The organism is Peribacillus simplex (genome assembly GCF_001542915.1).
Lineage (GTDB): Bacteria > Bacillota > Bacilli > Bacillales > DSM-1321 > Peribacillus > Peribacillus simplex_B.
This window is the reverse complement of record NZ_LNNH01000016.1, coordinates 1-57,671: the sequence shown is the minus strand read 5'-3', so window position 1 is coordinate 57,671 and position 57,671 is coordinate 1. Positions and strand designations below refer to the sequence as shown.

The 57,671-nt window shown below is 40.2% G+C and carries 50 protein-coding genes, 1 other RNA gene and 1 pseudogene; 34 read left to right on the top strand and 18 right to left on the bottom strand.

What is annotated here, in order from left to right; genetic code table 11:
• Window positions 1-214: 214 nt before the first annotated feature.
• Window positions 215-1,615: a glycoside-pentoside-hexuronide (GPH):cation symporter gene (locus AS888_RS09575; RefSeq protein WP_061141955.1), complete on the bottom strand. Its 1,401-nt coding sequence runs from the start codon at window positions 1,613-1,615 to the stop codon at window positions 215-217.
• A gap of 313 nt (window positions 1,616-1,928) precedes the next feature.
• Here AS888_RS09575 and ssuD point away from each other — a divergent pair, with 313 nt between their 5' ends.
• From ssuD to AS888_RS09555, 4 genes are all read left to right on the top strand, one after another.
• Window positions 1,929-3,062: an FMNH2-dependent alkanesulfonate monooxygenase gene (gene ssuD, locus AS888_RS09570; RefSeq protein ID WP_061141954.1), complete on the top strand. Its 1,134-nt coding sequence runs from the start codon at window positions 1,929-1,931 to the stop codon at window positions 3,060-3,062.
• Between the two features lie 238 nt (window positions 3,063-3,300).
• On the top strand, window positions 3,301-3,756 hold the full coding sequence (locus AS888_RS09565; protein ID WP_061141953.1) for a GNAT family N-acetyltransferase: 456 nt from the start codon (window positions 3,301-3,303) through the stop codon (window positions 3,754-3,756).
• A 212-nt stretch (window positions 3,757-3,968) separates the two neighbouring features.
• Window positions 3,969-5,108 carry an Ig-like domain-containing protein gene (locus tag AS888_RS09560; protein ID WP_061141952.1) on the top strand — a complete coding sequence of 380 codons (1,140 nt, stop codon included), beginning with the start codon at window positions 3,969-3,971 and terminating at the stop codon, window positions 5,106-5,108.
• 511 nt (window positions 5,109-5,619) lie between these two features.
• Entirely contained in the window at window positions 5,620-8,247 is a 2,628-nt protein-coding gene (locus AS888_RS09555) for an Ig-like domain-containing protein (RefSeq protein ID WP_061141951.1), read from the top strand.
• 552 nt (window positions 8,248-8,799) lie between these two features.
• Here the strand turns inward: AS888_RS09555 and AS888_RS09545 are convergent.
• The 3 genes from AS888_RS09545 to AS888_RS09535 form a co-directional block, all read right to left on the bottom strand.
• Window positions 8,800-9,558, bottom strand: coding sequence for a hypothetical protein (locus AS888_RS09545; RefSeq protein WP_061141949.1), 759 nt, complete (start codon window positions 9,556-9,558; stop codon window positions 8,800-8,802).
• Window positions 9,559-11,011: 1,453 nt separating this feature from the next.
• The gene (locus AS888_RS09540; RefSeq protein ID WP_061141948.1) at window positions 11,012-11,677 is read right to left on the bottom strand and encodes a restriction endonuclease; all 666 of its coding nucleotides are present in this window, start codon (window positions 11,675-11,677) and stop codon (window positions 11,012-11,014) included.
• 389 nt (window positions 11,678-12,066) lie between these two features.
• Window positions 12,067-13,128, bottom strand: a complete 1,062-nt coding sequence (locus AS888_RS09535) for a DUF3900 domain-containing protein (protein WP_061141947.1) — start codon at window positions 13,126-13,128, stop codon at window positions 12,067-12,069.
• Window positions 13,129-13,393: 265 nt separating this feature from the next.
• Between AS888_RS09535 and AS888_RS26395 the strand changes: the two genes are divergently transcribed.
• Window positions 13,394-14,692, top strand: coding sequence for a globin-coupled sensor protein (locus tag AS888_RS26395; RefSeq protein ID WP_061141946.1), 1,299 nt, complete (start codon window positions 13,394-13,396; stop codon window positions 14,690-14,692).
• Window positions 14,693-14,925: 233 nt separating this feature from the next.
• Here AS888_RS26395 and tatA read toward each other — a convergent pair whose 3' ends face one another.
• On the bottom strand, window positions 14,926-15,132 hold the full coding sequence (gene tatA / locus AS888_RS09525; RefSeq protein WP_061141945.1) for a twin-arginine translocase TatA/TatE family subunit: 207 nt from the start codon (window positions 15,130-15,132) through the stop codon (window positions 14,926-14,928).
• A 210-nt stretch (window positions 15,133-15,342) separates the two neighbouring features.
• Between tatA and ssrS the strand changes: the two genes are divergently transcribed.
• From ssrS to AS888_RS09510, 3 genes are all read left to right on the top strand, one after another.
• Window positions 15,343-15,530: non-coding RNA, 6S RNA (gene ssrS, locus AS888_RS09520), on the top strand.
• Window positions 15,531-15,777: 247 nt separating this feature from the next.
• Window positions 15,778-17,133, top strand: a complete 1,356-nt coding sequence (locus AS888_RS09515; RefSeq protein ID WP_061141944.1) for an MFS transporter — start codon at window positions 15,778-15,780, stop codon at window positions 17,131-17,133.
• A 299-nt stretch (window positions 17,134-17,432) separates the two neighbouring features.
• Entirely contained in the window at window positions 17,433-17,621 is a 189-nt protein-coding gene (locus tag AS888_RS09510) for a hypothetical protein (RefSeq protein ID WP_061141943.1), read from the top strand.
• A 91-nt stretch (window positions 17,622-17,712) separates the two neighbouring features.
• Here the strand turns inward: AS888_RS09510 and AS888_RS09505 are convergent, their stop codons facing one another.
• Window positions 17,713-18,039, bottom strand: coding sequence for a YnfA family protein (locus AS888_RS09505; protein ID WP_061141942.1), 327 nt, complete (start codon window positions 18,037-18,039; stop codon window positions 17,713-17,715).
• Window positions 18,040-18,132: 93 nt separating this feature from the next.
• Here AS888_RS09505 and AS888_RS25655 point away from each other — a divergent pair, with 93 nt between their 5' ends.
• A complete protein-coding gene (locus AS888_RS25655; protein ID WP_155645444.1) occupies window positions 18,133-18,279 on the top strand; it encodes a hypothetical protein in 147 nt (48 codons plus the stop codon).
• Between the two features lie 103 nt (window positions 18,280-18,382).
• Entirely contained in the window at window positions 18,383-19,336 is a 954-nt protein-coding gene (locus tag AS888_RS09500) for a DMT family transporter (RefSeq protein ID WP_061141941.1), read from the top strand.
• Window positions 19,337-19,371: 35 nt separating this feature from the next.
• Here AS888_RS09500 and AS888_RS09495 read toward each other — a convergent pair whose 3' ends face one another.
• The gene (locus AS888_RS09495) at window positions 19,372-20,457 is read right to left on the bottom strand and encodes an MBL fold metallo-hydrolase (RefSeq protein WP_061141940.1); all 1,086 of its coding nucleotides are present in this window, start codon (window positions 20,455-20,457) and stop codon (window positions 19,372-19,374) included.
• A 238-nt stretch (window positions 20,458-20,695) separates the two neighbouring features.
• On the opposite strand from AS888_RS09495, the gene AS888_RS09490 reads away from it, so the two are divergent.
• The 3 genes from AS888_RS09490 (at window position 20,696) to AS888_RS26390 (ending at window position 21,860) form a co-directional block, all read left to right on the top strand.
• Window positions 20,696-21,445, top strand: a complete 750-nt coding sequence (locus AS888_RS09490; RefSeq protein WP_061141939.1) for a type II toxin-antitoxin system SpoIISA family toxin — start codon at window positions 20,696-20,698, stop codon at window positions 21,443-21,445.
• Entirely contained in the window at window positions 21,446-21,625 is a 180-nt protein-coding gene (locus tag AS888_RS09485) for a hypothetical protein (RefSeq protein ID WP_061141938.1), read from the top strand.
• A gap of 97 nt (window positions 21,626-21,722) precedes the next feature.
• Entirely contained in the window at window positions 21,723-21,860 is a 138-nt protein-coding gene (locus AS888_RS26390) for a hypothetical protein (RefSeq protein WP_221408585.1), read from the top strand.
• A gap of 32 nt (window positions 21,861-21,892) precedes the next feature.
• Here the strand turns inward: AS888_RS26390 and AS888_RS09480 are convergent, their stop codons facing one another.
• Window positions 21,893-22,855, bottom strand: a complete 963-nt coding sequence (locus tag AS888_RS09480) for a sensor domain-containing diguanylate cyclase (protein WP_061141937.1) — start codon at window positions 22,853-22,855, stop codon at window positions 21,893-21,895.
• Window positions 22,856-23,299: 444 nt separating this feature from the next.
• Between AS888_RS09480 and AS888_RS09475 the strand changes: the two genes are divergently transcribed.
• Window positions 23,300-25,870: a DEAD/DEAH box helicase gene (locus AS888_RS09475; protein ID WP_061141936.1), complete on the top strand. Its 2,571-nt coding sequence runs from the start codon at window positions 23,300-23,302 to the stop codon at window positions 25,868-25,870.
• An 89-nt stretch (window positions 25,871-25,959) separates the two neighbouring features.
• Here AS888_RS09475 and AS888_RS09470 read toward each other — a convergent pair whose 3' ends face one another.
• Entirely contained in the window at window positions 25,960-26,166 is a 207-nt protein-coding gene (locus AS888_RS09470) for a YqaE/Pmp3 family membrane protein (protein ID WP_061141970.1), read from the bottom strand.
• A 198-nt stretch (window positions 26,167-26,364) separates the two neighbouring features.
• On the opposite strand from AS888_RS09470, the gene AS888_RS09465 reads away from it, so the two are divergent.
• Entirely contained in the window at window positions 26,365-27,051 is a 687-nt protein-coding gene (locus tag AS888_RS09465) for a hypothetical protein (RefSeq protein WP_061141935.1), read from the top strand.
• Window positions 27,052-27,114: 63 nt separating this feature from the next.
• On the opposite strand, the gene AS888_RS09460 is transcribed toward AS888_RS09465, so the two are convergent.
• Window positions 27,115-27,426 carry a hypothetical protein gene (locus AS888_RS09460; protein ID WP_061141934.1) on the bottom strand — a complete coding sequence of 104 codons (312 nt, stop codon included), beginning with the start codon at window positions 27,424-27,426 and terminating at the stop codon, window positions 27,115-27,117.
• Window positions 27,427-27,788: 362 nt separating this feature from the next.
• On the opposite strand from AS888_RS09460, the gene AS888_RS09455 reads away from it, so the two are divergent.
• Together AS888_RS09455 and AS888_RS09450 are read left to right on the top strand one after the other, a co-directional pair.
• Entirely contained in the window at window positions 27,789-28,169 is a 381-nt protein-coding gene (locus tag AS888_RS09455; protein ID WP_221408584.1) for a DUF948 domain-containing protein, read from the top strand.
• Window positions 28,170-28,263: 94 nt separating this feature from the next.
• A complete protein-coding gene (locus AS888_RS09450; protein ID WP_061141932.1) occupies window positions 28,264-28,629 on the top strand; it encodes a DUF948 domain-containing protein in 366 nt (121 codons plus the stop codon).
• 179 nt (window positions 28,630-28,808) lie between these two features.
• Here the strand turns inward: AS888_RS09450 and AS888_RS09445 are convergent, their stop codons facing one another.
• The gene (locus tag AS888_RS09445) at window positions 28,809-29,000 is read right to left on the bottom strand and encodes a DUF3934 family protein (RefSeq protein WP_061141931.1); all 192 of its coding nucleotides are present in this window, start codon (window positions 28,998-29,000) and stop codon (window positions 28,809-28,811) included.
• A 179-nt stretch (window positions 29,001-29,179) separates the two neighbouring features.
• Window positions 29,180-30,511, bottom strand: coding sequence for an oligosaccharide flippase family protein (locus AS888_RS09440; RefSeq protein WP_061141930.1), 1,332 nt, complete (start codon window positions 30,509-30,511; stop codon window positions 29,180-29,182).
• A 335-nt stretch (window positions 30,512-30,846) separates the two neighbouring features.
• Between AS888_RS09440 and AS888_RS09435 the strand changes: the two genes are divergently transcribed.
• Together AS888_RS09435 and AS888_RS26385 are read left to right on the top strand one after the other, a co-directional pair.
• On the top strand, window positions 30,847-31,131 hold the full coding sequence (locus AS888_RS09435; protein ID WP_155645443.1) for a hypothetical protein: 285 nt from the start codon (window positions 30,847-30,849) through the stop codon (window positions 31,129-31,131).
• Complete coding sequence (locus AS888_RS26385; RefSeq protein ID WP_155645442.1) at window positions 31,128-31,328, top strand: hypothetical protein; 201 nt, start codon at window positions 31,128-31,130, stop codon at window positions 31,326-31,328. The genes AS888_RS09435 and AS888_RS26385 overlap by 4 nt, the downstream gene beginning before the upstream one ends.
• Window positions 31,329-31,333: 5 nt before the next feature.
• Here AS888_RS26385 and AS888_RS09430 read toward each other — a convergent pair whose 3' ends face one another.
• Complete coding sequence (locus AS888_RS09430; RefSeq protein ID WP_061141928.1) at window positions 31,334-32,770, bottom strand: amino acid permease; 1,437 nt, start codon at window positions 32,768-32,770, stop codon at window positions 31,334-31,336.
• Window positions 32,771-32,931: 161 nt separating this feature from the next.
• On the opposite strand from AS888_RS09430, the gene AS888_RS09425 reads away from it, so the two are divergent.
• Window positions 32,932-33,111, top strand: coding sequence for a hypothetical protein (locus AS888_RS09425; protein ID WP_221408583.1), 180 nt, complete (start codon window positions 32,932-32,934; stop codon window positions 33,109-33,111).
• A gap of 21 nt (window positions 33,112-33,132) precedes the next feature.
• Here AS888_RS09425 and rocF read toward each other — a convergent pair whose 3' ends face one another.
• Window positions 33,133-34,086 carry an arginase gene (gene rocF / locus AS888_RS09420; protein ID WP_061141926.1) on the bottom strand — a complete coding sequence of 318 codons (954 nt, stop codon included), beginning with the start codon at window positions 34,084-34,086 and terminating at the stop codon, window positions 33,133-33,135.
• A 927-nt stretch (window positions 34,087-35,013) separates the two neighbouring features.
• Here rocF and AS888_RS09415 point away from each other — a divergent pair.
• From AS888_RS09415 to AS888_RS09385, 7 genes are all read left to right on the top strand, one after another.
• On the top strand, window positions 35,014-35,907 hold the full coding sequence (locus tag AS888_RS09415; protein ID WP_061141925.1) for a hypothetical protein: 894 nt from the start codon (window positions 35,014-35,016) through the stop codon (window positions 35,905-35,907).
• Between the two features lie 278 nt (window positions 35,908-36,185).
• On the top strand, window positions 36,186-37,805 hold the full coding sequence (locus AS888_RS09410) for an amidohydrolase (RefSeq protein WP_061141969.1): 1,620 nt from the start codon (window positions 36,186-36,188) through the stop codon (window positions 37,803-37,805).
• Window positions 37,806-37,907: 102 nt separating this feature from the next.
• Window positions 37,908-39,140 carry a Zn-dependent hydrolase gene (locus tag AS888_RS09405; RefSeq protein WP_061141924.1) on the top strand — a complete coding sequence of 411 codons (1,233 nt, stop codon included), beginning with the start codon at window positions 37,908-37,910 and terminating at the stop codon, window positions 39,138-39,140.
• Window positions 39,141-39,265: 125 nt separating this feature from the next.
• Window positions 39,266-39,466 carry a DUF3311 domain-containing protein gene (locus tag AS888_RS09400; RefSeq protein WP_061141968.1) on the top strand — a complete coding sequence of 67 codons (201 nt, stop codon included), beginning with the start codon at window positions 39,266-39,268 and terminating at the stop codon, window positions 39,464-39,466.
• Window positions 39,463-40,947, top strand: a complete 1,485-nt coding sequence (locus AS888_RS09395; RefSeq protein WP_061141923.1) for a sodium:solute symporter family protein — start codon at window positions 39,463-39,465, stop codon at window positions 40,945-40,947. The genes AS888_RS09400 and AS888_RS09395 overlap by 4 nt, the downstream gene beginning before the upstream one ends.
• Window positions 40,948-41,009: 62 nt before the next feature.
• Window positions 41,010-41,870, top strand: coding sequence for a nitrilase-related carbon-nitrogen hydrolase (locus AS888_RS09390; RefSeq protein ID WP_260320176.1), 861 nt, complete (start codon window positions 41,010-41,012; stop codon window positions 41,868-41,870).
• Window positions 41,871-42,328: 458 nt separating this feature from the next.
• A complete protein-coding gene (locus AS888_RS09385) occupies window positions 42,329-44,128 on the top strand; it encodes a S9 family peptidase (RefSeq protein WP_061141921.1) in 1,800 nt (599 codons plus the stop codon).
• A gap of 93 nt (window positions 44,129-44,221) precedes the next feature.
• Here AS888_RS09385 and AS888_RS09380 read toward each other — a convergent pair whose 3' ends face one another.
• A complete protein-coding gene (locus AS888_RS09380) occupies window positions 44,222-46,288 on the bottom strand; it encodes a Na+/H+ antiporter (protein ID WP_061141920.1) in 2,067 nt (688 codons plus the stop codon).
• Between the two features lie 993 nt (window positions 46,289-47,281).
• On the opposite strand from AS888_RS09380, the gene AS888_RS09375 reads away from it, so the two are divergent.
• The gene (locus AS888_RS09375) at window positions 47,282-48,220 is read left to right on the top strand and encodes an MBL fold metallo-hydrolase (RefSeq protein WP_061141919.1); all 939 of its coding nucleotides are present in this window, start codon (window positions 47,282-47,284) and stop codon (window positions 48,218-48,220) included.
• Between the two features lie 91 nt (window positions 48,221-48,311).
• Here the strand turns inward: AS888_RS09375 and AS888_RS09370 are convergent, their stop codons facing one another.
• Complete coding sequence (locus AS888_RS09370) at window positions 48,312-49,919, bottom strand: FMN-binding glutamate synthase family protein (RefSeq protein ID WP_185113066.1); 1,608 nt, start codon at window positions 49,917-49,919, stop codon at window positions 48,312-48,314.
• Window positions 49,920-50,599: 680 nt separating this feature from the next.
• Here AS888_RS09370 and AS888_RS09365 point away from each other — a divergent pair.
• The 3 genes from AS888_RS09365 to AS888_RS09355 all read left to right on the top strand — a co-directional run bounded on the left by AS888_RS09365 (window position 50,600) and on the right by AS888_RS09355 (window position 52,969).
• A complete protein-coding gene (locus AS888_RS09365) occupies window positions 50,600-50,947 on the top strand; it encodes a PadR family transcriptional regulator (protein ID WP_061141918.1) in 348 nt (115 codons plus the stop codon).
• On the top strand, window positions 50,934-51,926 hold the full coding sequence (locus AS888_RS09360; protein ID WP_061141917.1) for an HAAS signaling domain-containing protein: 993 nt from the start codon (window positions 50,934-50,936) through the stop codon (window positions 51,924-51,926). The genes AS888_RS09365 and AS888_RS09360 overlap by 14 nt, the downstream gene beginning before the upstream one ends.
• Window positions 51,927-52,174: 248 nt before the next feature.
• A complete protein-coding gene (locus AS888_RS09355) occupies window positions 52,175-52,969 on the top strand; it encodes a class I SAM-dependent methyltransferase (protein ID WP_061141916.1) in 795 nt (264 codons plus the stop codon).
• 341 nt (window positions 52,970-53,310) lie between these two features.
• On the opposite strand, the gene AS888_RS09350 is transcribed toward AS888_RS09355, so the two are convergent.
• Window positions 53,311-53,841, bottom strand: coding sequence for an IseA DL-endopeptidase inhibitor family protein (locus tag AS888_RS09350; RefSeq protein ID WP_061141915.1), 531 nt, complete (start codon window positions 53,839-53,841; stop codon window positions 53,311-53,313).
• Window positions 53,842-54,492: 651 nt separating this feature from the next.
• Here AS888_RS09350 and AS888_RS09345 point away from each other — a divergent pair.
• The 3 genes and pseudogenes from AS888_RS09345 (at window position 54,493) to AS888_RS09335 (ending at window position 57,408) form a co-directional block, all read left to right on the top strand.
• Complete coding sequence (locus AS888_RS09345) at window positions 54,493-54,894, top strand: sporulation protein (protein WP_260320175.1); 402 nt, start codon at window positions 54,493-54,495, stop codon at window positions 54,892-54,894.
• Between the two features lie 22 nt (window positions 54,895-54,916).
• A pseudogene (locus AS888_RS09340) lies at window positions 54,917-55,797 on the top strand (mechanosensitive ion channel family protein).
• 402 nt (window positions 55,798-56,199) lie between these two features.
• Complete coding sequence (locus tag AS888_RS09335; RefSeq protein WP_061141965.1) at window positions 56,200-57,408, top strand: MFS transporter; 1,209 nt, start codon at window positions 56,200-56,202, stop codon at window positions 57,406-57,408.
• Between the two features lie 142 nt (window positions 57,409-57,550).
• On the opposite strand, the gene AS888_RS25010 is transcribed toward AS888_RS09335, so the two are convergent.
• Window positions 57,551-57,671, bottom strand: a 121-nt coding sequence (locus tag AS888_RS25010) for a transposase (protein ID WP_155645441.1), incomplete at its 5' end; no start/stop codon positions are given.

Genomic DNA, 57,671 nt, shown 5'->3' with positions numbered 1-57,671 from the left:
AAAGGTTAGATAGAATGAATAATGTAAGTATGCCCCATCCAAGGTTCAAGATGATTCATAAGTGAATGGTTTTTTGCACCGAACGATTTGGGGGAAAGGTGAGGAAAAGGTGCGTCCACAAATTTTCCTCGCCTCTTTTATACGTGCAGTGCATCTATTGGTTATTCGAACTTTATGGAAACTAAGACAAATGGAATTAAGTTTAAAAGAATAACTACATGGAAACATTATCTTTACGTTCACTAAGATCTTTAATGATACGATTGTATTTTTCGTCCGATAGTTTATAGAATATTGCGACAACTACAATGGTAGCCATGGCCAGAGTGCTTGGATAGATAAACATTAACCCTCTAATACTTTGCTGTACATCTGCAGATTGAACCGCATTTGGCACATAACCGACTAAACCTAATACAAGCCCGGGAACGAAACCTGCAATTGCTTGAGAAAGCTTACGACAGAAGGTGAAGAACGAATAAACAACGCCCTCGGATCTGTTACCGGTTTTCCATTCTCCATATTCGACAGCATCAGAAACTAAAGCCCAGTTTAAACTGTTTACAAATGAACTTCCAAAAAAAGCAAAGCAGGCTAGGATAATGAAAATCACGGCGTTATCTGCAAAAATATAAGCTGAAATGTCTCCTACAGCCCATATGGCGCAACCTATTATATATGTAAACTTCTTACCAACTTTTTTGACCATGAAAGGGACGAGTGCAACGCCAATGAACACGCATCCAATACTAAAAAAGCCCATATAAGGTACAATCGAAACGTTCTTCAATACATACTGACAAAAATAGACCTGAACAGCAAGTTTGACGTTAAAAGCTGAAAAGGTAAATAAATTTACTAAGCACAGAACAAGTAAAGGCGTATTTTTTAATAAGCCTTTATAACTGTCCATCAACTTGACCTTTGTTTCCTTTGGTTTTTCGTGCACATATCTTTCTTTTACATTGGCATAACCGTAAATTTGCAATAAGACACCCAAGAAGGCAAAAACGGATACAGCCACGACATAACCAGTAGATTCACTATTGAACATGAATACAATAGGCATAAATCCTACAGTCGTAATTAGAAGTCCTAAATTTGAGCCCGCTTGCCTAAATGATGCCAATTCCGCCCTTTCCACGGGATCTTTCGTCATAGCAGGCACCATTGATCCATAAGGAATATTTGAGATGCTGTAAATGGTTCCGAACGCCATGTAGGTTACAAATGCCCAGACAGTTTTTCCTGTCAGCGAGAAATCCGGATTCGTAAAACTGACAATCGTTATTAAAGCAAGTGGAATCGCAGCATACAAGATGAATGGCCGAAATTTACCCTTAGGCCCAATATTCTTTCTGTTATCAATCCAAGTGCCGACTGTGATATCCGCGAATGCATCCCAAATTTTCGTTATTAAAAAGACTAATCCAGCTGTTGCGGAAGACAAACCCAGTGAGTCCGTATAAAACTTGAGCAAGTAAATTTGACCAAGATCAAACAAGAAATTATTACCTACATCTCCTAAACCGTAAGCGATTTTCTCCTTAAGTTTAAGCTGTTTAGATGTATTGACCGATTGTATCCCCGTATCATTAACTACTGGTTGTGCCATAACTTCTCTCCTTAGACTGTTTGGATTTTCTTTTTTCTTCCTTCTCTTTTTGCAACAGAATAAAGAACCCTTTGGTTGTCCAATCGGAAGTTCATTTTATAATAATTGCATTATTCCGATTGAAATGCAAGGATTTATTAAATTGTTCATTCTAAAAAGATTGATAATTTACTATATTCTCATTATTTATTCCTTGAATGGCTATCAGATTAGTGTATAATGTGATTGGATTATACAATTGCTATGCTAATGTTTCCAAAGGAATGCAAGAGGAAACAACCGGTGGATTATTTCAGTACAGGAGGAAGATAAAATGAATGTGTTTTGGTTTATTCCAACAGGCGGGGACAGCCGCTATTTAGGGACATCAAAAGGCGGCCGTGATGTGGATTTCGATTATATGAAACAGCTTGCGCAAGCCATTGACTCGTTAGGATATCAGGGAGCTTTACTACCAACTGGACGATCTTGTGAAGATGCATGGGTAACGGCATCTTCGTTATTATCCGTCACTTCACGCATGAAATTTCTCGTAGCTCTTCGTCCAGGACTAATGCTGCCGTCCGTCGCGGCCCGTATGACGTCAACATTCGATAGACTATCAGGTGGACGTCTCTTGATCAATGTCGTTTCAGGAAGTAATCCCGCCGAGCAAGTTGGCGATGGTATTACGGTTGACCATGATGAAAGGTATGAACTGACAAATGAATTTTTAGACGTATGGCGCTCCCTATTGGCAGAGGAAGAAGTGGAATATGAAGGAAAACACTTACATATTGACGGCGGCCGTCTTATTTTTCCACCGGTTCAAACACCTCACCCTCCTATTTATTTTGGCGGATCCTCAGAGAAAGCTCTTTCTGTAGCCGCTAAACACTGTGATGTGTATTTAACATGGGGGGAACCCGTTGATGCAGTAAAAGAAAAAATCAATAGAGTAAAAGCACTGGCTGAAAAAGAAGGACGTACCCTAACATTCGGCATTCGTTTACATGTCATTGTTCGTGAAACGGAAGAAGAAGCTTGGCAAGCAGCCAATGAATTAATTAAATATGTGGATGACGAGACAATTGAATCCGCACAAAAGGAATTGAGTAAACATGTTTCAGAGGGGCAACGTCGTATGCTAGCACTTTCTAGTGGAAGTAAAGACAATCTGGAAATCAGCCCTAACTTATGGGCAGGTGTCGGTCTAGTACGTGCTGGTGCTGGGACGGCATTAGTCGGTGACCCGATAACGGTGGCCGAACGCCTGAAAGAATACCAAGCCGTTGGCATCGACACCTTCATTTTATCTGGGTATCCACATCTGGAAGAAGCCTATCGTGTAGCCGAATTATTATTCCCTCATTTACCATTGAACTCGATTCAGGAGAGGGAGCAAAAGCAAGCTGCTAAATTTAATCACGGAGTGGTCATTGCAGATAGCATACATCCAACTAAATAGCCTATCAAAAACGCTCATAGAATCAGGGTCTCGACTTTTACGTTGAGGTCTTTTTCTAATAGGTCCAAATTACATATCGGTTTGTCCACTCCATTCAAGTACCCTTTCTTATCCCCAATAATTACGCGGATAAGAAAGGGTAAGGTTCACGTGCTTCTCATCAATAAGCAACCGAATAATACGTTAAAGTAATGAGGCAGAGCTCATTTTCATCGTAAAGAATAAGGAGGCGATTTTTATGGAAATTAAAATAGATGATTTGAATGGATCTGAAGTGATTGCACTGGTGAGCGAGCACCTCCATGGTATGACCCTGCATTCCCCTTCAGAAAGTATACATGCCCTAAATCTTGAGGCATTGAGAAAACCAGAAATTACATTCTGGAGTGTATGGGAAGGAGATCAATTAGTTGGATGCGGGGCACTTAAAGAAATTGATGATCAACATGGTGAGATAAAATCAATGCGAACATCTTCATCACATCTAAGAAAGGGTGTGGCAAAACAGCTGCTTGAATACATAATGGAAGTAGCCAAGCAACGTGGCTATCGGCGCTTAAGTTTGGAAACGGGATCGATGGATGCTTTCGAACCAGCAAGAAGACTTTACGCAAGTATCGGATTCCAATATTGTAAGCCGTTTTCCGATTACATCGAGGACCCAAATAGCGTATTTATGAAAAAGGAACTGTAAGTTTTCTTCTAACTAAAGAGTGCTTTTTTACTAACCGGATCTCAATAGACCTAATAGGAAACCCAGCTGCCTGTGAAGGTAGCTGGGTTTTAAGTCGGGGTGTGAAATGGCACGTAACAATATCCATATAGAAACTTATGGTAATTAAGGTGCTTTTGTATTAGTATAAGTGAAGTGAGTGGTTCTTTATAACGAATGTAGGAGGAGTGATTGTGCGCAATAAAGGTATTTTGTCGTTGGTTGCGGTAGGTCTATTTGCTTCGTCATTGTCTGTAGATGTTGTTAAGGCAGAAGGAAACGAGAACGAATTGGTAAGAAAAGCTCTAGAAAGTCAAATGGAAAAACCACTTGAAAAAAGATTCATTGAATCTAGGACGTTTAATCAACTGGAAAGAGAAGTTAAAGGTTCACAAGCGAAATCCGTTGAAGGGTTTAGGAAAATGAGCAGATCTTCCAGTGATGAAGACTATATTTATGAAACCGAGTACAATGATGACTTTGGCTCAGCAGATAATTCGTCATTTGAAAAAACAACAATCGGTCAATTGCTTCCTCTATATGATGTAGACTTTTCCAAAGTGGCCGTTCCTAGTGATGGAGTTTTGTTAGTAGCAGGATCAGCATCCTCATATGCCATTGACCTAGGGTTTGCAGCGGTACAAAAAGATTATGTTGATAATAGCAACTTGGAATACTTAGGAAACAAATACGAAGAAGACGTTGAATTAAGAGCGTATGACGTCAAAAAAGGCACATACTACATAGGCGTTTACGACCAGGATAATAATTACAATCTTGACGATAATACAGAAGATGACATATATGCTATTGCAACAGGATTTGTAGACGATGTTAAACCAAATAAGCCAACTGTAAATAAAGTTGACAACAATGACAAAGTGGTGACCGGAAAAGCAGAGTCCAGTACTACTGTTACTGTTAAAAATGGAAGCAAGGTGTTAGGTTCTGTAAAAGCAACATCCAAAGGGACATACTCTATAAAGATCGCCGTTCAAAAAGCAGGCACGAAGTTGTCCATTTCAGCTAAAGATAGCGCAGGGAATGTAAGTTCAAGTGCATCGGTAACTGTTGCTGATGTGGTCGCACCTAGCAAGCCAACAATAAAGAAAGTAGATGACAATGATAAGGTGGTTACCGGGAAAGCGGAAGCAAGTTCAACTGTAACTGTGAAGGCAGGAAGCAAAACCCTTGGTTCAGCAAAAGCAAACTCTAAAGGTACCTACTCAGTCAAGATCAAAGCACAGAAAAAAGGAACCACGCTTACTGTAACTGCAAAAGATAAGGCCGGGAATACCAGTTCCAAGGCCACGACAAAAGTTGTAAAACACTAAGTTCCATAAAAAAGGCGAGGATAAATTCCTCGGCTTTTTGTTTTTCTGTTTAGATCGTTTATATGAAAATGTAACAAAAAAAGAGAAAAAATATGAATATTACATAGTAAACCTTATTAAAATATATACTAATTACCTTCATCGATACAATACCATCTTTCCCTATCTTGGCATTAGTAGAAGAAGAAATTTTAAGTTGTTTTTGTAAATTAATTTTCTCATTTTTCTCTTGTGAAGCGTTGATATTAAAGGTGCATAACTAAACATATGGGAGCCATTTACATACAACATAGAAATATCCGATGGTGTTGAACATTGGTACAAACACACATACTTAAGCTCCCCATCAAATAAGGTGGGGGCCTTTGTAAATATCTATTTAGATATAATGAGAATAGGTGCAAAAGCATTAGTTTTTTTGGATAATTGGTGTATAATGGAATAATTGTAAGGCTAATATATTAATAGTGTGAACTCATTATATATAATTTATTATTAATTGGAGGCAAAAATGTATAAATATTTAACAATACTAGTTTTTACTGCACTGTTCATTCTTGGTTTTCGAGTAGAGGATATTGTAAAGGCTAGTGAAGGAACAAGTGTAAAAGGAATAATTAAAGAAAATGCAACATGGACAAAGGAAAATTCCCCTTACTATTTAACTGGTGATATTCAAATTGCAAATGGAATTAAATTAAATGTAGAACCTGGAGTTATAATAAAAGGGAATAATAATCGAATTAGAGTTTTCGGGGATTTTGAAGCAATTGGCAAATCTGAATCAAAAATAATATTTAAAAATGTAAATATAGAGCCAGGAAGTGGAAGTTCTAGTGAACAGTTTCTAATTGATATTGAAAGTGCCGAAATTATTCAAGGGAGCTTATATAGACCTACAGGATATGGAGTCTATGGGAGTTTTGTATTAAAGGATTCAAAGTTAGTTGATTTAACGCAAGATTCCTTTTACCTTTGGTATCCAACTAGAGATGTTTATATTGAACGTAATGTATTTGTAAATAGTGGTGGAATAAGTGTGGGTACAAGTGATGGTGTTAAGGTAAATATCATAAACAATGTATTCTACAATTATACTAACTATGCGATTGAAAATTGGGCTAGTTATGATAATTCTGAAACTATTGTTTCTCATAATTCTTTTTTAATTCCTAAACTAAATGATTTAGGTGACCCAATAACAAGTAAGGATACTTTGGTTTTACCCGCTGGTTACACGAATGCTAAAATGATAGCAACTAATAATTATTGGGGAACAACAGATGAATCGTTTATTGATAATATGGTCTTTGATAAGAATGATGATCTAAGCTCATCTTCATATATAAACTTTAAACCGTATCTAAAAAACCCAGACCCTAACACACCTGAGTTTGAAAATACACCTCCTGAACACCCTATTGTAGATAGGATAACTAATAGAGATACCTTTATTCAGGGGGAAGGAGAAAAAAATGCCACCATTAATGTCTACACTGAATATAACTATTTTGTTGGGAATACAAAAATAGATTCTAATGGTAAGTTTAAAATGCCAATACAACCAATTAAAGAAGGTACTCAGTTAGTCATTATAGCAACTGATGAATGGTTTAATAAAAGTAACCCTTCCCTTGTTATTGTAGAGGATGTAATCTCCCCTAATATCCCTACGGTAAATGAGGTAACAGACAAATCAACTAGCATGACAGGATCAGCAGAAGCAGGTTCTTCTATCACAATCAAAGCAGGAACGACCGTTATAGGATCAGGTACTTCCAATACAGAAGGTGAATATAAGGTTACAATACCAAAACAAAAAGCAGGAACGAAGTTATTGGTAACTGCCACGGATGATGAAGGAAACAGTAGTGAAGTGAAGGAAGTTACAGTGAAAGATGTGACAGCTCCAGATTCACCCACGGTAAATGAAGTAACAGAAAATTCCACAAGTGTGACAGGAACAGCGGAAGCAGGTTCTACTATTACGGTCAAAGCGGGAACGACGGTAATAGGATCAACGACTGTTGATACTGAGGGCAAATATACGGTTTCAATACCAAAACAAAAATCAGGAACAATACTTTCTGTAACAGCTACAGATGGTGTAGGAAATACAAGTGAAGTGAAGGAAGTAACGGTAAAAGATGTGACAGCTCCACGTTCACCTGCAATAATTGAAGTAACGGAAAATTCCACAAGTGTGACAGGAACAGCGGAAGCAGGTACTACCATTACGGTCAAAGCGGGAACGACGGTAATAGGGACAGTACCTGTTGATACTGAAGGCAAATATACGGTTACAATACCAAAACAAAAAGCAGGAACGAAATTAACAGTAACGGCAACAGATGTTGCAGGGAACATCAGTGAAGTAAAAGAAGTAACGGTGAAAGACGTAACAGCTCCATCAGTCCCAACAGTCAATACTGTATATGATAACGCTACTGTTATTAGTGGTAAAGTTGAAACAAATGCAAAAGTATATGCATTAGCGGGAAGCAAGAAAATCGGAGAAGCAACGGCAAAAAATGGAGCATATACGATTAAGATTGCAAAACAAAAAGCAGGATCAAACATTTCTGTTTATGCTACAGATACTTCAGGTAATAAGAGTGGAAGTAAAACAGTTAAAGTTATAGATAAAACTCCACCAAGCCCCCCAACAGCCAATACTGTATATGATAACGCTACTGTTATTAGTGGCAAAGCTGAAACAAATGCAAAAGTATATGCAATGGTGGGAAGCAAGAAAATCGGAGAAGCAACGGCAAAAAATGGAGCATATACGATTAAGATTGCTAAACAAAAAGCAGGAACAAGCATTTCTGTTTATGCAGTTGATTCGGTAGATAATAAGAGTGGAAGTAAAACAGTTAAGATAATCGACAAAACTGCACCTTCTGTACCCTCAGTCAATAAAATTTTAAGTAACACAGTATCGGTAACGGGCAAAAGTGAAAAGGGAGCATCAATTTATATTTACAATGGAAGTAAGAAGCTTGGCCAAGGAATAGTGGATAGCCGAGGATATTATAAAGTGAAAATCAAGGCACAAAAGAAGGGTTCAACCATAAAGATTTACGCTCAAGATAAATCAGGCAACCAGAGTGATGCCAAAAAAATGAAGGTAAGCTAGGCTTAACGATTATTTTCAAAAAGAAAGGGGGCAGCTTCCAAAAGTCTTTTTTGACTTTTAGAGGCTGCCCCCTTATTATTTTTTCAACCCTTATTTACTTAATAAGCTCGTTACAAAGAAGTATTGTGGTACTATTATTTGTATCTTTGAACAAAAAGAATCGGCTCCCCAAATTAATATTGTGAAAATTTTAGCGTTTTCTTCTTATACATGATTCTTGAAATAAAGTTCCATATCGCTGATTTAACCTTTATTTCAGCAGATTTTTGGTCGAATATAATAAAAATTAGGCTTGATATACAAATCTGATTAATAAAGAAGATATCATTACGATAGAGCAAATACTTAGAACAATAAACGGAAATTTAGATTTATTGTTGTAATTTGCATAAGCCAATACAGAGGTGAAAAATAAAAATACTACTTGCATCCAAATAGGCTGTTCAAAAGGACCTGTTCGCAATAATATAGTTACAGCCAATGCAGAAAAAATTAGTATTATAGTAAAAGGATAAATCATCCTCCGCATCTTCTTTATCCCCCTTTGTTATTTTATGCACATGGTCTTGTGCCGTAATACCAACTTCCAGTTTTATTATAAGATTTATTGAATGTTTTTCCGAATAAAGTGAAGTTAATTCTTGGGTTTTGATATCTATATTGATACAAATTTTCACAACCGGTAAATTTCTTGGAACTACTTCGATAATTATCAACTTTAAAAGTACCACTCAATAATTTTTGAGAGAAGTATGTTCCTGCTCCAACAATACCTAACCATGCGCTAATTGTACCAGCATAATCAGTTTTAGCAAATTTAAAACCAGTGAGATAAGCAGTACCAATCACGCCGCCAATGACTGTTATTATAGCACTCAAAGAATTTACATGTTTGTTATAACTAAGAGTGGTAGTAGACATATATTTAGGTGCACTTGAAGCAGCCATTATCGCCGAAATAGTAACGTCTGAATTTCCTAATTCTGGTTCTATTGTTTCATCCATCTTAAATTCACCTTTTTCACCATTCAATAGAAAATAATTATCGCCTTTATGATAAACAAATTCTTGTATTTCGCCAGTAGATGATTCAGTAATTACTTCAACAGTGTCATTTTCAACAGATTCAATTGTAGAAAGAACAATTTCATTGTCATTTTCTGTTTTAATAACTATCTTTTCTTCTGTTGATTCTAATACATTTACTGACAAATTTTGATTATCTTTAGTTGAAGCATTAGCAGTAATTGGCCCTATACTAGCTAATGTAAGTGATACAGTAAGGATGAACGATAAAGGTTTTTTATACATTTATTAGGCACTCCTTTTTAATTATTATCAGAATGCTATTAAACTAGATACAAATAAACGTTAACAAAAATATATTTCATGATCTCCCAGTACTACAAGATAATTTTGGACAGGTAATGATAGTATCCAAACTATTTTATACGGCACTAATTTCGGTTGAATTTGTTGTTTCAGCTTTTACTTGTGGGATTGCAACAAAAACATTAGAAAATAATAACAGAGATAAACATTATACTAACTTTAAAAGTTTCTTTTTAACATTCATTGATATACACTCCTCTTTTTCTATGTTTATAGATAAATTGTCCCTAAACCCCTAAGTCTATAGTATGGAATATTTATGAAAAAATAAAGTTTTTTTACAAAAATAGAAATAATATATGTAAAAAGGAGTGAATTTAAACTATAAATGGTTGGATTGCATGAATATAGGAATTTCTAGCCTTGGAAGGTACAATTTAGTGAGAACTTCAGTTTTATATTTAATTGATGATTGCGTAGGATTCCATATGAATGAACCTAATTTATAAAAAATAATGGATATCTCCAAAAAAGATTTATGAGAGGAAGCATTTGAAAATCAGTCGAGGACAAGTATTTTTGTTAAAAAACACAATGAATATTAGTGAATTTAAAGAGTGGAATAATAAAATAGACATAAATCAATAATCAACTGGGTTAGTTATTAAAGATAATAAACAAGCAGATTCGTATAATATAACTGCCAAAGAATTATTTGAAAAGATTGGTAAAATATATTAAAAAAATGTTATTAGAGACAAAATATTTTTTATAGCAAAAAGAATGAGGAATAATTTCATCCAAGGAATAAAAAAATAGGTGATATTAAATCTGATCATAAAGAATTCAATAAAAAGAAATGGATATTTAATGTATATTATGTCTTTAATAGAGGTCTAAAAATAATAAAGAATTTAAATTTTTATTATTAGCATTTTTATTTTTAAAAAAGATGCTTTTTATATTAATTAATTATGATTTCGTATCGAGTAATACAATGGATAAATTCTTATTTAATATTTTTGAGGGGATATTCAAAATTGCGACACAGAATAATTGTGAATTTGTAGCTTGACGGGGAGTAAATTAAAATGAATCAAAAACTTCGGAACCTAGGTTGAAAATAGATTTAGGTTTTCCAATGATTAAATTCCTCAAACTTTGTGGTGTTACGAGCCCAATAACTATTCACATAACACCTAGCGATCTTAATTTTAATTGATGCTTCCGTTTTGATTAGATAACTTAACAACAGATTTAAATTTACTGATATTATATTATCCTTTCCTAGTCTGTAATACACAGGTCATATCACTCGGATATTTAAAACTTATTTTTTAGGATTATTCTCAAACTATTTACAACAAGTACGATAATATGGTGCTGTAAGATAAACACAATTTGATTAGTGGTATAATGGAAGAACTAATTCTTAATTAGATTTATTTATATTAATTTCACTTATGATATTAATTAATTGTTGACCATCAATAAGTATAATAGGCTTATTAGCTACATAATGTACAGCCGTATTAGCAAAGGAGCTAGTTGTAACATAAAATCCTTCCTGAGCTTGTATGTCGATTAAAGCACTGTGAAACTTTTGAATTTCGGGACGTCCGATTCTTTTAGTAGCGTATCTCTTACATTCAACTATTGAAATATAGCCTTCTTTTCTTAATATAATATCTTTTCCACCATCTCCACTTGCCGAAGTAACTGTAGCTTCGTACCCTTTCGAAGAAAATAAGTCTGCTATGTAATATTCAAAGTCCCTATGTGGCATCATTTTTAGGTTATCGAGGTCAGCCCCATTTTTTAGTTTTTCTAATCTTTCTCTTTCTTTTTGTTTTTTAATTAGGGCTTGTTCATTTTTCTTCATTAATTTATATTTGTGAAGGGAAAAGAATAGTCCTATACAGAGAGCAAAAAGGTATCCCCACTGGAACAAATTCCAATCCCTTGAAAGGCTAATTAAATTGTCTAAGAATAAGGCAATTAAATGTAAAATATAAAATATAAGAAATATGCCTAAAAAAAGAGTAAGTAAAATAAGTTCACTACTTTTCGAAGTAGCTTTTCTTTTTCTGCGAGCCATCAATAATCCCTCCTAAGTTTATTTTTTCCAATATTGCGGAAATTTAGAGGGGAGGATAAGAAATATTTTTTTTGAGACAGTATGATAAATTAATTACTCAAGGATTTAAATTTAGCTTAAAGAAGGTTTTCAAACTCTTAAAGTCAATTCATAAAGAGGTAACGAACGTTGTTCCTGATGGTCTTTATTTATAAAGTTGAATTGTACAAATAAACTGCACTCAATAAAATAAAAACCCCTCCAATTTTTTGCAATTGGGGGGGAGATAATTCACATAAATGGAAACTTTAATAAACAAGCCATAAGACCTTGATTTTTTATTTTTGTGGCGTGAAATCATAGTTATATCAACACTTTTAGCGTTCGAAAAACTATAAAAACCTTACTCCTCAAACCTTCCTACTAATCTTCTCCACAATCTCCATCAAATCATCCGGCCTATGAAATTCAATCGGCGAAACGCCTTTATCGAACTCGATCGTATCGGATTCTATCATCAATACATATTTCCCGTTAATCTTCCCTAAATGAATGCTGTCGCCGAAATCGGCTAGAAGTCCTTTGATGGATGTACTGCCAAGCTTCATTCGTAATTCAGCTTCAGGTGTATGCTCGACAATCTGGGCTGTTGCTTCGACGACCTGATGGGTTTCAAGGCGTTCTTGAATTTCCCGCTTTTCACTTGTTTCCCAGATTTCCAGGTCTTGTTCGAATTTATGCAATTCGTCACTGTTTTCTTCGAATTGGGCGGATACATGTTCATGGACCATGTGGATGACCTGGTTTTTCATGATTTCCGGCATCGATTCGCCATATTCGACGAATTTCAGGAAATCCTCGAAGTAGCGGGCGTGTGAGGCCTGGTGGATTTTCAGTTCGGCTTCTTCGACGATTCCTTCTTCGGGCATGTAGGGGTATTGAATCGATTTCATATTTTTTGTGGTGATGGCCATTTCGACGTGCCTGATCAAGGTGCGTTCGTCCGAAATCGAAGCGACCTTTGGCTCGAAATCACATTTAAGCAAGAAAACGAATGGTTCATCGAAATACTTCGTTAATTTGGCGGAAGCGATGAGGAAAACACCGCCGCGGACGGCACTCGTATCGATATATGACCGTGTGAATTGTTCATTTTCGGTCTGGAATTCTTCTTTTGTTTTGGCATAGCGTACACGGCTAAAAGCATTGTAATTAGGGTTCGAATCAAGTGCATGTCCTTCCTCGACAATGAAGGTGCCGATTTTCGTCGGTACTTGTTCCGTTTTTGGATGACGGTCCACTTTTCGTTTGGAGATTTTCATCAATTCCCCATCCAGGAAATCCTTTAGCGGGCTTTCTTCGTACTCTGCCGTATCAAGCGTTTGAAAATGTTTAAAACGTTTATCGGCCTGATCGCCCTTTCCTTCGACTTGAATTAAATAAAAAGACAGATAGGTAATCGTAAAATCCATGCTTGTCACCTTTTCCAATTAGTATATATATGTCCCGTTCTTTTCTTATGACTTAATAAGTATAGAGATGAACGGTGATTGCGTCAACATCCTAAATGTCTTCAAAGCTCCGGTAATCCTCTTTTGTTATAGATCAGCGTACAAGGTCCTTAGATATGGGTGAAAAGTACTTATTCATAGGCAGTTTTATCTAAATAATTAAAGAAAGTTGGGCACTATGTCGAAATAATAAATAGTGGTAGAGAAAATGGGAGGCAATTTAGTGATGAAAAGTAGATGGAGAAGCAGGCGGAAAATAGAGACCATAGATTACTCGCAATTCAAGGATCAGATCGGTATTGATATTACCGAATATCCGGGTGTATTGACGCAAGTGGACATGATTCATCTAACGATTGCGGACTTATGTATCATTCGTTCCATGCAGGACAAGGTGAAAGATCATTTGACCGAAATAGTCGACAATTTTTATAAAAATTTGGAAAATGAACCTTCATTAAAGGAAATCATTTCTGATAACAGTTCCGTTGAAAGGCTGAAAAAGACCCTGCATCGACATATGTTCGAAATGTTCAGCGGCACGATCAATGATGCGTATATCAAACAGCGCTATGTGATCGCGCACGTGCATGTCCGCATCGGACTGCAGCCAAAATGGTATATGAGCGCATTCCAAGATTTATTGCAATCAGTAATCATTCATGTGCTTTCCAACTTAAAGGATATGGACCAATATCAGAATAACATCTTGGCTGTCACAAAAATCTTCAATTTAGAGCAGCAAATCGTTTTAGAGGCGTATGAACTTGAAAATGAGAAAATTCGTCAAGAAAACCTGGACGCAAAAGAAACGATAAAGCGGCAGGTGAACCATAATGCAGAAGAGTTGGCAGCGATCAGTGAGGAGACTAGCTCGGCGACTCAATTGATGGCAAATAAGGTCTCTGAAATTCATGGTTTCACCGAGAAGGGATCAGAAATCGCGATTCAGGCAGAGGGGAAATCGAATGAAGGAGTGGCGCTGTTACAAGGATTAGAGAAAAGATTGATGAGAACGCAGGAGCAGATGAAGATCATTGCCAAGGATATGGAGCAGCTATCGAAAACTTCCAAGGAAATCGAACGGATCGTCACGATCATTACATCCATTGCGGAACAAACGAATTTGTTGGCACTGAACGCAGCGATTGAAGCGGCAAGAGCAGGTGAAAATGGTAAAGGTTTTGCGGTTGTAGCGGGTGAGGTAAGGAAGCTGTCGGAAAATACCAAGGATTCCGTCTCGGAGGTCGTGAAGCTGGTTAGCGGCATCGCTCATTTTACCGATATAATGAATACATCGATTTCCTTGGTTAGCGGGGAAATCACGGAAGGTACGAAGCAAGGGAAGGAAACGGGCTTGTTTTTTACCGACATCGCCAAGGCCATGCTTACAGTAAAAGAGCAAAATATTAAAACAACCAAGGAGATGACAGAACTGAGTGCGATATTCGATGAAATTAACGAAGCGTTCAATCAAGTTGCGGTTTCCTCAGATCAATTGACGGAAATGACACTGAACCTGTAAGGAGTTGTGTATTTCAAAAATCAACTCGCTAGAATATCCGCAGTAATCATTACAAAAAAAGGTTGGCAAAAAAAGAAATACTTGAAAACAGCAGCGGTTAATGTTATATTAATAAAGCGATGAGCTAATTTGTGTAAGCCGCAGAACAAGCTTTTAGCTAAACGTCGGGATGTGGCCTGACGGTTCTACGCCTCAAACGCATCAAAGACGCCTGCTGCGTGCAGGCGTCTTTTTCATTTGGCGGATTCTTTCCTAGCCGTTTCGACATCTTCTTTGAATTCCTCTTGGATTTCTTCCGTAATCCCCTTTGTTGCATCCTTGAACTCCCTGAGGGAGGTGCCGACTGCTCGTCCGATTTGCGGGAGCTTATTCGGTCCAAAAACGACCAAAGCTAGCAGTAGAATCACTATTAAACCGGGAAAACCAATGTTTGAAAGCATGAAAATCACTCCAATCGAATCTGTTAGTTAATATTATAGACCCCTGATATGTATTTGCAAAGGCTATTTACTATTTATTGTAAAGATTCAAGCCTACAGATTAGGCTAGCGATTAATCCTTTGTGATCGGTCCTTCAATAATTCGTGATAATTTCCTTGCTAAGGAATGAAATAACTTGCAAGGTTGAAGGAAATTATGTATTATAACTATACAAGCTGCGTTGTTCGTAATGATAATTAAGTTTTAACCTTTAAGCTGTAATAGGGAGTTTTACATCGAAACAGGAATGTTATGCCTCGTCACTGACCTGGACAACAGGATTGTTTCTGCAAACACCCACTTTGAGGAGTGGTGGTTTAAAACTTTCTTACTTGAATACGGCAATGGCGGCTTCCCATTTTTAATTTGAAAATCAGTTCCCATTAGGAACTGGTTTTTTTGTTGTATTCAAGAAGAAGAAGCATGGTGAAGTTGGATTATTGATGATTGTGGAATTTTATATTGAATTATCTGATAATTGCTGTTTATAATGATAAATAGATAACAAAGTTCACTATTTGTATAAATAGTGATGAAATCTTTTTTTGAAAAGTAAGCGTTGTCATTTGGGTGATGTATCGAAAATCATGGGAGGAGTTAGTTTAATGGCTAAAATCAACACGGCAGAGGTAATAGGCAACAGTCGATTTAACCGCTTTCATTTCGGTTTGCTAGCATGGTGCTTCGTAATTATCCTTTTTGATGGCTACGATCTTGTTATTTATGGGACAGTCGTTCCGATATTGACCGATGAGTGGAACCTCACTTCAGTCGAGGCAGGGGCCATGGGAAGCTACGGTTTGTTTGGAATGATGTTCGGGGCAATCTTTTTTGGCATATTGGCGGATCGGATTGGCAGAAAGAAAGTTATTGCCATCTCATTGATTTTATTTAGTTTATTTACGTTGTTATGTGGTTTTGTAGATACGCCTTCGATGTTTTCGACTTTTCGGTTTTTAGCGGGCTTGGGTCTGGGGGGCGTCATGCCAAATGTGATTGCTTTATTGACGGATTATTCACCGAAAAGGATGAGGAGCATGGTCGTTTCAATCGTTTTATGCGGTTATTCTGTTGGCGGAATGCTTGCCCCCATCCTTGGAATTGTACTTATACCCTCAGTAGGTTGGGAATCCATTTTCTGGTTTGCGGGTATACCATTGTTATTTATACCTATTTTGCTGAAGCGATTGCCGGAGGCCACGTCGCATCTTATCCGGGTTAATAGAAAAGAGGAATTGCTCAACATATTGAACAGGGTCGATCCAGCAAACAAATGTAATATGGAAGACGATATTTTAGATTTGGAAAAAAAGGATGTAAACATACCAATCATTGGGTTGTTTAAGGACTCTCGCACTTTTGGCACGCTGATGTTTTGGACTGCCTATTTTATGTGCTTGTTGATGATATTCGGATTGAATACATGGCTTCCAAAGCTGATGCTTGAGGCTGGATATGCACTGAACTCAAGCTTAGGTTTCTTGGTCGTCCTTCAAGGGGGAGCCATCGCGGGTACTCTCATCATTGCTAAACTGTGTGATCGATATGGGTTTAAAAGAATGCTCGTGCCCATGTATGCGCTTGGGGCAATCAGTTTGACTTTAATGGGTATGGGAGGCAACTTGTTCTGGATTTACATATTGGTAGCTGTTGCAGGAGCTTGTACGATTGGTTCCCAGAACCTTATACAGGCCTTTGTTTCCCAATACTACCCAGCCGTCATCCGGTCGACGGCACTTGGCGTGGCCTCTGGGATCGGAAGGATTGGCGGGATGCTTGGACCGATACTTGGCGGTTTTTTATTATCCATTTCATTACCCATTCAATTAAATTTCATTGCCTTTGCCATTCCTGGTCTAATTGCCGCCATCGCTTTATCATTTGTTCCAGTGAAACAGGATTACTACAAAAGTGATCTTTCTAAGCAAAGAGCTGGCATGAAAGTCGAAACGAAGAATTGAGCATTCCATGCAAAGGCATGAAAGGAGAGGATTTCTGCTATTATTTCGTGCTTTTCTTCTTTTTGGCAGTCCATTTACAGTGCGGATTACTTCACATGCTCGCATTGATCTAATCTTCCATGCTCTTACAGTAATGAAGGAAAAGAAGTAGAAACTGCACTCATTGTTCATAATTTCGTAATACGTATTGCTCCAATATCTTAAGAAAAAATGTTAGAATGAGTGTACGGATAATTAATTCCTCCTTGAAAAGGGAGGGGAGCAGTAATTAATCTCATCTTTTGAGAGGAGTCACCACGTTGAAAATTTTAAAACATTTAATATTTTGGTTATGCATGATCGGGACATTATTCTCAATGGTTTATTTCTTTGTAGCGGAAATACCGTTGTACATTAAATTGTTAGGCGGAGCCATCATTCTTTATCTTGCTTATGATTTATTTACTGAATCAAGGGAAAGAAAGCGCAAGGAAGCAATGGATGCTTAATGCATAAAGTCAAAATCCCTCAAAGAGGGATTTTTTTTGTTGGTATGACATAAAGGTAAGTGTTGATTGTTCTTTTTTTCGTCCGTCGTTTTCAGTGTCTGGGAGCCCAGAGGATGACTGAAACACCGACTAAACAGATGCCAGCCCCAATCCAATCGAATGCATCTGGCGTTTTCCTATCGATGCCCCATCCCCATAATACCGATAAGACAATGAAAACCCCGCCATAAGCGGCATAGACACGCCCAAAGGTAGGAAACGTTTGGAAAGTGGCAATGATGCCGTATAACACCAGCCCGAAGCCTCCAATCAAACCTAGATAAATGGATTTGCCTTCTCTTAACCATTGCCAAATAAGATATCCTCCGCCAATTTCAGCAAGGCCAGCCATAAGGAATATCCCGATCGTTACTAACATCTATGTATCCCTCGCTTTCTCGTTGAAATTTTACCATATTTAACAGGCTCTTTGAAAAAAAATGAAAATCATCGGTGGGCAACAATGTACAGCATGAAATCTATCCTTGCCAAGATTGTTGGAGCCTCAAAATATTTGATGCTGATGACGGATAGCGAGCAAAAAACTCTCCAGGTGGCCATGGGCTTATATGTAATGGAAGGAGAGTATGAAATCGAGAGTGGAGTGTTTACAGTTTAAAGGGACACATCCCAAAAATACGCTTCATTTGGGTTGCGATGGAGATGCATGGGGTACTATACCTAAAACGGAACTATCGTAATCTAGTTGAGGAGTTGAAACCATGAAATCCCGAACATTTGCATACATGCTGGCGATAATACATGCAAGTATAGTCGGCTTATCTTTTTTGTTCACGAAGATGGCCATTGCTGAATCGAATCCGCTGGATACTTTGGCATTCCGATTCACCGTCTCATTCGTCATCATTTTATTGCTTGTCGCCATGAAAGTCATTAAGGTGAATTATACGTGGGAATCGATAAAGTACTTGATTCCTCTTTCATTATTATTCCCGACTCTTTTCTTTGCGTTTCAAACTTTTGGGTTAAAATATTCACAATCGACGGATGCTGGAATTTTATCTGCCTTTACCCCGATTCTAACCATGATGATCGCTGGATATTTTTTGAAGGAGAAAACTTCTTTATATCAAAAGCTTTCAATTGTTTTATCAGTAATGGGAGTCATTTTTATTTTTGTGGTGAAAGGGAGTACCATCAATTTTTCCGATATGCTTGGAATGATATTGATACTGCTATCCTGCATTGCCACCGCTTGTTATACAACGATGACACGTTCACTCGCCAAGGACTATACACCAGGTGAAATGTCCTTTTTCATGATGGGAACGGGTTTCGTCATTTTTAATGCTGCCGCGCTATTTTCCCATCTGAAGCAAGGTTCGATGGAGGAATTCCTCTCACCATGGTCAAGCATGGAATTCATCAGCTCCATTTTGTATTTGGGAATATTGGCTTCCCTGGTTACCTCGTTATTGTCGAATGCGATTTTAACAAAAATCAAAGCGTCGCAAATGAGCGTGTTCGCCAACCTCTCCACAGTTGTCACGATTGCTGCAGGAGCGATCATCTTGCATGAAAAGATCACCATTTATGATATTACGGGGTCGATACTGATCATTTTAGGTGTGGTTGGCACGAATTACTTTGGAGGGAAGAAAGAGCCTTCCTTAAAATTGAATTTCGGATATAAGCAGGAACGAAGTGTGAAATGAAAGAAATGGTCCACCCCAATCGGGATGGACCATTTTTACTTCCACCATTCTGTTTGCGGGAATTCTTTTGCACCGATCTGTACTGGTTCTCCCAGTTGCGGGGTACAGATCTGAACGTCAAGTTCATTGGCGGCTTTGGTTACCCGTACGATCGGATCTGTCCAATCATGAAAGGAGAGGGTGAATCCAGCCCAATGAATCGGGATCATCCTTTTTCCTTGTACATCGATATGTGCTTGAACCGTTTCTTCAGGCATCATATGAATCGTGGACCAGCGTTCATCATATTGGCCGCATTCCATCAAGGTTAAATCAAATGGCCCGTATTTCTCGCCGATTTCTTTAAAGTGGGTCCCATAGCCACTATCGCCGCTGAAAAATATGTTTTGCCGCTCACCACTGATCACCCAGGAACACCAAAGCGTGGTATTGCCATCCGTTAAACTCCGTCCGGAAAAATGCCTGGCAGGGGTACAGACTAAATGCAAACCCTTGAATGAAACCTCATCCCACCAATTATGTTCTGAAATCAATTCTTCGTTAACGCCCCAGCGCTCCAGATGTCCCCCGACACCGAGGGGAACGATGAACTGCCCCACTTTGTCTTTCAAGTTCTTTATTGAGTGATAATCCAAATGGTCATAGTGGTCATGCGATAGTATAACGGCATCGATAGGTGGCAGCGAATCCAGGTCAACGGGCAGCTCGCCGCTAAACCGCTTGTTGCCGAACCAAGGAAAGGGAGTGGGGGCCTTGCCGAACATAGGGTCCACCAGGATCGTTTTACCATCCAATTCCAACATGAAGGCGGAATGGCCAAACCAGGTAATCTTATTGGAATCATCAGCGGCCATCCCTTTTGTGTTAATCGTGATAGGGGTGTTTGGCCTTTTTTTCGGATTGCCTCTTATGTAATCCCGTAATATGGAGCCCATATGCTTTAAACTCATCGCTTGACTTGTGGGGACCTGATTTTGGAATTTCCCATTGGCGAAATTATCTTTCTCATTGAACATTCTCACTTTTGCTTTCGTCGTCCTTTTCCCTAGTGGAGGATAAAGCTTAAGGAAAAGGAACAATAAAATAAAAGAAGAAACGATGATTTTTACAATTTTCAGCATGATGATGTTCCTCCATATAAATCAAATATTTTTGTTACTTATCATATCACAGAATAACTAAGGTTATTTACTAAGATGTCCCGTAAATATCCACCCTTGAGAAAGCGTTCTTTATAAAGTGAAACTTTAGGGGAGTGGCATAAGTTTCACAAATTCCAGGCAGGGAAAAGAGGTAGATGAAATGAATAATATAGAGAGAAGTTATATAAACGGCGTATGAGGGGCAGGGGGATAACGGTTGTTAATTTTTTTCAGAGTCTTTGTCTGGGCGGTGTTTTTTGCTTTATTGGCCTATGTTATCTTGTCTTGGAAATATAAAGACAAGATAAGTAAAAAAATCGAAGCGATCCGAAAAACCTGGTATATCATTTTTATACTGGGAGCGCTGATTTATTGGAATTTCTATCCGATGAGTATATTCAACGAGTGGAAAAACTTTTTGATCATGGCAGTTGTGTTCATTCTGATTGATATGTTTGTGTTCTTGAGCATGTATATATCGAAAATTGGCGACAATGAATTGTCCTACGCAACAAAAGCCGTTGCGGAAAGCGACAAGCTTTTAACGGACAATAGGGAAAAGGTCAAAAATATGTTTCACTTGTTAAAGAAAGAAGGAATACCTGAATACTATCAAACGAATAAGGAGTACCTGGCTTATTTGAGCATTCTCCTTCAAGCTTATGCTGCAAAGGAAGCGATGAGCGTGAACATTCTTCCTTTCAAGACGGAACAGGACAAGCAAATGGTGATGACTGGGCATCCTAACTTGAATGGCAGCACCATTCGTGCTACATTGGAAAGAGAAGATACGTATTATAATGATGAAGAAAAAATGGCACTCCAGCCAGTAAGCATTTTGATGGAACCATATATCCTTGACGTTAAATCGGAAAGCTTCGTTTCAGAAGTCGATTGTTTATTGATAGCATTACTGATCATGATGTTCGATATGGTCATAAAACAAAATCCAGGTGGTGAAGGTTAGATGAGCATTTATGATAAAGTCGGCAGTGAAGTTTCGGTTGCTGTAATCAAACCACAGGTTAAGATACCCGATGTTGGGTTAAGCCCGCATACCAAAAAAGTGATGAAACAGAACGAACGCGTTATCCTGAAAGATAAAGAAAAGTCGGCACGCTTCAGCCGCTTAAAAAGTGTTTTATAGGAATTAGGGCAGGGGGTTGTTCCTAATGCCTTATGATATTTGTGAAAAACCCGCATATACTATTCAAAACTAAAGAATAGGAAGGGTCTTTCAGAATATGAACAAAAAACCCGAGAGAGTGAACATCCCGGCCCCCTCCGCTTCACCATCCGAGCAACGGATACATAAAGATAATGCTGAATTGCTGAGGCTTTTACAAAGATTGAAAGCGAAACGATGGATTTTTTTAAGGTAAATGAAAGCCAGTCTCCAAGGAGAACTGGTTTTTTATTTTCCCGGTTGGAAATGATCGTCAGCCTTTTGGCGCGACTTTTTTTCCTTATACATGCTACGATCCGCCTTTTTCAACAGTGTCTCCATGTTCATCCCATCATGAGGATAAAAGCTCATCCCTATACTTGCGGTAATGAAATAATCATTTCCATTAATGAGGATGGGCATCGTCGATAAACGATTCGATAAAAACTCGGCACTGCTGTGCGTTCTGTTGATTAAATCCTCACCTTGCGATGGATGAAGTAATACAATGAATTCATCACCACCAATACGGCAGATGTGACTGTCCTCCTGTACGTTTTGCTGAAGGCACTCAGCCGTCAGTTTAATGACCAAATCTCCAACATCATGGCCAAAGGAGTCATTGAAGATTTTAAAATGATTAAGATCGATGTAAAGAATCGCCATTTCAGCATTCCGTTTATCTTTATTATAATCGAAATAATGATAGAGGAAGTTCCTATTATAAAGACCTGACAATTCATCCCTGATAATCCCATCTTCAAGGATGAGGGTTTGACATGCTAAAGAGGCGAGGGACTTAATCAGGATAGAATCATATTCTTTAAAATCGTAAGGTTCAATATCAAAGGCACATAAAGTCCCAAGCACCTTGCCGTCATATAAAAGCGGGGCGCCCATGAAACAACCATTGCCAATGTACTTCGTTAAAGGATGGTCACGAGTCAAAGCGTGTTCGGCTAAATTAGGAATGACAAGAGGCTCGGAGCCATTTTCGGCAGCCAATTTGCAAAATACCATATTATAAGGAAGAACGTCACCATCACAAATTAACCTTGCCTGTCTATTGAAGGATTTGATCGCGAAACTTTCCGTAGGGTGTAATATCGAGAGGTAGAATGTGTTGACCTTGATCGTCTTTGACAAAAGTGCCAACAATTCTTCCGCGATGCAGTCGAAATTTTTATAGTAATTGATATCCTGCTGTATCATTTCCAGGCTCCTTTATATGGATAATCTAATTAGCTTTCCAAAAATCATTGCTATTGAACGGCAAAGATACAAAAGCCGAAACGTGACAGTTGTCCGAATTTCCACTAAACTCGAATAAGAGCCAGGGTTCGTTCTGATTGGGAAGATTGAAGGCCCCTATGTTATTTTTCGGCCATTTATCGATTTCGTTAAATGTGTAAATGCACAATTCGCACATTAAATGAATTATACTGTAAATGAATTGACAAGAGTGCCATCGACCGCTAAACAAGCATTCGATTGGGCTGCCGCACATCATCGGCTATGCCGCCTTGGGGTAACTGAATCTTGGGAGAGGGCTGAATGATGGGTAAAAGGCTAGATGGCCCTCATGTAAAAAAATGTTTTGGAGAGGATAAAAGGTAAGCGTACCGTACATACAGGAACATTCAAAAGGGGATCATTATGGGTAAATTAGAAAGTATATATCCTATAGCTATAGAAAATACGAAGGAAAAAATCATCCAGGATATGAATTTTTACTTGGAGAGTAGAGAGACATTGCCTTCGTTTGTAACCTATGTATCAGACAGATTATCCTTCATTGAGCAAATCTGGCTTAATGTATGGTTAAATAAAGCATCAAATGATGTGCCGAGAAGGGAAAAAAAGGTGTTTCTGAACGAAAGGGGCTTCGTTACCGAGGGCTCGGATCATAAGCTGATCAACAGTATGTTCCGTAATGAATTAAGAACGTACCGACCATTTGACGCATTATCGTGGATGAGCGAAACCTTCGCGGAAAAGCAGGCTGATTGGGAAAAGAGATATAGAGAAGCGCGGGGGGATTTTTTCAAGAGGCAGGAAGAACAACGTCTCGCAAAGCAACGGTGGAAGATACGCATCCGACTGCAAGACGAGGCTAACTCATATTTTGAAGAAAGCTCACTTGTTTTATATTTGCATATCAGGTCTTATATTGCCGGGGTTTTGGCAAAGGATCTTAAACATAAGCCTAAATTCCAATATGTCGATCCATACCTGCTGGAAGAAAAATTGGTGGAAGAAGGCGGGTTCCAAGCAAATGAATATTTGATGGTCACGGACTTCTTTGAAGAATTGACAGGAGATGTCCATTCCTTGTTCGATTGGGGAAAGAACCGTTTTGAATACGAAAATTACTTTTATCTCTATGAGAGATTAGTTTCGGATTTGATACTGAAAATCGCCCCTGAAAAGTACATGAATCATTTGCCTGTTCACTTGCATCATGATTTTTTGGAGTCTTATGGGGAAAGGCTGACCGTTCACGCCCTGCAAGATATCTTGAGAGATGAATTGGCTGATTTGTCCCAGGCCTGTTTCGATGAACTTCAAGAAGAATACGTTTCAGATTTATTGAACCTCGAGGGAATTCCTTTTGAAGAAACAGTTCATGAGGAAATCTTCGAAAAAGACGAGGCGAATAGAGAAAGAAGAAAAGCTGAAGCAATTGCCGAACAAGCCAAAAAGCAGGCAGAAGAGCAAAGGATGATCAATGACATTATTGGCAAGGCCTATACTCCATCATTAGGAAAAAAGGTCAGCTATATCTTGCACATCGGAGAGACCAACACCGGCAAGACACATCAGGCATTGCAAAAAATGAAAGAAGCAGAAAGCGGTTTATATCTGGCTCCCCTAAGGCTGTTGGCGCTTGAAGTTTTTGATAAATTGAATGCGGATGGCGTACCTTGCTCATTAAAAACCGGTGAGGAAGAAAAGGCTGTCATGGGCGCAAAGCACACCTCAAGTACCGTTGAAATGTTCCATGAAAAGGATTACCACGAAGTGATCGTGATAGATGAAGCGCAGATGATTGCCGATAAAGATCGAGGCTTTGCCTGGTTTCGGGCAATTACGCAAGCAAATGCCAAAGAAGTGCACATTATCGGAAGCAATAATATTAAAAAGATGCTGTTGAATCTTCTGGATGAAGCGGAGTTGGAGCTCCTTGAATACAGACGAGAGATACCGCTTGAGGTGGAACAGCGTGAATTCGAATTGAAATATACGAAAAAAGGGGATGCCCTCATTTGTTTTTCGCGAAGGCAGGTATTGGAGACGGCATCGCGTCTGAAAGAGAGTGGACATAATGTCAGCATGATCTATGGCAGTATGCCACCTGAGAGCAGGAAACGGCAAATAGAGCTTTTCAATCGCGGGGAAACATCGGTTGTCGTTGCTACAGATGCAATTGGGATGGGTTTGAATTTGCCGATCCGGCGCATTGTCTTCCTTGAGAATGAAAAGTTCGACGGGACCCGAAGAAGGAGACTGACGTCACAGGAAATCAAACAAATTGCAGGCAGAGCGGGAAGAAAGGGCATTTATGATACGGGCAAGGTCGCCTTTACGGCAGAAATCAAAATCATGAATAGGTTGCTTGAACAAGCGGATGAACCAGTTCAAACCTTTACGATTGCCCCAACCTCTGCCGTATTCGAGCGTTTTCAAAAGTATTACCGGAACATGGGCACTTTTTTTGAAATGTGGGAGCGGTTCGAGCCCCCTAAAGGCACGAAAAAGGCTTCACTATCGGAAGAAAGGGAGCTGTACGAGCTGATAAGGGATACCCAAATCGAAGTTCGTTTTTCTTTGCTGGATTTGTATGGCTTCCTGCATATCCCTTTTTCTGCCAAAGAACCGAGTCTCATCAGGCAGTGGCTGGAGACTGTCGAGGCGATAGCCGAGAGCCATGATCTTCCTGAACCGATCATCAAGACTAGAAATTTGGAGGAGTTGGAGCTATCTTATAAGGCGATTGGCCTTCATCTCTTATTTTTATACCGGTTGGGTAAGAAAACAGAAGCCGTATATTGGGAGCGTATCCGTGAAGAAATCAGTGAGGGCGTTCATGATCAATTAAAGGATGAAATGTTGAATTACCAGAGAAAATGTAAACGCTGTGGAAAAAAGCTACCGGATGACTCACGTTTTCATATATGTGATGCTTGTTATCATAGAGGCCACAGGAAGACACACCGGTTGCATTGATCCGCTTCCTCAGGTCGTCCGGAGGGGGACAACGCAAAATGACGTACGCTACAAGTGTACGTCATTTTGCGTTGAAGGATGGGCAGTGCCTAATCATTTCGTTTCGCTTTGGCCAATAGAGCTGCTTGCCGCTTCAATCGTTTATCCGCCTTCTTATCATGCACCACAAAAAGGGCATGGATCAATCCGGGAATGTAGAAAAAAAGCGTGAGAATCAAATTGATCAGAGCGGAAATAGGTTTACCCGCTAACAATACGGCCAATGGAGGGAAAAGAATCGCGATTATATAGAGAATAATGAACACGCTCCAGTTTTTATTAATTGCCAAGCTGCTTTAAGGCTTGTATAGTCATTACGTTTTTGTCATTGCGATGATATATATATGCTTGAGACCCACATTCATGCAGGGCGAGTCTTATGAATTCAGTAAAATCCTTTCACCGGTATGCCGGCTTCTGTGTTAGAATTATCAGAAAACGCATCGGGGGTACGGATGTTCATGAGAAAAAAGATCGCCTGTTTGCATGCACACCATTCAAATATAGAATACATAGAAAAAGCATTTTCGCCATTCGATATGGAATGGCTTCATTTTGTAGATTCAGGATTGATGCATCGGGTGGCATCAGATGAAACGTTTACATTTTCGGATGCTTCGAAAAAGGTGAAAGAACAGATGGAATGGATGGCCGAATGTAATGTGGATGCCATCCTGATAACCTGCACGAACTATATTACTTTTTTAAACGAAGAACAGCTATCGCTGTCTATGCCCATCATCAAAATTGATGAACCATTTTTTGAGCTGGTTTGCCAAGTGCAGCAGCCGCAAGTGATGCTATTTACGAACCCTGCAACTGTCGAAGGAACGATGAAACGTTTAAACGCCCATTCAAGAAATTATGGGGGCGTCGATGTTGAAATCATCATCATCAAAAATGCCTTTGAATTGATCATGAAGGGTTTGAACGAGACATATAACCAGGAGATCGTAAATCGCTTATTGCAATTCAATGAAGAAAAAAGACAGATTTCGGTGGCTCAGTTATCCATGGTCAAGGCAGCGATGAGCTATGAAATTCTTACAGGAGATACCATTATAAATCCGCTGCAGGCATTAGTCGACTTCACGGCCACTCAACTGGATCTAAGGCTCTCAATTGAAAAAGAGCACATTTGAAGGGTCAGTTGTTAACTAAAAGGATAAGGCCCTCCCTGTATTGTAAAGCCTAGACAGGGGGATTCATTTATCCTTATTTCGGATTTGTTCACGGATGGTTTCAAGTTCATCCAAGGATAAAACCGTCAGGGAATTTCTTATTTCCTCCTCGACCCTTTTCCGATCAAGCTCCCTATATTCGTTCCACCAATCCCGCAAACCCTCAGTGTTTTCAAGAAGATACTCAATATCGATTTCTTCTTGCTCGTCATCTGATAAATATTTCATGACCGCTCCCAATAATCGATTGAGTTGGGCTATTTCATTTTCCACAACTGGTGAAGCGACATCTTTCTTTTTCTCAACATCTTTAGCTGGTACATTTCGCGTGGCCATAGGAACCTCCCTTTTTAGTAATAGTGTGCCTGAAAGAAAGGATTTCACAATCTTTTTTAAAAAAACCTGCTTATGGCAGGGAACAGTCCTTTAAAGGAAAGGGGGTAAATAACCCGTTATTTATTTCAGAAAAGACCTCGTTAGAATATATGTATTGCCGCATCAATCCTCAAAATCGCTTTTTCAACAAGTCAGCAAGTAAGTAGAAGAACGGGCATGTTCGGCATTCATCCGACCTTTCACCCTTTATTCGCTTGATGGAGGCAGGAAATGCTAATAAAGTGACTGGACAAGCAGGGACTTTAGGGAATGAAAGAAGGGGGAGGAGCATAAATTGAATGGAAGGGAGTGGATAGATGAAAATGTTCATCAAATTAAGTGTGGCCAGTGTCTCCGGTGCGGTTGTCTATTTAATTTATACGGTCAACCAGACGCTGCGTAAGGGCATGGGGACGCTGGAGGAAACAAATAAGACATTGGAAGAGGTAAGAAATGCCGTACATGGATTGACGCATGAGTCCAAACAATTGATCCACTCTGCAAATCAAATAACCGCAGATGTAAAGGGTAAGATGGAAAATGTCGACCCTCTTTTGGAAACTGCTCAAGACGTAGGCGAAATGATTCATAATGTAACGCATTCAATGAAGGAGGCCAGTTTGAATGATTCCAAAGATCGTTTAAGCACTCCTACAGCCCCGCCACAAGCGGAAGCAGAGGGCGTTCAAATCAAAATTAAATAAGTTGGTCAATTAAAAACACAAGTCACCCCGGTATCCACTCAAATATCCAAACCAATTGCATCAACACTTAACATTAGAGGGGGAGCTTTTTATCATGATTATCCAATATAGTATAGCCGCGATCGCTTTGGCGTTCATATGGCTCGTCGTTTTTTTGATCGGTACTCTTCAAAAAGGTATGGTGACGATAGGTGAAGCCAATAAAACATTGGAAGAGGTAAGAAATGCCATCCACGATTTATCGGGTGAATCGAAACAACTATTGCAGACGGCAAACGACATCACCGACGATGTGAAAGCGAAAATGAAAACCGTCGAACCGCTATTGGATTCCGCTCAGGATGTTGGGGAAGCGATTCATTCGGTGACGGACTCCGTCAAAAAAGCCACAAACGGATTTCGGACAGAGTTTTCACCGAAAAAAATCAATTCAATCAAACCGAAAAGTCAAATCAAGTAATGTGAATATAAAAAAAACACGAAAGACACTACCGTATGGGGAGTGTCTTTTTTTTAGTATGTATGATAATGGACGTTTACCTTGATGGTTCCTCGAGTGGAATATCGGCCCCGAGTTTCATACAGATTACCAACCTCCTGTATGAGAATATGGAACATCAAGCTGTCATGAAGTTGTCTTTATTTATCCGTTTTTTCACCACTCGGGTTGCCTGCAGATTTAGAGTCGTTGGAATGCTTGACTCCTTTACTTACATAAGGTTTTGCGCTTTTTTTCTTGTTGGCGCCCGTTTTCCAACGATTCCAGCCCTTCTTGCCCGTTCCTGTTCCTGTGCCTTTACCCGTACCGCTCTTAGCCTTAGCTTTACTCATGAAATCACTCCATTACTATATGTATGGTTTACTTAAACCATTTTACTTGATTATTACCCAAGTATGTTGAAATATACAGCAACCAAGGTGATATGTACAGGGAAAGGCTCATTTTTTTTAACCTGAACCTTCAAAACGACAAGCTGGTTGATCATGAGGGAGTGCCTCGATCAACCTTCTCACTTAATGGATATCGATCTGGATTTCGTTAAGAAGATGCTTATCCCGATTTTTTTGCAAATGGTCAAGTAATGCATGAACGTTAGCAAAACAGCGCCTGTATTCATCCCTAAAATGATTCCTCCCATATTAAGTGAAGCTTGGGAGCCAAGGATATACATCATTAAAAAGGCGACGATATGTGACCAGACCGTGTGAATGAAAGCGTCTTTCACCAATCCTAAGCCAATGAGATAGGCTTGCATGGGAATGACAAAGAAATGAAAGAGAAAGTAAGGACATAATAACTTTAAATAGTAAGTTGCAGAGGTTGAAGAAAAAAAGAGTGAGGTCAATGGTTCGGCAAAGAAATAAATGAAACACACCGCAGGTACCCCATACAATACGGTAAAAGACATCGATTTTTGCAATAATACCCTCAACTTTTCCTTGTCCTGATTCTTGTACGCGTTCGAAACATTCGGGATGAGCATGATCATCAGGGAATGTGCGATAAAGGCCGGGAAAAACCCAATGGTCATCGCAACTCCAGTGAGCATACCGAAATGCTCCGTAGCCACCACGGCCCCGAATCCAGCCGAAAGAAGTGCTGTATGAATCAAAAATGGCTGAATCGCATTCGTTATTGCATGGAAAATCCTTAACCCCATGGTTGGCAGCGATACCGCCAATAATGTCTGCCGGGCATGCTTTCCAGTTGTTCGTGTGTTCGTTCCGCGTCCCATGATCCTCATTTGCAGAATCAGGAGATTGACCAAGTAAAGAAAAACGATGAACTCACTGCCGATCAATACGAAAAAGGCCATTAACAGCGACTTTTCTTGATTGAAATGGAATAAGTTGAAAATGAAGAAAAGCAAGCCAAATTGAATGATATCTTTCAAAAAATTGGAAAAGGCGATTTTCCCCATTTGTTGGACACCCATGAAATACCCTCTCGCGATGGAAGAAAAGGCGACGATAGGGATCAAGATGATGAGCAGCCATTTAATATAGGGGTGATAGCGGTCCATGACGGATGAAAAAGAAAGGATGAAAGGCATGACCACACACATGATCAAGACGACGACTGCAGCCATTTTAAGCGCATGGATGATAAGGTTATAATGCATGGTCCGTTTATTTTCTGCAACGAATTTTGATATGGAAATATGTAATTCAAGGCTGGCTATCACATATATCAAAAAGAAAATGGGCAATAGGGACATATATAATCCCATGCCCTCCTCGTGTAATTCCCTGGCTAGGATCATGTTCACCAAAAACTCGATACATTCACCGAAAAACGCTGCAATAATCAAGATGAGCGTTCCCTTATAAAAAGACTTCATGTTGGCCCACTCCTAACAAGGTGTTTGTATATAGATATGAGACATGCCATGGAATATTCATAAGGAACTCCGTCCGAGGAGCTGCATTCCTGAGTCATCGCCCTGAAGATCCTGACGCTCATGAACCGAAATGTTCAGTAAGAATCACTGAAAGGAGGAAACTTCACTTCCATTCTCCATCATCAACTAAGCGCTTCCTTCATCCTTTTTTTCCACAAAAAATAAATGGTGCCGCACTTGTGTCAGATAATCTATTCCAGCTTTATGGAAGTCTTGAATTTCGCTTTGTAATTGAAGATTTATTTTGTTATCCTGTAGCAGAGGGGATGATCAATATGAAATTCACATCTATAAGTCCAGCAAACATAGATGAATTGTGCATTGCGTTTGAAAGCTGCCTTACGAGGCATGACATCACATTTAAATATGTCGACATGAGGGAAGAGAATGGGATCATATCGTTCATATTTTGCAATGACCCGGAAGAAGCAAGGTCTGTCGAATTGGAAAGCGACCGCTTCATAGGATTGGAAACGGATTACATAGCCAAGGAAATTTTGGAGCCCATCCTGCCGAGGTTGAAAGAATTTGCACAAACTAACAATCATCGATTCGGATGATTTTTTTTGAAGTGAATTGGGGTGAAGCTGAAATTCACCATCCTATACATGCTATCATCCGGCAAATCGGGATATGCAAAAAGAAGAAGCAGCCTTATGTGTGGAACAGCAGGCTGCTTCTTCTTTTTGATATGGGTAGCGGATGCGGGAAGTCACGTCGTGATCAATCAATGGGTGACCTCTCTCCTTCGCTTTAGTGGTGTTAAATCACCATTTTTTTACCCTCGGTCAATTGCACTTCCTGTTGAGAAGTACCCGCTTCCTTGGATTTCTTCACTTTAAAGTGGTACACCGCATAACAACCAATGAAGAACGCTCCGCCGCAATAAAGGGCCATGCGCTGCTCGGGAACAAATGCCAAACTGATCATGACGATGCAGTTAGCTATTAAAGCAAGTATTGGAATGATCGGGTATAGCGGCACTCTGAATTTGAGGTCTTCTGCCTTGCCGCCTTGGCGGACATAGGCCCTCCTAAAAGCGAGCAGGCACGCGGCAATGGCTATCCAGCCAATTTGAGCCCCAAGACCTGCAAGGGAAAGAAGGAAAACAAATACCGTTTTTGCAGCGATGACGCTAGAAAGTAAAGACAATCCAGCGATGGCTAGGGTGATGAGTAAAGCATTGAGAGGAACCCCTCTCTTGTTTACCATACCGAGCTTCGGACTGGCCATGCCTTCCCTTGATAGCGAGTACAGCATTCGTGTCGCTGCATAAAGACCGGAGTTCGCGACTGACAATAGGGCGATTAAGATGATGAAGTTCATGATGTCAGCCGCATAGGGAACGCCTATACTATCCAGTACAACAACGAAAGGACTTTCAACGATTCCCGCTTTTTCCCTTGGAATCAGCGCAGAGAGTACTGAAACAGATAGGACAAAGAAGAAAAGGGTTCTCCAAACCGTTTGTTTAATGGATTTAGGTATGACCTTTTCCGGATTTTCACTTTCTCCAGCAGCAATTCCGATCAACTCTGTGCCCTGGAAGGAAAAGTTCACGGTAATCATCGTGATAAGCAGGGCGGAAATGCCGTTCGGGAAGAGGCCTTCATTGAAGAAATTCGAGAAAAACGGCGCTTCTTGGCCGCCCTTCATATCAATGAGACCAAACATGGCGGCACCGCCAACACCGATAAACAGGATGATGGCCAATACCTTTATGCTTGAAAAAACAAACTCCGATTCGCCGAAGGCTTTGGCCGATAGAGCGTTGAGCATGAAGATGAGCAACGCGAAGATCGCACACCACATCCACACGGGTGATTCAGGAAACCACCTTTGCATAAGCTGTCCTGCTGCCAAAAATTCCAAGGCAACGGTAACGGCCCACCCTAACCAGTATAGCCATCCTATGGCAAAGCCGGTTCCAGGACCGATGAATTTGGTCGAGTAGGTTTGAAACGAACCGGCTACGGGCATCGCAACGGATAGTTCACCTAGACACAGCATGGTCAAATACATGATTAATCCGCCGACTATGTAAGAGAGGATCGCACCAAGCGCTCCTGCTTCATGAATGGTGTAGCCAGATCCAAGGAAAAAGCCCGTACCAATACATCCCCCTATTGAAATCATGAATAGATGTCTTGCTTTCATGCTCCGTTTTAGTTCATTTGGTTGATTTTCTGCTGTTTTCATTGAAAAACTCCTTTACCTGATGGGTGCAAACGGTTTCATTTATGTTAGAACGGTATTAGGGAATATGTGTTTTTCCATGCACATGTGTAAAAGCTTGATTTTGAATCTAAGTTGCTGTTGAATTCCCTCGGATAAGAAATCACTTCTACATGCCGGGCAATGTGAACGATGCCGGTGCAGAAATAATTTCGATAGTGCCGATCAATAAAGAAAAGGAAGCCAAGCGTCAGGAAATCAGGGATGGTAAACTTGCTCCTTTTATGCTCATCCATCAAGCATTCTTACGAAGCATGGGCTTTTTCAATGGAGAATCCATGAATGAAAGCTTAATATATTCCTAGTTTGTCTTGCATTAATGGCCTCTATTTCACATCTGCCAGCATATCAGCTGTGACAAAATGATTCTCTGCTCCATATAATAATTTTTCGCCAAGAAGTGAACCCATTAGAGCAACTGCCACTTCAGCCGTTTTATTATGCTCGTCCAAAATTGGATTGATCTCGACAAACTCTGCTGATGTGATGATATTAGCTTCAGCCAGCATTTCCATCGCAAGGTGGCTCTCGCGGTAGCTGATTCCTCCCATAACAGGTGTCCCCACGCCAGGTGCATCATCCGGATCAAGTCCATCAAGATCTAAGGATAAATGTACAAGATCCGTGCGTTCCTTCAGGTAGGCTATCGATTCTTCCATCACTCTTGTCATGCCCATTCTATCAATCTCATGCATGGTAAAAACTTTAATTCCTTTCTCTCTAATCAACTCTTTTTCCCCTTGGTCCAAGGAACGGGCCCCAATGATGACGATATTTTCCGGTTTGACTTTCCGGGAGTATCCGCCAATGTTAGTAAGGGCAGGGTGTCCAAGTCCCAAACTTACTGCCAGCGACATCCCGTGTATATTTCCCGATGGGGAGGTTTCCGCCGTGTTCAAATCACCATGAGCATCATACCAAATGACTCCTAAGTTCTCGGAATGCTTGGCTAAACCTGCTAACGTGCCAATGGCAATGCTGTGATCGCCACCTAATACTAGTGGAAAGCGATTCGATCGGATGACTTCATCCACTTTTTGGCTCAGTTTTTCATTGCCTTCCGCTACATCTTGCAGATTCTTTAAATTTGTGTCTGAGTCACTTTGTGCTCTTTCTTGTATCTCTACTCTTATATCGCCTTCATCATGAACAGTATAGCCAATGTTTTCAAGTCTCTCGCTCAATCCTGCATATCTAATGGCACTTGGCCCCATATCGACTCCTCTTCTTGTCTGGCCAAGATCCATCGGGACTCCAATGATTGATATTTCTTTTTTCATGAATGATTCTCCCCTTTCAGTTTTCTCCCCTAGTATAAGGGTAAAAGGATAGATGACTCAACTCGACATTTTTTTGAATATTTATACGATTGGGAAAAGGGTGACATCCATAAGCGGAATTGCCTGTTTTCAGTTTAAGGAAAACAGGGAAATCTGCATCGGGTAATGGACAAAATCATGGGGAAATCCCACTATTAATAGGCCTGGAACTTCCAGGATGATTATTTCATTTTATTCCAAATCAGAAGGGAGATATCGAATTCCCAGAGTCCATTTCCTAAAATTCAAGTCAACCTTTATTCAGAAATTGATACACTGATTGATCAAATGGATGGAAGGATTTTCAAATTTTATCGGAATATAGTAAGAATGACGGAAAAAATGTGGTTTTCCGCGTTATTTCGCTTTGCTGGCATAATGATTTTGGTGAATTTTTTCAATAATGGATCAATTGGAAAACTAGTATTGAACGAGATGCATTCATGCAACAAAGTAAGGAATGCTAGGCCGAGCATAGAAATAGAAGCTTTAGGTCGGTTGCAGTCTGTGAATTTCTGCTCAAACTAACTGTATAAACGGGGAGTGCTCCGATATTCTCAAAAGTTGTAAGATTCACCTATTTTTCGCCTTTGAGAAGGGGCGATAAGGCTGAAAGTGAGAATGAAGTACTGTTCGCCCCTTTGAAGTCACCGGTGAAGAATGAAAGATTTTCACAAACATTGCAATATATTGCGCTCCCTGTGTTCAATGAATAGGAAAGAATTTCTTTTACGTTTCTTGTTCGTTTATGAAGAAAAATATTTTTCCTTCCCTATGAGAAGCAAGCCAATTTTTCAAAACGAACCCCGGGCCAATTTCCATTACCACATGATTAGAATACTTTGATACAATATTTTAATGGAACGTACCGTAAAGGGAGCGATTTACTTGGAAGATTTTCAAAGGGACTTGAATCATGATCGAGAAGAATTAAGAAAGATAAGGTGGAAACAGCATCGTCTCCAAGTTACACAGTTATTCGAAGCCGTTCTTTCAAAGAAACCGATGGTTAAAAAAGTGGCGATCATCGGTGCTGGGAATTGCGATGATCTCGATCTGGAATATCTTGCCGCCCGATGCCAATCGATTCATTTATTTGATATAGATCAGGAAAGTATGGAAAAGGGTATAAAAGGCTTGCCGGAGCTTGCCCGGAAAAAAATCCAGCTGGTTAAAATCAATGTTACTGGTCTCGATACAATCGGTTTTGATGGTGATTTATCCTTGATGTTGGATCGAGGTGAAAAGGCAGGGGTAGTCATACAGTATGTAAAAGATACCGAGAATCGGTTAAGCCAGCTTTCGGAACAACTTTTCGCTGAGTATTCTTTTGAGTTTGACATTGTAGCGACCTCTGCCATTTACACTCAGCTTTTTTATAATTGGGCCATGGATTTGCTTGCTGAGCATGGAGACAACTACCCGGAAAACGACGTTGAACGGATAAAAGATGCATTCTTGGATTTAAGGGACGAGATCGTACGTACACTGAGTCACTCCCTGTCCAAATGTATCAAGAAAAATGGGTTTTATCTTACATGGACGGATATTTTGAAAATGAAGCCCGAGTATAGCGATGCCATCAACGAAGGGATTAATGCCGTTTTTACCTTGGCAGCCAATGTAGGCTATGGAGCGTCATTGATAGGTCTGAAAGCCTTTATGGAAGAAGTCGATAAAAGGGAATTAACCCTTCGATATTGGTCATGGGATTTTAATGTCGATAAACGGTATTTGACGATTGGGGCAATCGGGAGGATTTGTGAAAGTGAGAAGAACTAAAAACGGATTTCCAGGGGAAATAAGCACATCTGCGCTTATTTCCCTTTTTTCTTATTCAACTACCTCCTAAAGGGATGAGGCAGAGCATCTTAAAAGAAGATCTGACACAAGTAGATGAAAGGTATAAAAAATTGATTGAAAAATTAACTATTTGTCTAATGATTTCCCAATAAAGAATGGATAGAATGAATCTACCGGAAACTGAATATTCAAACATAAAAAGGGAAAGGCGTGCTCTAGAAAATTTTTTATTGAGTAAATATGAAGGGGGTGGGCGCTTGCTAGCTGATATCGTGTTCGTGAACGGTGAAGTCATTACAGTTGATCGGAAGAATTCAGTAGCCGAGGCCATGGCAGTGAAAGGAAATCTAATCTCTGCAGTTGGAACCAATCAGGAGATGGAAGCTTTTATCGGAGAAGATACGAAAGTGGTCAATTTGCGGGGGAAATCATTACTTCCAGGCTTCATAGATTCCCATATTCATCTTATATTGTACGGTGTCAATCAGTTGGCAGTAAGCTGTAAAGCGGAACATATCAAATCAGTCGCTGATTTGTTAGATGACTTGAAGAAGCAAGCAGCAACAATCCCAAACGGTGAATGGATCCGCGCATGGGGATTCAATGAAACCGCGGTGAAAGAAAAGCGATATCCAACCATCGCTGAGTTGGATGCCATATCAGAAAACCACCCGGTCATGATAACCAGGACATGCAGCCATATAAGTGTGGTGAACCGGAAGGCGTTACAAATAGCAGGAATTGATGAGAGTACAGTGAACCCGCCAGGTGGAATCATTGAAAAGGATGAAGGTGGGGCGATCACTGGCAAACTTATTGAAACGGCACATATGATGATCGCCGAACGGGCTGGTTATACGGAAAGGGACCTGGAGAAGGCAGTAAAAATCGCTTCGGAACATTTCATTGCCGCAGGGATAACCAGCATTCATGAAGCGGGTGCACATGGACCTGATAGTTTGCGAATCATGCAGCAAGCGGTTAAACAAAACGATATCCGCGTCCGCATTTATGCGATGATCGGTTCACTGAACAAATCGCATGAATTCGTCAACAAAATGGTGGCTGCGGGGGTCGTAACCGGAACGGGGGACGATCGATTCAAAATCGGTCCGGCAAAATTGTTTACGGATGGCAGCAGCACGGGTCCGACCATAGCCACTAGGGAGCCTTATTCAAGCGATCCCGGCAATTTCGGCATCCTCTATTACACGGAAGAGGAAATTTATCAGGTGTTGGGTGAAGCACATGCCAAAGGCTATCAAATTACCGTGCATGCCCAAGGTGACAAAGCGATAGACATGTATTTGAACTGTGTGGAAAAGGCTTTGAAGGAATCTCCAAGAAAGGATCATAGACATCGAATCGAGCATGCAGGAATATCTACGCCCGATTTGCAGCGGAGGATGAAGCAACTTGGAATCATCCCCATTCCCAACCCGCCATTCCCTTTTGAATTCGGTGATATATATATCGAGCATTATGGGGAGAGGGTGAATTATATGTATGCCGCCCGTGATTATATCGATAACGGCATACTGGCTGCTGCTGGTTCCGATGCTCCCGTTACGGATCATAACCCTTTATTGGGCATACACGTAGCAGTAAATAGAAAAAGCAGCTCCGGTGCAAGCATAGGCACGGCACAATCGATTCGGGTATTGGAAGCGATCAGGCTATATACATGGAATGGAGCTTATGCTAGTTTCGATGAAGCGATCAAAGGCAGTATCGAGGTAGGGAAGCTGGCCGACTTAGTCATCTTGAATGATAGCATTTTGAAGGTCAAGCTCAATGACATAAAGGAATTGAAAGTGGAAACAACGATTTTAAATGGAGAAATACTATATAATAGCGAAACTTTGGTAGGAATATAGAAGAGGGAAATAGCTTTACAACCAAGACGTTCACTTTCGATTTTGTAAATGCGCGCATGAATGATGGAGCATGTAATGTAATCATGAAGGGGGATATTCGCTATGAAAAAACAAAAGGTAATAATCAATGGGGATAGGCTGAGCCGCACGCTTGAGGAATTCGCCGATTTTGGACGCACGGAAAACAACGGAGTTACACGGTTATCCCTTTCGGAGGAGGATCGGCAAGTCCGTGACTATTTTTGCTCCTGTTGCAAGGAATTGGGAATGACCATTCAGGTAGATGATATGGGTAATATTTACGCTACCTTAGCCGGCCTTGAAAACAAACCGCCCATTGTGATGGGCTCACATATGGATACCGTCAAAAAGGGAGGCCGGTTTGATGGAATCTTGGGCGTAGCTGCGGGACTCGAGGTCGTTCGGACTTTGGTGGAAAATAATTTCCAGCCTAAAATCCCGATTATGATCGTCAATTTCACAAATGAAGAAGGAGCCAGGTTCGAACCTTCCATGATGTCATCGGGCGTTCTTTCCGGTAAATTCGAAAAGTCCCTGATGCTGCAAAAGACGGATAGTGAAGGGAATACCTTCGAAAACGCTTTGGATGAGATTGGCTATGCAGGGGATGAAGCGGTGCGTTTAAAAGAAGCGACTGCATTTTTAGAGTTGCATATCGAGCAGGGCCCCATCCTGGAGCGGGAATCTTTAACGATCGGAGTCGTTGAATGTGTCCTGGGGATGGTGTGCTATGAAATTGAAGTCACCGGGGAGTCCGATCATGCCGGAACCACTCCGATGAATATGAGAAAGGATGCCTTCTTCACTGCCAATACCTTGATCATGGAGGCCCGGCAAAAGTTAGCGATGCTTCATGACGAGTTGGTATTCACGATGGGAAGAGTCAATGTTCTTCCTAATATCCATACGGTCATCCCCAATAAAGTGGTGTTTTCATTAGAGGCCAGACATAAAGATCCGAAGGTCATCAAACAGGTTGAGGAGATCATTGCAGGTTTTGCAACAAATGGTTCGGAAAATGACTGCGAGATCCAAGTGAAAAAATTATGGGACAGGAATACGGTTTGGTTCGACGAATCAATTTGTGATTTGCTTGAACAGTCGACGATCTCACTAGGGCTGCCTTATAAAAGGATGGTTAGTGGAGCCGGACATGATGCCCAGTTTATAGCTAGTTATATCCCGACAGCCATGATTTTCGTTCCAAGCATCAACGGAAAAAGCCATTGTGAAGAAGAGCTTACTGCTTGGGAGGATTGTGAAAAAGGAGTCAACGTCCTATTGGAAACTGTCCTTACGATTCAATCCAAATGAGAGGAAGGCCCAGCGAAATCCTTTGACAGATAGAGATGCTTACCTGCCATCAGTTTGGAGGGAATGCCCGCTATGCTGATGGCGATTCATCCGTGAGAGAATACCTATTACAGGGAGGGTACAAGTTGAATGCTATCAAACTATTGCTTTTTGTTCCATTCATAGGGTTCCTTGGTTTATTGCCTTTAGCCAATAAAGTGGAGCCATACATATTGGGAATGCCATTTTTGTTATTTTGGGTCGCATTTTGGATGGTGATGGCATCAGTGATTTTGATGATCGTCTATAAGTTCGATCCTGATAATGAAGGGAGTGATCTCGATTGAACATTTCGTTACTCATCATTTCCTCCTTCTTGTTTTTAGCTCTTTATTTGGGGATCAAAGCAAGAAAAGGAAAGGATATGGATATGGAGCAGTTTGCTTTAGGAGGCAGGGGCTTCGGAACCTTCTTCATTTTTTTGTTGATAGCAGGTGAAATTTATACAACCTTCACATTTCTGGGCGGAAGCGGGTGGGCTTACTCCAAAGGGGCTGCGGCTTATTATGTACCTGCTTATATCTTTTTGGCTTACGTCCTCTCATATTGGCTCGTCCCTAAAATCTGGAGATATTCAAAACAACATTCGATCATCTCCCAGCCTGAGTATTTTGCCTCTAAATTCAAAAGCCGGTCAATGGGAATGATCGTAGCGGTCCTGGGTAGCTTAGCCCTTGTTCCGTATATTGTCATCCAGCTTAAAGGATTGGGCATCATTGTTTCAGAAGCTTCATATGGAGCCATCTCCCCGGTGGCGGCAAGTGTCATCGGCGCCATCGTAGTTACGACATATGTCATGATTTCAGGCATTCACGGTTCAGCATGGACGGCAATCCTTAAGGATTTCATGATCTTGGTAGTAGTGATTTTTTTGGGGATTTACATTCCTTTTCATTACTTCGGCGGCATTCAGCCCATGTTCGAAACGGTACAGGCCGCTAAACCGGAAATGTTAATTTTGGCAGATCAAGGGTTGAGTCAATCCTGGTTTGTGTCTACCGTTTTGCTGAATGCACTCGGATTTTATCTTTTGCCACAAACTTTCATGGTCGTATTATCGTCGAATGGGGAAAGAACACTTAGGAAAAATGCGATCGCTTTACCCTTGTATACACTATTATTGCTATTCGTCTTTTTCATAGGTTTTGCCACTATCATGGAAATCCCTGGACTGCAGGGAGCAGATGGGGATCTTTCCCTGTTAAGGCTGGCAATTCAAACGTTCGATCCATGGATGATAGGCCTGATTGGAGCAGCAGGCTTATTGACGGCGCTAGTTCCAGCCTCGGTGATGCTAATGGCTGCCTCGGTTGGTCTGACAAATAGCTTTTTCAAAGTTCTGGTCCCTGCTGCATCTGAAAAGCAGCAATTGGTCGTCTCAAGAATGATCATCATAGCTATCTCCATCATTGCTTTAATTGTAACGATAACAGGCGGAGAAGCGCTCGCCATCTTGAATATCATGTCATATAGCCTGATAACCCAGCTAGCACCTGCCTTGTTTTGCAGTTTGCCAAAAAACAATATCATCAACAAATATGGTGCGATGGCAGGGATCCTGGCAGGTGTACTGATCGTATTGTATGCCACGATTGCCGATGTGAAAATAGCGACCTTCTTGCCTGATGTGCCTCACGTAATCAATGATATCAGTACAGGCGTCATAGCCTTATTTTTAAATTTGCTAGTAACGATCATCGTAAGTTCATTGACTAAGCATATGAATATAAAAGGGACGGAAGTGGAAAATTTAAATAAAATTTCCTGATCGATTGTGGTCATCTGTGCAGGAGCAGGGACATGACTGACGGAGACTATGGGAGGTGCTTCGTGAAAATCAACATATCGGCTTGCCAATTCAAGGTCGAAAAAGTGTCGACGTTCCTTGAATTTCAGAATCAAGTAGAAGACTTGATCAGCCAAGTGCCTGTAGACTCGGATTATATCCTTTTTCCTGAACTGTTTACCATCGGCTTAGCAGCGACACATGAAGGAATGGATGAGACATCCGTAATCAAGATTGCTGAATATGCGAATCAATATAAACATCTTTTCAGGACGATATCAAAAAAGAGGAAGCAAGTGATCATTGCTGGTTCACATTTGGAAAGTCGGAAAAATGAATACTACAACATAGCCTACATTTTCGACAAGGACGGAACATGTGCCGAGCATAAAAAAACTCATATCTTTCCTGCCGAAGCAAATTGGCATACTTCCGAGGGGAATGATCTGGATGTGTATTCCATCGGGCCTGTCAAGATTGGAATAGCGATTTGTTATGAAGCGGAAATTCCCGAAGTTTCAAGAATATTGGCCATGAAGGGGGCAGACATTATTTTTTGCCCCTCATATACGTTTACGGAGGCAGGTTTTTGGAGAGTGCGCCATTGCGCGCAAGCACGCGCAATCGAAAATCAGGTGTACTTCGTTCATTGTCCCACTGTAGGTGAACCGGGAGGACCGCTTCCGAGTGGATATGGCCGTGCAAGTATCCTTAGCCCCTGTGATAAAGCCTGGACAGCCGATGGAATCGTAGCCGAGGCAAAAACGGCCGGACAAACTGTCATTACCGGCACGGTGGATATGGAGGAACTTTATCGAAACCGTAAAAGCGGTGCAGCTACCACTTTCACCGATCGTGACCGCCGCAAGGCCTTGTATGCTAAATATGAGCCATATAAAGGCTGATCGTCTTTTTGTAATCGAAAAGGACTGAATTTTCTAAATATATTGTCGGATGGGCCCATTATAATATGTAACCATTTCATCTTGTACCATATAAAGAGCGACCTTATTTATGGCTGTTATGATGTCTGTATTGGCAGGAGGAACAAAAATAATGTTTCATCAAAATACCATATATATCGTTGGCGAAGCCAAGGCTGCTTTCCACTCTCCAAACAGCTCTATACACGTAAGAATAGATGAAATAAACACATCGGGATACGGCGAGGAATACGCCGGGGCCAGAAGGTATATCAATTGAACTAATCAAACAGGGCGAACGCTGCCGAATGGTAAATGAGGGAAGCAGTCTCCTGATTGATTCGAGTTATGGTGGGGATGCCACCGATTAATCTGAATCGAAAGGGAAAATATGGTACAATAATTAAGGAGTTATCCAATAAAAAAGGGGGTTTTCAATCATGATCACTTTTCCAAAACCTGATGTTGAGCAATTTTTACGGACATTTTCCATTGGCGATTTTATCGTAAGCCCTGATGAAAAGCAGTTGGTTTTCAGTACGAATTTGAGCGGCAAGTATAATCTATGGGGAATGGATTTACCCAATACGTTTCCATACCCGCTTACATCCATCGATCAAAGCTGCCAGGAGCTGTTATTTGATAAACAAGGTCGTTTCATCATAGCCGGTTTTGATCAAGACGGGAATGAAAACACCCAGTTTTATGGGATTCCTTTGAGGGGAGGGACCATGAAGGAAATCATCAATCATGAAAATACCCGGAATTTCATGCCGATTTTATCGAATGACAGCCAAAGGCTTTATTACACCACGTCGAGAGGAAATCCGTCCTTTTTAAATTCCTATTGTTTAGACCTGGAATCAGGACAGGAAACCCAAATACTCGAGGGGGAAGATGCGGCAACCTATATCATTGGTTTCAGTCCTGATGAAAAAACCTTTCTTTATCACAAGCACTATGCAAATACATATTCCCTCCTCTATGCGAAGAGTGGAAGCTGTGAGATTTTGCTTACCCCTCCATCCGAGAAACAACATACAGTCACACACGGTGTTTTCGTCTCGGATTCCCTGATTTATTTATTGACGGATTATGATTCGGATTACACTTACTTGGCCTCTTTTAATCTAGAAACCGATCAATTTACGAAAATAAAAGAATTGAAAAGTGAAAGCTTTACGGCCCTTAAATATAATGAAGAATTACAACTGTTATTTGTTGCGAGCGAGAAAGGCGTAGTCGATCATTTATATGAGCATGATCTGAAAAATGGGGACTGGACGAATATCCCGATTCCATGCAGTGTCATTCAAAAACTTGAGGTTGCAAGATCAGGTGCACTCTACTTATCTGGCATGAGCGCAACCAAGCCTCATAATATTTATAAAAGAACCGGTGATGAGTGGGAACCATTGACTTTCTACACGGTCCCAGGTGTCGAGACAACCGAATTGGTGGAACCGGACATCATTACCTACCCTTCCTTTGATGGCTTGGAGATCGAATCGTTATTTTTTCGGGCAAACAAGGAAAATGATACTGGCGAAGTCATTTTCTGGCCTCATGGCGGTCCTCAAGCCGCAGAACGCAAATTTTTCAGAGCATCCTTTCAGTTTTTCGTGAACAATGGATATAGTATTTTCGCACCGAACTTTCGCGGCTCCACAGGATATGGCTTACAATTCATGAAAATGGTAGAAGGAGATTGGGGGCATGGACCGCGCCTTGATAATATAGCCGGTCTGGATTGGCTGATTGAACAAGGATATGCCCGAAAAGGGAACATACTATTGATGGGCGGAAGCTTTGGCGGGTATATGGCGTTGCTGCTACATGGACGTCATGCCGAGTACTTTAAGGCGGTAGTCGATATTTTTGGTCCATCCAACCTATTTTCCTTCATCGAATCCGTTCCTGAAGACTGGAAGCCAGTCATGGATCAGTGGGTTGGGAATCCGGAAAAAGATCGAGGGAAATTAATCGAGTACTCGCCTATTACCTACCTGGATTCCATGACCAAACCCATGCTAGTCGTACAGGGGGCGAATGATCCGCGTGTCGTTAAAAAGGAATCCGATCAAATCGTGCAAGCCTTGAAGGACAAGGGAAGAGCTGTCGAGTATATGCTCCTGGAAGATGAAGGACATGGTTTTTCCAAAAAAGAAAATGAAATGGCTGTCTATCGAAAAATACTATCCTTCTTAAATCAATATACAGCAGTAACGGAGAACGTTTAAATAAATCTCGATCCAATAAGAAAAACCCTGCCGGTCACATATAGCAGGGTTTTTCTTATTCATCTTTTGTTGGTGTATCATTCACTTCTTTGATCAATTTTGGATCATGATCATTTCATCATAGACCAGGTTTTGTCTAAGCGCCGTAGCCGTTTTGGAGGATATCCGATCTTCTTCGACCAATTGCTGAATGATATCTCGTTCGATTTGCATGGCATTCAATTGAAAATGACTCACCATTTCTTGTAAGTTGGTGGCTTCCTTTTCACTTAATGTACCGAATGGATTCAAGTACCGATTATACCTTTGGATGACAAGCATCACTTCATGGCGGTTTTCTGGTTCAATTTGTTGTTTGATTAAAGAAATGGCTGCCTTTGATGCTTCTTTTTGTGCTTGACGGAATTCCTTGATCAGGTCCGCGTTTTTATCGAGGGAGTTCTCTAACTTTGCTTCCCATTTTTTATCCCATTTGACATTAAGCTTTTTCTTGAAAAGGATAGCTTGCAATGAAATCCAAACTCTTTGCAAAAATGATTTTTGTACATAATTCAACGTTCGTGAAATGTACACCTTATATAGCTCGTGGGTCGTTTCTGATATCGATCCTTTTTCGACCAATCCAGAAACGACTTCCAATTCAGCATTCGCCCCTAGCTTGACTAAATCCTGTATCGTCTTGTTATCCGGCCTGTTCGTTATGCCTCGCTCCAAATCTATCAGTTGTTCGTTCAGATCATCCATCACTTGATAAACGGCTTTCTGATTATCGCTATTGGCTTCTTTGCTCAGCTGATGAATCGTTTTGTTCAATACGATTTTATAAGCTTCATCAGTGCTCAGGCGTTCGTCCTCAGATTCAGCCGGTGCCTTTACAAGTATCGGCAAAAGGAACGTGGCTAATAGGACACTTAACAAAATGACGCACGCTGCGATGAACAAGACTGTATTGCGCATCGGAAATAAAGTGTCATCCGGCATGAAATAAGGGATGGATAAAGCGGTAGCTAAAGTTATGGTTCCATGAATGCCGCATACGGATGTCAAGATGGCATACAGTGTTCTTGTTAAATTCTTATCATCGCTGACTTTGATTTCATCTCGATGGATCCGGGACATAATGAATTGCTCTAGCGGATTGACCCTATTCTTGGTGAATGTATCATGCAGGAAGTATACCCAAATAAAACGGATCACCAATAATAATAGAACGATCAATACACTTATCCCAAAAAGGGAACCCCTATTTAAGTTGGACTCGATTTCCCGATAGACGCTCGGCAGCATGAATCCTAATAAAGTAAACACAAGCCCATTCAATAGATATCCCAATACTGACCATATATTCGTTGATACAATTTGCAATTTGGTTGTGGTATTTTGAAGGCGATCGCGTTCAATGCCATGAATGACACCTGCGGCCACTACCGCCAAGATACCGGAAACATGGAATTCTTCAGCTACCATGTAGATGGCAAAAGGTGTAATGACCTCCATTACGATGGACATGGGGATTTCTTCAAGTCCTTGAACCCGTAAAAACAATCGTAATTTAACGATTAAGTAACCCAAAAGAAGACCGATGAAGATCCCGCCTATGGCGACAAAGATGAAATTGAGCGATGCATCTTTAATGGAAAATGCACCTGTCAATGCCGCAGCCAAGGCCACTTTAAAAGCAACGATACCCGCGGCATCATTGAAAAGTGACTCACCTTCAAGGATCGGCAGCATATTGCCGGGCAGCTTCAATCCCTTTGTGATCGATTGGACTGCTACAGCATCAGTAGGAGTGATTGTGGCAGCTAAAGCAAAAGCGATGGCCATCGGCATATCCGGAATCAGCCAGTGGATGAAAAAACCTCCAGCAAACACAGTGACGAAAACAAGCCCAAAAGCAAGCAACAAAATAGGCTTGCGCAATTCAAGCATTTCTTTACGGGATGTATTCTTGCCTTCTGTAAAGAGTAATGGTGCTATGACACAAATCATGAATAATTCCGAATGAAAATCAAGCGATAAGTGAAATGGCAATAATGAAAGTACTGCTCCGGCGGATATTTGGTATATCGGTAATGGGATACGGGGCCATTTGGCATTCATGATGGTAGCGAGTATGGTGGAAACCAATAATCCGATCATAGTGATTAAAAATGACATAAAATCCTCCTATCTAAATGTTAGTCAGGCTGCAACTGATCCATTTATGAAAGGACAAAAAAACAGGGGGTTTTAAAGTAATGAATCAATCCTTTAAAAATGAACCCCTACTTCATGAGTGTTGAATTAATTTTCAGCATCGACCTTTGTGTAAATAGACATATTTTATTAACATACCCTCGCACCGATTCGTTAATCCTGTTGGAACAAAAATTATGACAATAAGGAAAGCGGATGGTATCCGTGCATAAAATCGGGGTCAGCGCATCTGGACGATCAAGCAAGAATCATCTAGTTTCAAGAAGGATGGCCAGATGCATTCCATCATTATGTAGGTATATGACAGTACTGTGGATTTTATGGAGTTCCATAAGTGGGTAGTCCTTGGTCGTCATATCGGTGATTCCTCAGTATTTTTACCTTCCATGTACATTATTTGCCCAAAGCGAAAAACACCTTCCGAAAGTACTTCTTACTAACTCTTCAGGCTTGTTTTAACATGCTTCATTCTCTTTTTACCTTTTGGTAGTCCAAAATTCAGGGTTTTTTTATCTGAAAAAATATGACACCATTATCAGGCTAACTTATTCCCATATTCAGCGGGGACTAAGTTAGCCTGATTTTTGTTGCACTCAATTGGGATTACAGTAAAGCTTGCTTGGAGCACTTCATACAGTGAATACATGTAAAATTAGAAATATTTAGGTTTACCTATGCTGTGATTCACTTACCGTATTAACCCAACAGTTTCCACGTCTAGACAAATCGCTTCACCAATCCTGTTTATTCGATGTACATTCGCAAAGGAGGTATAAACGCTTCTTTTACATTTCCAAGCTAAATTTATGCGATCGGTTTTATCAAGGTTTAGCGTAACATCTAACAGTTGGATAGAGGAAGTTCAAGAAATTCGTCGAATTGATTAATTTAGCGCTTTTTTTGTACTCATAAAAAATATGAAATTGAATGCTACATCGGAGGGAGAAGTTATAGTTGCTGAATGAATTGAAAGTTACGCAAGTTACCATTCCTTTGCCTTTTAGGCTTGATCATGTTCATTGTTTCCTAGCAGAAGGTGAAAAAGGATGGACGATCATGGATACCGGATTAAATAATGAAACGACAAGGGAAATATGGAAGCCCATTATCGGAAAGCATGATATTCGTGATATTATCATCACCCATTATCACCCAGATCATTTCGGTTATGCAGGAACCTTACAGCAACTAACCAATGCTGATGTTTGGATGACACAAGTGGATGAACAGGCCGGGAAAACGTATTGGGAAGCGAAATCGCTCAATCTCCTTAAAGAAAGCTATGATGCATGTGGATGGGAAGATGATATAGCCACTGCCTTATCGGGTGACGAAAGCAGCTTTATGCCACAAGTGAAACCATATCCTACGGTCAATCATCACCTTGAAGAAGGGATGCATCTGCGATTTGGCAAATGTGAGTATGAGGTGATTTTCACGCCGGGGCATGCTGATGGCCTGATATCACTATATAATAAGGAAAATAGTGTTCTGTTCTCGACAGATCATATATTGCAAAAGATCTCCCCTAATATATCTTACTGGTTTAAAGGTTTCAGTAACCCATTGGAAGAATTTTTTACCTCATTGAAAAAAATCCAAAAGTTGGACGTGGAATATGTCATTCCTTCACATGGAAAGCCCTTTCGAAATGCCAATGAAAGAATCGCAGAATTATTGGATCATCATCAAGACCGTTTGCAAGTCATTCATGAAAAAATGAAAGAGCCGATTACGGTAAAAAGAGGATGTCAAATCCTATTTGGAAATCTACCCATTCACGAATCCAGGTTTGCGGTTGGAGAAACGTTGGCCCATCTGGAATACCTTCTTTTGAATGACCAATGCAGAAAATTCACTCGTGATGGGATTTGGTATTATCAAGCCATTTGATGGAATGAATGATGGGGGAGAGCATGTGAACAACTGTCAAGAATCCTTCTGCCTAGAAAGCCATTGCCCATAATGAATGAGCGGTTGCTTTTCATTCACTAGCTCTAATTAGTCCCTTTACTTCTTTCAGGATGTCTTCAAATGGTGTGACAATCCCTTTATCGTCCTTATGGCAAATATGTTCCGGGCGAAAATGGATGGGTGAATCCAGTCCAGCTGCAGCTGAAATCCGAAACAACCCCTCTCTAGTGGTAACAAGAAAGTTCGTAACGTGATATTTCTTCTCATCAATGACAAGTGCTTTCTGTAATTCGGGATCAGTGGTTGCTACCCCGACAGGGCAAGCATTGGAATGGCATTTCATCGTTTGGATACATCCTATGGAAATCATGAACCCTCTTGCAATGTTCACAAGGTCCGCTCCCATTGCTAAAGCTATGGCAATTCGATCGGCTGTGAACAATTTCCCGGAGGCGATAATTTTAACCCGGTCTCGGATTCCATATTTTTCAAGGGTCGAAACTAAAATAGGCAAAGCGGATTTTATCGGTAATCCCACACTATCGGTCATTTCCTGGTACGAAGCACCCGTACCCCCTTCTCCGCCATCCAACGTGATGAAATCCGGACCCATCCCGCTTTTTTTCATATACCGGGCAAGTTCTTCAACACTGTCATTGCCGCCGATGACCATCTTGATACCTACTGGAATCCCTGTATGATCCCTGATCTTACCGATAAAATCACACAGGGATTCTACATCCTCAAATTGATGGAACCGATTCGGGCTATCGATTGACTTATAGGGTACAACGCTACGAATCTCTGCGATTTCCGGATTTACTTTTTTTGCATCAATATGCCCTCCCCGTGTCTTGGCACCCTGAGCCAATTTAATCTCGAAGGCTTTAATTTCAGGAATTTCACTTTTTCTTTTTAACTCATCCCAATCCAATTCCCCAACACTATCACGGACACCAAACATGGCAGGACCGATTTGCATGATTATATCGACTCCCCCTGCTAAATGATACGGCGACAGACCTCCTTCCCCCGTATTCATCCATGAGCCTTTTGCTTGAGCCAACCCTTTGGAAAGCGCAGTGATCGCGTTCTTACCCAAAGAGCCATAGCTCATGGCCGACATCCCGATCAGACCTTTCAATCTAAACGGATTTTTCGTGTCCGGACCAATGACCACAGTATCAGCATCATCTAACAAAAATGCAGAAGGTTCCTTATCCTCCAACTTTTCCACACGCTGTGAGAAAAGCGGGTCTTTTAATAGATTGTATCTTTTCGTCTTCACTTTTATTGCCCGATCGAACTTCGTTTCTTCGGTCAATTTTGGAAACATACTATTCTTGACAAAAAAGCCTTCTTCATCAAAATCTCGTTTAGATCCAAAACCAATGACATCATTTAAATATTTTGAGCTTTTTACCATGTGTTCATAATCATCCCGTGAAAATGGCTTACCTTCTTTATCACTGTTAAACCAATATTGCCGCATTTCAGGGCCGAGTTTTTCCAATAAGTACCGTATCCTTCCGAACATAGGATAATTTCTTAAAATCGCATGATGCTTCTGGTGTCGGTCAAAGAAAATCATATAAATAATAAACAGAACCAAGGCAATAAGGATGAAGAAAATAACGGTAAATCCAATAATGATCATTAGATTTGAAAGGCCATTCATCGAATCCCTCCTGGTGTGCAGAAAGAAATTCTGTATGGGTAAACTGCGAATATACAAAATCCCCTGCACTTTTTTAGATAACTAGATAACTTGATTGAAAATACCATTTTCAATCGTTCGGATAAGCTGATTTTTCTGTCAACATAAGTCAATCAAAATGGCTTGATCGAAGGATATGAATCTTCATCTGTGGTTCCATTGGTTGGATGCTTTCAATTGGAGAAGTGGGTAAATCGTGTTGAGGAAGACGTGAAGTATGTAGCATGACCATCGCTCCCGATTAAAGGGGGGATATATCCAACATAACCATATGTGCGGATTCTCTTCTTTTCTCGGCCCATGGGGAACGTAAGATAATAAGGTAAAAGGGAACTTTGATACACCTAAATACGATAACTCATTCATACCCAACATCTCTTTGGTAATATATACATATTATTACATAATGAAACAAGAAAAGAAATAAAAAATGATGAATTATACCTAGGTTTGTATGGGGATTTGTAAAAAATATCTATTACAAAACTCGAAACCAAATGACGGAATATGAGGAGGCGCATCGCGTTTCTTTTTTTATGAAGAATATTTATATTTTGATGTTGGTGTTAGAACTAAAATAGTGTATGATGCATAGCATAAGGTATGGTGTACGACATATAGTATAGAGAAGAGGTGATTGGATGAGTACATTGCTGAATTCTTTGACGACCGAGCTGCGAAGGGGCACTTTGACTTTAGCGGTCCTTAGTCAGCTCAACACTCCCCAGTATGGATACTCGCTGGTCCAGCGACTGGAAAAATCGGGAATTTCCATCGATCAGAGCACGTTATATCCCTTGCTTCGCCGCCTGGAGAAACAGGAATTGGTGACAAGCACTTGGGATACTTCTGAAAGCAGGCCGCGCAAGTACTATGCTTTAAGTTTATATGGGGAAGAAATTTTCAATCAATTAAAACAAGAGTGGGAAAAAACGTCTCAAGAGCTATATATATTATTAAAAGGAGAGGGAGAAGATGGAGCTGATTGAACTTTATATTCAGGAAGTAACCCGCAGGCTGCCAGAAAAAAACAGGGAGGATATTGCGCTTGAGCTTCAATCCACAATCGAAGATATGCTTCCGGAAGATTATAATGAGCAAGACGTGAAAGAGATCCTTATCAAATTAGGAGATCCGGTAACACTGGCAAGCGGTTATAGAGATCGGCCAATGCACCTGATTGGACCGCGTTATTACGATGTTTATGTCAGTCTATTGAAAATGATTTTACCAATCGCCGCTGTCATTTCATTGATTTCATTAATTGGAGATAGCACATTTGCAAATATCGGTGATAAAACGGTAATGGAAGTGATCCTCCGCATCATTGGAAAAGGCATCGCAGGTATCATCAGCACTGCCATCCAAGTATTTTTCTGGTTAACGCTTTTGTTTGCCCTCCTGGAACGTACGGATACTTCCAAAGATCATATGCCTTTAACGAAAGGGTTTAAACGCTGGACACCAGATGATTTAAAACAGATTCCAAATATTTCAAAGAAAAAAGCGATTCCTAAAGTCGAGATATTTGGAAGCTTGTTAGGTATCGCTGTTTTCGCTGCTCTTTATTTCAATGCATCCAGCCTTCTGGGTGTCTACGAGACTGGTAAAGACGGACTCCATTTTGTGACACCTTCTTTTAACCAAGAAGTATTGAATTCCTATTGGCCGCTCATTTTCAGCATCATCATTTTAGGTGTCTGCCTTGCCATTTATAAATTATTGGCAGGGCAATGGACCAAAAAGCTCGCTTGGCTTCACACCTGTTATCAACTGCTCACGACGATTACTCTCATCATCATCATCAGTAATCCGCAGTTACTGACGAACGAATTCATCATATATATGACAAAACTTTTTCCGATTGATGAATGGGAAGGCCGGATCTACTGGGGTATTATCCTCATCTCCATATTTTTCGCCGTATTCGATTCTATTCAAGGTTTTCGAAAAGGGAAAACCCGCTAAGGCACTCCATCCTCACTATGCTCAATTTGTTGAAAAAAGGTTTCGGAATGGTCTCCCATTCGAAACTTTTTTGATTTTCCCCTCAATGCTTCGACTTTTCTAGTTCATCAAGCAGGCTAATGCATACAGTGTCCATTTTTTTCATGCCAACGAAAATCACTAGCAATGCAGATTAGTATAATGATTAGCTCTTGAATAATATGATATCATTTCTATAGGTTGGAAAAAATATACAAAGGGGAGTGTCGATGGATGTGAATTTTGGAAGAGTGGCAAAAAATTATGCGCAATATCGAAATGACTTACCTATGGAGGTAATGGAGAGTTTAAAGCGTAGAGGAATTGATTTTACCCATAAAAAAGTGGCAGATTTGGGTTCTGGGACGGGGGTATTAAGCCGAGCTTTAGATGTTGAAGGGGCAGTCGTTGTGGGAGTGGAGCCTTCAGCAGAACTAATAGCGCAAGCGAAAGAATTGGATAAGAGTGAAGGTCAGGTAATTGAGTATATGAATTCATGCGCAGAATCGACGACCTTGAATGAGGGTTTGTTTGATTATGTAACCGTTTTAAGAGCATGGCACTGGTTTAACCGAGAAAAAACCCTTGCTGAGATAAAAAGGATTTTGGCAGGAAAGGGAAAATTGATCGTAATGGATTCAGGCTTTATATCCAACCGTAAAGTCATAGCTGATACACTTCAAATTATTAAAGCGCATATGCCTGACGGAGAGCTGAGACCTGCGGGCGCCAAAGCGCAATCAAAACAATTTATCAATGGATTTCCGGTGGAATGGTTCAAGGAATGGCAGGAACATGGATTTGACTTAAAAGAGACCTATAAGTTCCATTACGAAGTATCATTTTCAAACGAAGATTGGTGCGGAAGAGTCGGTTCACTATCCTGGCTTTCAGGATTTACAGAAAAGCGGCGAAATGAAATACTTCATGAAATCCTTACCCATTTAGGAAAAGAATACGGAGAAATACTACATACTATCCAACATGGATGCTATATAACCATATTGAATCAGTCATATTCTTAAGCACTTTTCTTGCCAGCATAATTCATCTAGGTGTCTGGAAGGTAAAGCCCGTATTCACGAGTAAGGTCATCATACTCAGGAGTGAAGCTGTGTACTTACAAAATAATGCACGAAACCGCCTTGGATTTTTGTGGGGAGTAACGGTTCAAAAAGTATGTAAAAGCACAAAATCAAGCCAAATTCACAATAAAAAGCATCGAACTTGCAAGGAGGCGACCGAAACTTACCATTAAGCATGAACATGCTCTTACATCAAAATTCTTCTTAAAGTTTAAAAGATGAAGCACCAAAAAGAATGCCCCGCATCTGAAATGACAGACGCGGGGCATTCTTTTCTTAAGTTATTGGACGGCATCAAATTGATTTACTTTCCATGTGGATCCTGATTTGTAAAACGTAACGGTTCTTTTGACTGAATCGCCATCGACAGTAGGGACAGTTAAATTATAGGTTCTAACGTTTTGTTTTTGTTGGACCGATTTGATTTTGGATTTTTTCCATTCAAGCATGCCATCGCCATCACCGACTGGGCGGGCCAATTTTCCTTTATGTGTAATGTAATGATAGTTTGTTAATCCTTTTTCAATAGCATTATTAGTAAATGTTTCTCCTAAATAAGTAACCAATTTATCTTTTGTATTGAATTCCTGACAAAGATACGAGTACTCTGTTCCTTTATAGTTGAATGTTTTTTGTGTGCATGAACGATTTTTGTAACCATGTAATGCATTCCAGAAATGTTTGCTGGCATTATCGGCTATTTTAAGTGCATTTGTGTCAGATAAATTCTGTGATGTGGTTTGTGCTGTAGCTCCCGTGCTCAATGTGAAAAATAAAATGATGGATAATAGCATACCTGATATTTTATTCATACTTTCTCTCTCCAATCCCTTTTAGGATGATTATGTAACGAAAGTGTAATTAATATTACAATTGTTACATTTATATTACAACAAGTTTGACAGAAGTAAAAGAAAAATCTTCTAAAATAATCAATATTTTTATGATTCTTTAAAAAATACATATTTTGTTCATTTTATTCCTACTAAAACGAATCATGCCCTTATCGTTACTGAATGTTCCAATAAATAGACATCCTTTCTGAACATGCAAGTAAGAAAGGTAAGGAAGAAACATATCTTGGCTCCCTTTGTATATTTCATATTCCCCGAACATGTTCGGACAAAACCTTATATGATATCTGAATAAGATTCACAGTTTCCAATCCATATCAGAAATTCGCCATACATAAGGGTTTGACAAACTTTCCAATCTTACCGTATGATAATGAGTATAATCTCCTAAGGGGAGTAGCTTTAGCAGCAATGTCGTCATTACGGAGCTCCAGGCTCTCGGCGTTGTTGGCAGCATAGTGCTGTTAGCCAGACCTTACCTATTGGTAAAGGTCTATTTTCTGTTTGAAAAACCTTTACCGAAATCGGTGAAGGTTTTTTGAGTAGACCATCATCAATTGTTCAGCTGATGGCAAATGGTGATGACAAAAACAAATAAATATAAATGGAGTGTATTCTTTGATACTGAGAAAATCTTTGTTACTTTTAGGAATAGGGTCTGCACAAATCGATTTGATCCTTCCAAAAAATACGTATAAATCCGGGGAATGCATAAATGGGTATTTCTTGATTAAAGGTGGTACCCTGGAGCAAAGAATAAGAAGGATCGAATGCGATCTCATCATGGATACTCATTCTACGGGAATGGAAGAGATCCTGAAGACGAGTACGATTTTGTCTACCAGGGAAATAAATTCTGGGGAGAGTAATGAAATTCCTTTCAACTTTTGTCTGCCAATGCTCAAGGATCCGTATAAAAAAGGTGTTTCCTATCGCTTGAAAACAAGGCTTGTCCTTGATAAAGGGATAATAGGCAAGGATGATGACTGGATTTTAATCGATTCGGAATAAAGGCGGAAATGGAGTTGGCAACTTGAATATCTTAGATGTTACGGAGCGTGCTTTTGATTACTTGGAAGAATTTTTATTAATGAGGCTATTCTTATTAGCACTGCTGCTCATGGCTGTTTATTATATTTTGAATAAAATGGTCGAATGGTTTTTTAAACGGTCAAGTTTTTTTGAGGAAGAAGTGGAAAAAACGATACAGGGCGTTACACGTTCTTCTCTTAGGTATGGAATATCCGCACTTTTTCTCATATATGTGATTGGACAGTTTATAGACTTAAAAGGGATACTTGCCGGAGCCGGGATTGTAGGGGTCGTGATCGGGTTTGCCGCTCAGCAAATGCTTAAGGATATTTTATTAGGGTTTGTAAGGCTGTCGGATAATGAATTCCGCGTCGGGAATTTCGTGGCATTCAATGGGACAAGTTCCGGAACTGTGGAAGAAATCGGCATTCGGTTCATGCAGATCAGGGAATGGTCTGGAAAACTGCTGACCATTCCGCATAGCGAGATTAGGACGATTCAAAATTTTAATAAAGGGAGAATGCGAATCATCGAGCGAATCACGGTTAGTTATCAGGAAAATCCAGACAAGGTGAAACGATTGCTTGAAGATATTTGCCTTACCTGTAATGAGAAATTCGGTGAGAGCCTGCTCAGACTCGAGGACGGGACACCTGAAGAAGATTTTCGATATATCGGCATTACCGATTTAAATCCGAATCTGAAATATGTGGGCTTGAGCTATGTATAGTGGGGCTTGTGAAGCCAGACGATTACTTTGAAACGTCAAGAAATGTAAGGTTTGAGATGATGTCCGCTTTACACGAACATCGTATTCTGATGCCATCTTCCCATTTACTTGTCCAGGCAGAGCCGAATCATGAACACTTGATGGAAAATTAATAAAGAAACAGCCCGCTAAAATTGAGACCTTATATACTAAAAATCAAGGACTTTCTGCTTTAAGATAGTCCTTTTACATATTATAAAAGCAAAAATTCATCTTGATTATTCAGAAAGGTTCAATTATTATATAATTAACATAAAATGGAAGGGTGAATTCGAACAATGATCATTTAATCCTATTCTTGAAGAAAAAAAAGCGTGTTAAAAATACGATTTTTTTCTGGATAGGATTGGTCTGTACATAAAAATACAAACAAAGATCATTGTGTCCCTTTCACGAGGGGTATTATGCCTGTTAATTTGTATTGTGCCGCCTCCTGTCCAGATATTAAAGCAGGAGGTTTTATATTGGAAAAAAATAAATCAGCACCTTCAAGTAAAAAAGAGTCCAACATATTTATGAATCCTGTCTTTCGTGCGATCATCTTTTCCGGGTTATTTTTGCAAATAGGGATATGGGTCCGGAATTTTGCCGTTTTGTTATTCGTCATGGAACGGACCAATGGCGATGCTTTTGCGATTTCCATGATATCCGTGGCGGAATTTGCCCCCATTTTCATTTTTTCATTTATAGGCGGGACCTTCGCAGATCGCTGGAGACCTAAAAAAACAATGGTATGGTGCGATATTTTAAGCGCATTATCCGTATTCGCCGTCCTTATCGCTCTTATCTTCGGGACCTGGAAGGTAGTGTTTTTTGCGACATTGATTTCGGCAATCCTTTCTCAATTTTCCCAGCCATCGGGAATGAAGCTATTTAAGATGCACTTACCAGAAAGTCAAATCCAAACAGCAATGTCCGTGTATCAAACCGTATTCGCCGTATTCATGGTATTAGGGCCGATAATCGGTACATTTGCTTTCCAATCATTTGGCATCAACATCTCGATAGCCATTACCGGTGCAGCGTTTTTACTTTCAGCAGCTGCCCTCACATTCCTACCAAAAGACCGGAAATTGGTTGAAGAAGCGGATAAAACGACCTTATGGCAGGAAATGAAAAGCGGAGTGAATTACGTGCTGCGGAAAAAAGAACTGAGTTTGCTTGGATTATGTTTTCTCGGAGCGGGTCTTGGCCTTGGCTTCATACAGCCGCTCTCCATATTCCTTGTTACCGAGCGTTTAGGGCTGCCGAAGGAAAATCTTCAATGGCTATTCATGATGAACGGTGTCGGTATGATTTTAGGCGGGGCTGGTGTGATGATCTTCGCCAAAAAGGTGGCACCACAACGGTTATTGGCCCTTGGAATGCTTATAAATGCCCTTGGATTGGCTGTACTGGGACTGTCGACGAATCTTTGGCTTACACTAACAGCCGAGTTCTTTAATGGATTAATGCTGCCTTGTATCCAGATCGGAATCAACACCTTGATACTGCAGCGGACGGAAGGTGCGTTCATTGGAAGGGTCAACGGTATATTAACGCCATTATTCACTGGTTCGATGGTAGTGACCATGAGTGTGGCAGGCATGTTGAAAGAGCAATTTTCACTCATTGCCATGTTTGAAACGGCGGCATTCTTTTTTATTCTTGGGATGGTTTTCATTTTGCCTTTATATAACCAAAAGGCGGAAACGAAATCCTTGGAAATTCAGCAGCAGGAATAAGAGGGAAGGGGAAGCAGGGAGCACACTCCCTGTCAGTTTGTAGACAAAAGGGGTTCGGAATTAAAAAATTCCGAACCCCTTTTGAAATTCCTTTGAAATTTTGACCAAAGGTTACGAGATTTGGGCTCTTCGAGCCACTATGTTAAGCCGTTTTAGGACCTTTCCATGTCCAAGTGGCCATCTTCTTTACATTCATGGCAGCGAAAGTAAGCATCGCCTGCATCGACAATTTTTTAAGTCCCCTTAAAGTAGTCCAACGCATA

What these genes read in the sequence shown, in the direction of transcription:
- AS888_RS09445 (WP_061141931.1), bottom strand. Translation starts at nt 29,000, where the DNA reads ATGAGTAAAGCTAAGGCTAAGAGCGGTACGGGTAAAGGCACAGGAACA.
- AS888_RS09440 (WP_061141930.1), bottom strand. Translation starts at nt 30,511, where the DNA reads ATGAAGTCTTTTTATAAGGGAACGCTCATCTTGATTATTGCAGCGTTT.
- AS888_RS09360 (WP_061141917.1), top strand. Translation starts at nt 50,934, where the DNA reads ATGGAGCTGATTGAACTTTATATTCAGGAAGTAACCCGCAGGCTGCCA.
- AS888_RS09450 (WP_061141932.1), top strand. Translation starts at nt 28,264, where the DNA reads ATGATTATCCAATATAGTATAGCCGCGATCGCTTTGGCGTTCATATGG.
- AS888_RS09565 (WP_061141953.1), top strand. Translation starts at nt 3,301, where the DNA reads ATGGAAATTAAAATAGATGATTTGAATGGATCTGAAGTGATTGCACTG.
- AS888_RS09370 (WP_185113066.1), bottom strand. Translation starts at nt 49,919, where the DNA reads ATGAATGGCCTTTCAAATCTAATGATCATTATTGGATTTACCGTTATT.
- AS888_RS09430 (WP_061141928.1), bottom strand. Translation starts at nt 32,770, where the DNA reads ATGAAAACAGCAGAAAATCAACCAAATGAACTAAAACGGAGCATGAAA.
- AS888_RS09485 (WP_061141938.1), top strand. Translation starts at nt 21,446, where the DNA reads ATGAGCATTTATGATAAAGTCGGCAGTGAAGTTTCGGTTGCTGTAATC.
- AS888_RS09500 (WP_061141941.1), top strand. Translation starts at nt 18,383, where the DNA reads ATGAAATCCCGAACATTTGCATACATGCTGGCGATAATACATGCAAGT.
- tatA (WP_061141945.1), bottom strand. Translation starts at nt 15,132, where the DNA reads ATGCTTTCAAACATTGGTTTTCCCGGTTTAATAGTGATTCTACTGCTA.
- AS888_RS09350 (WP_061141915.1), bottom strand. Translation starts at nt 53,841, where the DNA reads ATGAATAAAATATCAGGTATGCTATTATCCATCATTTTATTTTTCACA.
- AS888_RS09460 (WP_061141934.1), bottom strand. Translation starts at nt 27,426, where the DNA reads ATGGCCACGCGAAATGTACCAGCTAAAGATGTTGAGAAAAAGAAAGAT.
- AS888_RS09365 (WP_061141918.1), top strand. Translation starts at nt 50,600, where the DNA reads ATGAGTACATTGCTGAATTCTTTGACGACCGAGCTGCGAAGGGGCACT.
- AS888_RS25655 (WP_155645444.1), top strand. Translation starts at nt 18,133, where the DNA reads ATGAAATCTATCCTTGCCAAGATTGTTGGAGCCTCAAAATATTTGATG.
- AS888_RS09540 (WP_061141948.1), bottom strand. Translation starts at nt 11,677, where the DNA reads ATGGCTCGCAGAAAAAGAAAAGCTACTTCGAAAAGTAGTGAACTTATT.
- AS888_RS26395 (WP_061141946.1), top strand. Translation starts at nt 13,394, where the DNA reads ATGAAAAGTAGATGGAGAAGCAGGCGGAAAATAGAGACCATAGATTAC.
- AS888_RS09535 (WP_061141947.1), bottom strand. Translation starts at nt 13,128, where the DNA reads ATGGATTTTACGATTACCTATCTGTCTTTTTATTTAATTCAAGTCGAA.
- AS888_RS09355 (WP_061141916.1), top strand. Translation starts at nt 52,175, where the DNA reads ATGGATGTGAATTTTGGAAGAGTGGCAAAAAATTATGCGCAATATCGA.
- AS888_RS09385 (WP_061141921.1), top strand. Translation starts at nt 42,329, where the DNA reads ATGATCACTTTTCCAAAACCTGATGTTGAGCAATTTTTACGGACATTT.
- AS888_RS09405 (WP_061141924.1), top strand. Translation starts at nt 37,908, where the DNA reads ATGAAAAAACAAAAGGTAATAATCAATGGGGATAGGCTGAGCCGCACG.
- AS888_RS09515 (WP_061141944.1), top strand. Translation starts at nt 15,778, where the DNA reads ATGGCTAAAATCAACACGGCAGAGGTAATAGGCAACAGTCGATTTAAC.
- AS888_RS09455 (WP_221408584.1), top strand. Translation starts at nt 27,789, where the DNA reads ATGTTCATCAAATTAAGTGTGGCCAGTGTCTCCGGTGCGGTTGTCTAT.
- AS888_RS09505 (WP_061141942.1), bottom strand. Translation starts at nt 18,039, where the DNA reads ATGTTAGTAACGATCGGGATATTCCTTATGGCTGGCCTTGCTGAAATT.
- AS888_RS09545 (WP_061141949.1), bottom strand. Translation starts at nt 9,558, where the DNA reads ATGTATAAAAAACCTTTATCGTTCATCCTTACTGTATCACTTACATTA.
- AS888_RS26390 (WP_221408585.1), top strand. Translation starts at nt 21,723, where the DNA reads ATGAACAAAAAACCCGAGAGAGTGAACATCCCGGCCCCCTCCGCTTCA.
- AS888_RS09575 (WP_061141955.1), bottom strand. Translation starts at nt 1,615, where the DNA reads ATGGCACAACCAGTAGTTAATGATACGGGGATACAATCGGTCAATACA.
- AS888_RS09495 (WP_061141940.1), bottom strand. Translation starts at nt 20,457, where the DNA reads ATGCTGAAAATTGTAAAAATCATCGTTTCTTCTTTTATTTTATTGTTC.
- rocF (WP_061141926.1), bottom strand. Translation starts at nt 34,086, where the DNA reads ATGAAAAAAGAAATATCAATCATTGGAGTCCCGATGGATCTTGGCCAG.
- AS888_RS09475 (WP_061141936.1), top strand. Translation starts at nt 23,300, where the DNA reads ATGGGTAAATTAGAAAGTATATATCCTATAGCTATAGAAAATACGAAG.
- AS888_RS09435 (WP_155645443.1), top strand. Translation starts at nt 30,847, where the DNA reads ATGAAATTCACATCTATAAGTCCAGCAAACATAGATGAATTGTGCATT.
- AS888_RS26385 (WP_155645442.1), top strand. Translation starts at nt 31,128, where the DNA reads ATGATTTTTTTTGAAGTGAATTGGGGTGAAGCTGAAATTCACCATCCT.
- AS888_RS09335 (WP_061141965.1), top strand. Translation starts at nt 56,200, where the DNA reads ATGAATCCTGTCTTTCGTGCGATCATCTTTTCCGGGTTATTTTTGCAA.
- ssuD (WP_061141954.1), top strand. Translation starts at nt 1,929, where the DNA reads ATGAATGTGTTTTGGTTTATTCCAACAGGCGGGGACAGCCGCTATTTA.
- AS888_RS09465 (WP_061141935.1), top strand. Translation starts at nt 26,365, where the DNA reads ATGTTCATGAGAAAAAAGATCGCCTGTTTGCATGCACACCATTCAAAT.
- AS888_RS09480 (WP_061141937.1), bottom strand. Translation starts at nt 22,855, where the DNA reads ATGATACAGCAGGATATCAATTACTATAAAAATTTCGACTGCATCGCG.
- AS888_RS09380 (WP_061141920.1), bottom strand. Translation starts at nt 46,288, where the DNA reads ATGTCATTTTTAATCACTATGATCGGATTATTGGTTTCCACCATACTC.
- AS888_RS09555 (WP_061141951.1), top strand. Translation starts at nt 5,620, where the DNA reads ATGTATAAATATTTAACAATACTAGTTTTTACTGCACTGTTCATTCTT.